Below are 57,671 nucleotides of genomic sequence, written 5' to 3'. Positions count from 1 at the left end.
GAAGCTATTACAAATGGCGAAGTTAAATTAAGAAATCCATTTATGGCCTTCACAAACCTTGATACTGCTACAGCATCTCTGGTAAAAGAATTTTCTGAAATTCCGGCTGAAGAAGTCATTGCTGCTGCAAAGGCTGGCTGGGATGAAATGCAAAACGCAAGAAAAGACATACAGATAAAAGGTGAAGAAACCCTTAAATGGATGGAAGAAAACAATAAACACGGTATTGTTCTTGCAGGAAGACCTTATCATGTAGACCCTGAGATCAATCATGGTATTCCTGATATGATCTGTTCTTATGGAGTTGCTGTTCTTACAGAAGACAGCGTTTCACACCTTGGCAAGCCTGAAAGACCTCTTATTGTTTCTGATCAGTGGATGTATCACTCAAGATTATATGCTGCAGCAAGCTACGTAAGAACAAGGGATGACCTGGATCTTATCCAGCTTAACTCCTTTGGTTGTGGTCTTGATGCCGTTACTACAGACCAGGTAAATGATATTCTTTCCGGTTCAGATAAGATTTATACATGCCTTAAGATTGATGAAGTAAACAGCCTTGGAAGCGCAAGAATCAGAGTACGTTCTCTTTTAGCTGCAATTCGCGTAAGGAAGCAGAAAAATACTCAGAGAACAATTCATTCAACTGCTAATAACAGAGTTCTTTTCACAGAAGAAATGAGAAAGAACTATACAATACTCTGCCCTCAGATGTCTCCTATTCATTTTGATATCTTAGAGCCCGCTTTCAGAGCTTGCGGATATAACTTTGTAGTAATGCAAAATGATAACAGACATGCTATTGATATGGGTCTTAAGTATGTTAATAACGATGCTTGCTACCCTTCACTTTGGGTTGTTGGCCAGATTATGGATGAGCTCCATTCCGGTAAATACGACCTCAATAGAACTGCTGTTATCATGTCACAGACAGGTGGCGGTTGCAGAGCAACAAACTATGTAGGATTTATAAGACGTGCTCTTAAAAAAGCAGGTATGGAACAGATTCCTGTTGTTTCACTTAACCTTTCAAAGCTTGAAGCAAATCCTGGCTTCCACATTAACTTTGAAATGCTTAAAAGAGCTGCTTATGGCGCTGTTTTCGGAGATATCTTCATGCGCTGCGTATACAGAATGAGACCATACGAAAAGGTCAAGGGTTCTACAGAAGCCGTTCATGAGAAATGGAAAAAGGAATGTATCGACTTCGTATCATCCAAGCATATGAGCTTTGCAAAGTTCCAGAAAATGTGCCGAGAGATTATTGAAGACTTCGATAAAATAGAGATAACAGATGAAGTAAAGCCAAGAGTTGGCGTTGTAGGTGAGATTCTTGTTAAGTTTGCACCAGCAGCCAATAACCACCTTGTTGATCTTCTTGAAGCAGAAGGTGCTGAAGCTGTTGTTCCTGATCTTATTGATTTCATGCTCTACTGCTTCTACAATCAGATCTACAAGGCAAAAGAGCTTGGAACTTCCAAGAAGACTGCTGCTCTCATGCGTGTAGCAATCTGGGCTATTGAAAAGCTTAGAGGCGGAGCAACAAAAGCCTTTGAAAAGAGTGTACATTTCGAGCCACCAACAAGTATCTATAAACTTGTTGAATACGCAAAACCTATCGTAGATATCGGCAATCAGACAGGTGAGGGATGGTTCTTAACAGGAGAAATGGTTGAACTTATTAAAGGCGGTGCTTCTAATATCGTTTGCACACAGCCATTTGGATGTCTTCCTAACCACGTTGTAGGTAAAGGTGTTATCAAGCAGATGAGACACATGTATCCTGGCTGCAATATAGTTGCAATCGACTATGATCCGGGTGCTTCTGAAGTAAACCAGCTTAACAGGATCAAGCTTATGCTCTCAACAGCTCAAAAGAAAGTTGATGACAAAATGAAGAAGGCTATGTAAAAAAAAAAAATAAAGGCACATCGCAAAAGCGATGTGCCTTTTTAAATGATAAATCATTTGAATTTTGCATTTAATTTTTCGATGGCATCTTCATGACGCTGAATGGCAAAGGTTGCTGATTTTGCCTTAAGCTCTGCATTCATACGCTTCTTATGGATTTCATTAGCCTTTACATAATAATCGTAAACGTCTTCATCCTCAAGCTCGAGGAATTTATCCGCAAAGCATCCAGGAAGCACAAACTTCTTAACAACGTCTTTAAACTTTACTTCTATGTACTTACCATCTTGCGTGATGACTGTTCCTTCACCAAACTTTTTATGTGTCACAGTTAGTTTAAGAGCAGATCTTTCACCAAGTTCTTTTTCATCCTGATCAAGTGCATCAAGCTCATGATCCAATTCTGTCTGAAGAGCTTTGAGCTCTTCTATCTGTTTAGCATTTTCTTCTAGCATCTCTTTAGTCTTCTTTGTAGGTTTCTTTTTAGAATCTGTCTTTACTTCAAGGTCATCGTTCTCAACATTAAGGGCCATATGTTAATTCTCCTTGTCTAAACTATCTCAAAATAAAATAAACGACCTAACATATATATTTTAACTTATTTTAATAGAAAAAACAATGATAGTGGGACCCTTAAAATATTATAAATTTATAACGTAGTTGTAACTCCGGGTTTAAGTTCGATGTGTTTTTTATCAACTTCAAGCCATACGCTTGCGGCACTTGGATTATATGCAAAGTCTCCATTTACTGATACCTGAACTCTTGAAGCTGCTTCCATGTAATCAACGATTTCGATATTTGTTGCATACCAGATATCATCCTTGTTGCCAACTTTTTTAGCAAAGTTCTCAATCACATGCCAGTTATTATCAATTTCAAATTCATAACTGTGTCCCCATACATACATCATATACAGATACTGGGTTTTATGAAGATTTATAAACTCTTCAGATAATCTTTCCAAAGCTTCATTTTTGTGGCTGCATGTAGGATTCCATCTAAGATAATCTGAAGGCATTGCAAAGCCTAATGTTGAATGAACTGTTCTTGCATGTCTGATACCACATGCTTTTAAAGCATCTACTACATTGTCATCAAATGAGCCATTAGGATATGCAAGTCCTCTTACAGTGTAGCCAAGTGCTTCCTCAAGCTTTCTTCTATCCTCTATTACCTGAAGCACCATCTGTTCCTTGGGGCTTCTTGCAATTGTAGGATGTAAAACAGTGTGACAGGCAACTTCATGTCCCTTATAAAGCTCTTTATACTCTGAAACAGGAATACGTTCGTCATAAGCATTAGTAAATGGTCTGTCTACAAGACCTGAATTTACATTAAAAGTTCCCTTAAGGCCATACTCATTAAATAAGGCAACAAGTCTTCTGTCGGCAATCTTGCCATCATCATAACTAAGTGTTAATACTTTATGTTTTCCTCCCGGAAAGCAGGTATAGATATTCCTAAGTTCCATTTTTTACTCCCTCACTTACATTTTTTTAGTCAGCATCTTGGATGCGAGCTTTCTTTTTTCTTCATCTAATATCTGTCCCCATTGATATGGTGTGTTCTGGTATACGTAGTAGTTGAGCCAGTTTGTATAAAGAATATTTGCATGACTTCTCCATAAAAGATCAGGTACATTTTCAGGATTATCATCCGGATAGTAATTTATTGGCATTTTAATATCAAGCCCTTTTGCCAAATCTCTTTTGTACTCACTATCAAGTGTTAACCTGTCATATTCTGCATGCCCCATTGCAAATATCTGACTTCCTGACTTATTCATGCAAAGGAAAATTCCTGCCACATCAGATTCTGCAAGAACAACAAGATCCTCGCAATCATGTATGGCCTTGGCAGGAGTCTCTGTATGCCTTGAGTGAGGCATTGAAAATACATCATCAAAGCCTCTGACCAAAGGTACCTTCCTGTTCATGACTCTGTGCTTATAGATACCAAATCTCTTTTCAGGCAAAGGCTTTTTATCTATTCCATAGTGATAGTAAATTCCTGCCTGTGCTCCCCAGCAGATGTGAAAGGTTGATGTTACATTTGTTTTTGACCATTCAAATACTCTGCAGAGTTCATCCCAATAATCAACCTGTTCAAACTCAAGCTGCTCAACAGGCGCACCTGTGATAATAAGACCATCATAGGTATTTTCCTTTAGTTCATCGAAAGGATGATAAAACCTGTTAAGATGGTTAGGAGACGTATTGGATGAATGGTGGGAACTCATCTGCATAAAAGAAACATCAATCTGCAAAGGCGTATTAGACATTGATCTAAGTAGCTGCAATTCAGTATCCTCTTTAAGTGGCATAAGATTAAGAATACAGATCTGCAAAGATCTGATGTCCTGATGCAGGGCTCTGTTCTCATCAACAGCAAATATGTTTTCCTGTTCAAGGATCTCCCTTGCAGGAAGATCATTTTTTATCTTAATTGGCATTTTTCATCACTCCGTATAAAAATTATTTGATCATTTCTAAAAACTGAGCTTCATCAATTACTTTAATACCAAGTTCATTGGCTTTTGTAAGCTTACTTCCGGCAGCTTCGCCTGCAAGAACAATAGAAGTCTTTTTTGATACACTTCCTGAAGCTTTTCCGCCGTTTTTAACAATAAGCTCTTCTGCCTCTTTTCTTCCAAGAGTTGGTAATGTTCCTGTAACTACAATGGTCATTCCGGAAAGCTTGTCGGATGCATCTTCATCTTTTGGGACGATCATGTTAAGTCCCATCTTTTCCATCTCATCAATGATAGAGAGGTTATTCTCATCATGGAAGAAGTCATATAAATCTTCTGCTGTGGTTTCACCAATATCAGGAATCTGCAAAAATCCGTCTTTTGTAACTTTCTTAAGATCCAGAAGACTGTCAAAATGTTTCATGATCTCTCTTGCTGTTGACTTACCTACATTTCTGATTGCAAGTCCTGTAAGAAGCCTTACCGGATCATTTTCTTTAGACTTTTCTATCTCTGCAAGAAGCTTGTCAGTATTCTTCTCTTTACCAATAATTCCCTTTTCAATCAGAACATCTCTATGTTCAAATAGGTGATATATATCAACATAGCTCTTTAAAAAGCCCTCAGAAACAAGTGCTTCTATAAGTGTATCACCAAGTCCCATGATATTCATGGCATCTCTTGAAGTAAAGTATGAAATTGTTCTTGTAACCTGAGCAGGACATGTAGGATTGACGCATCTGATATCAGCCGTATCTTCTTCTCTAAATAAATGGCCGCCACAAACAGGGCATTTATCCGGAGCTTTATATACAATTTCAGGTGCCTTCACGCAGCCGTTTAGTTTTGGAATGATCTCACCGCTCTTAAAGAGCTTGTACTCACCACCAATTCCAATCTGCATTTCATTTATATAGTCCTGATTATGGAGAGTTGCTCTTGATACACTGGTACCGCAAAGTCTTGCTGGCTTACCTGTCTCCTTGTCGTGAAAACTGCCAGTAAAAGTAAGTTTGCCGGTTCTTCCAACATCCACAATGATGTCATCCATAACAACGACTCTTTCTTCAGGTGGATACTTATATGCTATATGTCCACTTGAGTACTTTGAGCCTGATGGGAAATCATTTCTCCACTGAACCTGATCTATTTTTATAACAGCGCCGTCCAGGTCAAAATCCAGGTTCTCTCTCATGTCACCAATTGTATCGATAGCATTTAAAACATCTGATGCTGTGCTGCATTCTTTATGAAAAACAGTCTTAACACCAGCATTTTCGAGTATATCAAGGCCTTTACAATGGGACTGCATAAGTTCCAATGGACCATCCTGAATATTAAAGATGAACATTTTAAGGCCTCTGGACCTTGTAATCTCGGGATCAAGCTGTCTCAAAGTTCCTGCTGCTAGGTTTCTTGGATTAGCAGAAAGCTTTTTGCCGAGCATTTCCTGAGTTTCATTAAACTTATCAAAACTTTCGTGTGACATATATACTTCACCGCGAAGCTCAAGATAATCATAAGGAAGGTCGAGAACCTGCTTAACATCAGGTATTACAAGAGCATTTAAAGTTACATCCTCGCCGATAAGACCATCTCCTCTTGTCTCTGCAAGAGATAGATGAAGTTTCCCATCAGATTCATCTTTTGTGTATCTAAGGGACATACTAAGACCATCAATTTTCTGTTCAACAGAAAATAAAGCCTCCGGATGCATCAGATGCACCTTTTCTATCCAGGCAGAAACGTCTTCTTTATTGAATACGTCCTCGATAGAAAGCATAGGTACATTATGAGTTACCTTAACACCGGCCTCTCTCTTTGCTGTTCCGCCGACAATCTGGCTTGGAGAAGCCTTTGTTACAAATTCAGGATTTTCTTTTTCGATTTCCTTAAGCCTCTGCATGAGTTTATCATACTCATAGTCAGAAATTTCAGGTTCATCCTGATTATAATATAAATCCATATGATGCTTGATTTCCTTTACCAAAGCATCATATTCTTTCCTCATCAATTCTTTTTCCATACAAACTCCCAAAAAACTATAATACTAACAGTATATTATTATTTATCTGGCAATTCCAGCATCTTTATAGAGTTTTTTTACCACTTGGTCTGAAAGGACCACATATTTTCCGGGGGTTATATCGTAGTCCTTTAATTTCACATTCATAACCCTTATTCTTTTAAGCTTAACTACATTTGCCCCTAAAGCTGCACACATTCTGCGAATCTGTCTGTTAAGCCCCTGAGTCAGGACAATGTTAAAAGATCTTTTGCCTGTCTTTTTCACTTCGCAGGGCCTTGTTCTTCTATCAAGCTCTTTTAGATACATTCCTGAAGACATGGCTTTAAGAAAATCTTCCGTCACATCCATGTCCACGGTGACTTCATACTCTTTTTCATGCTTCATAGAGCCTTTCATCATGGCATTTATAAGCTCACCATCATTTGACATAAGAAGAAGCCCCTCTGAGTCTTTATCAAGTCTGCCTGCGTAAGTGACTCTTTTATCAAATCCAAGGTCTTCTATAACAGTTTTTTCTGCATACTTATCTTTTTCTGTACATGTAACACCAACCGGCTTATAGTATGCGATCACTATTTTTTCATCCAAAGGCTCTATCTTTTTGCCATCAACAAAAACAGTATCTGTATCAGTTACATCAATACCAAATACTGCTTTCTCACCATTTATAGTGACTCTTCCTTCATCTATTAACTTATCTGCCTCTCTCCTGGAGCATACGCCGCAACTGGCAATATATTTATTTAATCTCATAAAACACCTGACCACAATAATAATTTAAAAGTCGAGCATATATTCGTCATATACGCTCGACTCATAATTCATTAGTTTTCTTAAACTTGCGCCAAAGAATTTATTGCATCATCCTTAATGATCAGGTCATAGGACTCACGGATATGTGCGATCACATGCTGATTTGATGCTTGAAAATGGCCAAACTCATATGCCATTGTAAATAGTGACGCAAATACTTTTGGTTCTTCGTCAAGTCTCTTTAAATCAAGATAATACTTACCATCCTGCTCATTCTTATAAAGAGAACTTGATATATTAAGATCTGTAGGTGCCTTTTTACAAAACTCAATAACAGTACTGATATTTGCAAAAGAGAAAACATATTCATGGAACTTAAGTCGCTCTTTATCTCTGTTTTTCTTGGAAGCACCGTTTGAAATCTTATCTGCTTTTTCTTTATTCTCAGCAGCTGATGACTTCTGATTGAGTGAAATCTTATCATGGTTCTCAGCAAGTCCTGAGTCTTCCATTATATTTTTTACTGAATTGGTGAACTGTTTCAAGCTCTTTAAATATTCATTTAATCTGTTTATTCTGTCTTCATTTTCAGAATCGCCAATATCCTCAAGAACATTCTTTGGAATTGTGATTCCGGCTTTTTCAGTAAGGTTTTTAAGTATCTCTCCGAATGAAGCTGAAGCATTTTCAGAAAGAGTTAAAGAAATGGAATGATCAGGTAAAACAGTGATCTGCATTGGCATAAAGGAACCTGTTGGTTTATAATCGACCTCTTCCTGGGCCTTACGCATTACATCATGTAAAAAATCCATCGCTTCTTTTTTCTTTTCAAATAAATCCTCGAGCTTTATTCCCTGCTCGTCCATATCATCTTCAGTTATGATACATGTTACTGTATCCTTATTGATTCTTTTAAATTCCATTAAATACTTATCCTTTCAAGAAATCGAAAGTTACGACATATATTTTACATCATTTAGCAAATTCTTGGAAGTCCCTCTCCGTACATCAGACCAATTATACGTTTTCCGCCAATTTTGGTATTAAGTACCACATTATGTTTATCGGCTGATCCGTCATTTTTGCTTACATCCCCTATGATGCAGGCATTCTCACCATATTTAGATCTCTTAATTATAGAAAGAGCTTTCTCTGCGTCTTTTGCAGCTACTGAAAGAACCATTTTTCCTTCATTGCCCATATACATAGGATCCAAACCAAGAAGACCACAAAAATCTTTTACAGCTGGTGAAACCGGCATTTTATCTTCGTAAAGATCAATTGTGCATTTTGAGCTTTCGCAGAACTCATTTAATACAGTTCCAAGGCCGCCTCTTGTGACATCACGCATAGCGTGCACTTCTACATTATTATCCAAAAGTCCTTTTACCATCAAGGCAAGAGGTGCTGCATCGGACTTTATATTATTTTGGATTCCCATCCTTGTTCCTAAAATGGCAGCATGATGATCGCCAAGATTACCTGATATGATTATCTTATCGCCATCTTTTAGCTTAAATGGTCCCGGAACATCTAAATCTTCAGAAATGAAGCCAACCCCGGAAGTATTTATTATAAGTCCGCTCTCGCCGCCTTTGTTTTCAATAACCTTTGTGTCGCCTGTAATAATCTTGATTCCAGCTTCCTTTGCAGTTTCAGCCATTGAACTGATAACTCTGTCCAAAACATCCATATCAAGGCCTTCTTCAAGGATGCAGCCGCAGGTAAGGTACATTGGCTTTGCACCGCTCATAAGAAGATCATTGACTGTTCCGCAAACAGACAACCTTCCTATATCACCACCTGGAAATTCAATAGGAGTAACAACAAAGCTGTCAGTAGTAACCGCAAGCCTGCCACACCCTTCTACAACTGCAGAATCCTCAAGCTTATCAAGTATTTCGTTGTGAAAATGTTTAGCAAATATATCTCTGATCAAAGCGGAAGTTGACTCACCACCACTTCCATGTGCCATTGTAATCTTCATAATCTGTTCCTATCTTCTTCCTGATACAAAATAATTATAACAACTGCCCTCTGTAGATACCATGCATGCTCCATGAGCATTATCCGGAGTACATGCTTTGCCAAATAAAGGACATTCATAGGGCTTTAATTTACCTACAAGTACACTTGCGCAACTACATCCGGGTGGCATATGATCTTCATCAAGGCCTATACTTCCAGCGTCAAAATCAGCATATTCTTTTTTCAATGCCATGCCTGATCCTTTTATCTTGCCCATGCCGCGCCATGAGGCATCTGATACTTCAAAATACTTTTCAACGACTTCTTTTGCCTTAGTATTTCCTTCCTCTGTCACTACATTCTTGTACAGATTCTTTATACCGGATTTACCTTTCATCTGTAAAAGAGCATATATAGTCATAATAAGCTGTTTGCCTTCAAAACCTGAAACCACAAAAGGAATTCCAAGTTCATCAGACAAAGCTTTGAATGTATCACTTCCTGTGACCGCACATACATGTCCCGGGGCAATAAAGCCATCAATTCCGCCGCCATTTTTCACTACCCATCTGATAACTTCAGGCATAGTTTTAAGTGATGTCAAAAGCTTTAGGTTTTTAACGTTTTCTTTTACCGCTTCTTCTAATACCATTGCGTATACAGGAGTCGTGGTTTCGAAGCCAATCGCAGCAAAAACATATGTATGAGAAGGATCTTCCTTGGCAAGCTTAACAGTTTCCATTGGAGAATAAACCATTCTCACGTGACCGCCATCCGCCTTTGCATCGGCTAGTGACTTATGTGTTCCCCTTACCCTTATAAGATCACCAAATGTCAGTACGATGGTGTTTTCCTCCATTGAGAGCTCAACAAGTCTGTCAATTACAGCTGTAACTGTAACACAGACAGGGCAACCGGGACCTGAAATGAGCTTTATCTTTGGAGACAGCATTGATGGAATGCCATTTTCTGATATTGCTGCGGTATGAGTGCCGCAAACCTCCATTATATGTACTTCTTCACCATCATAGTTCTTTAATTTATCAAGAATTTCTTCAAAAGTAATTGATCCCATTAAACAGTCAGATCCTCAATTTCATTAAATAATTCTTCCATTTCATCAGCCATTTTTTCATCCATAGTCTGGATGATGCAGCCTGCATGAACCAGAACTCTGTCGCCAACCTTTACATTTACAAGGCCTGCTTCTGCTATAACCGTATTACCGCTAAAATCGACAGTAGCTTTTGTTCCATCTATCTTAATAACTTTTCCCGGTATTGCTACGCACATATCTAATCCTCTTTCAATAATCCATAATATGCCTGTCCAAGGGCAATTCCAGCATCCCCTGATGGTACAAGCCTGTTCCAATAAACATCAAATCCCTCTTTTGTCAAAAGAGCTATTGTGTTCTTTAAAAGTATCCGGTTCGCAAATACTCCTCCGGACAAACAAACTTTTGATTCCTTGACATTGCTTCTAAGTATACTACATATTTTCACGATATAATAAGCCAAAGCTAAATGAAAACCATATGCAATGTCCTTTGTTTCAAAACTTCCATCTGCAATACATCCCTTTATCTGTGAAAAAAGATCAAGCTGATCGAATATAATTTCTCCCTCTTCATTTTCGATGATTTTTACATCAAACAAAGGAAAATGACTTCCATTACAGAGCGAAGCTTCTTTTTCAAGTAAGATCGCGCACTCACCTTCGAATGAATTATAGTCCTTTATTCCTAAAAGTGCACATACGCAGTCAAATAATCTTCCGACACTGGAAGTTTCATAAGTATTTATATTATTTTTAAGAGCAGCCTTAACGATATCACTGCCGTTATCATTAAGAGCTATCTCATAGCATTCTTTTACAATATTTGCCTTCTTGGGAGCTGTATCTCCGCCCATAAGCTTAATATACGATAAGTGGCTCTTTCTAGTATAATCTATACCATTACACAGAAAAACTTCTCCACCCCAGACTTTATCGTCATCGCCAAAGCCTGTACCATCAAAGGCAATTCCAATACATGATCTTAATTCATTTTCTGCCATGACAGATAAAACATGAGCATAATGATGCTGCAATCTTATCAGTTCTATGTTTCTTTTTTCTGCATATTCTTTTGCATACTTTGATGAAAAATACAAAGGATGCTTATCGCAGACAGCTCTCCTTGGAACAAATGAAAAAAGATCTGAATTTCTTTTTATTAGTTTATTAAAAAGCTCATAGGTGTCAGCATCTTCTAAATCGCCTATAAACTGGCTAAGAACAACTCTGTCTTTTTTGGCAAACGAAAATGTGCTCTTTAGGTCTCCTCCAAAACAAATAGTTGAAGTGTTATTATCTGAGCCTTTGCAGATTATAGGAAGCGGTGAAAAACCTCTTGCCCTTCTGATAAACTGGGAAGAATACTCCCCGTTCTCATTTTTGATAACAAATACCACAGAATCATCCTGAGGCTGATTTATCCTTCTTTTATGGAAAAGAACTCCGTCAACATAATATTCTTTTGATCCATCCATTAGTTTTTGGTCAAAAGAATCATGATCAATAATTATGGGCTGACCAGAAATATTGGCGCTTGTACAGATTAGTGGACCAACTTCATCAGTTAATAATCTGTGTATGCCTGCTGATGGCAAAAAAGCCCCTATATAATTACTGTCCTTGCAGACTTCATAAGGAAAGTCCTGCTTTTTATTTAATAAAACAATAGGTCTTGCTGAAGACAATAAAAGCTCTTCTTCCTTCTCGTTAACTTCAGCGTATATTTTTATACTATCAACTGTCGAAAACATAACAGCAAAAGGCTTATTCTCTCTGCCTTTTATCTGTCTTAAACGTAAAGCAACAGGATTCTCAGGCTTACATATAAGCTGATAACCAGATACACCCTTTAGTCCTATGATCTTACCTTCGTTTAAAAGAGAAATTGCTTTTTTCACAGCATCTTCCCTTTCAAGGTGAACAGATTCTGCCCCGTCATAGTAGTCAAGAATCATGAAAGGTCCACAATCATGACAGGAAATTGTCTGTGCATGCCTTCTACGTCCACTTTTATACTCCGAAAGGCAGTTAGGACACATTTCAAAATCGACCATTGTGGTTGTATGTCTGTCATAGGGAAGAGAATCCAAAATACTGATACGAGGCCCACATGAAGCACAGCTTATCAGCGGATATCTATATCTCCTATCGCCTTTTGAAAGCATCTCATTAAGGCATTTATCGCAGATACCTATGTCAGGTAATACTATTGGAAGTTCAGATTTAAGGTCCACAACTGAGCTTTCTACAATAGCAAAATCATTAAAAGAATAATCGCTTTCATTAAGCTTTTCTCTGGCAATGTCTAAGACAAATGAGCCTTTAGGCTGAACATTTTTAAGCTCATCGCAAAAATCATCTATAGTCTTTTCCAAGCCGGAAACAATGATCTCTACTGCAGCTCCTATATTTTTTACCTGCCCTTTAAGACCATATTCAATTGCTTTTTTTAAAACAAAAGGGCGGTAGCCTACTCCCTGCACCGCCCCTTTGACTAAGATTTTTTCTGTCATCAATCTTTCTTTTCTTGTGTATTTGCTGTAGCAACAGGATTAGCGTTTGCAGCTCCTCCATTTGCATTTGCGGCAGCAGCCTTAGCTGCAGCTGCAGCAGCCGCACGTTCTTTTGCAGCCTTCATCAAAGCTTCCTGAGCTGCAATTGCCTTCTCTGACTGTTTAAAAGTCTTAGTAATCTTCTCATCGCCGGGTTCCTGGAATCTGACACCCATTGAAAGACATTTCTTAGGACAATTATCAACACAACATCTGCACTGTATGCAGCTCATAGGTCTGATAGACCATGTCTTTGCTGCCTTATCTACAGTGATCGCATGTGTTGGGCACTTAATTGAGCAAAGGCCGCAAAGGACACATACGTCCATATCATTTTCAACATGTCCCCTGGTACCTTCAGGAAATTGCTTTTCTGCCTTTCTTGTATATGGCTTTGATACAAGGTTACGAAGAATTGTTTTCTTAAAACTTACAAATGCCATCTCTAATCTCCATCCCAATTAAATATTTCATTATCTTTCAGTACAACTGATACAAGGATCAATAGTAAGTACAAGAATAGGTACATCTGCCAGATCGCATCCCTTTAATGTCTCAACAAGGCCTGAAAGGTTTGCAAATGTGGGAGTTCTAACTCTCATTCTGTCTATGAACTTTGTTCCGTTAGCCTTTACATAATAAAGAGCTTCTCCTCTTGGCTGCTCGATTCTCATCATATATTCGCCATTTGGCATACCCTTAACAGGAACATCAATATCTCCTGAAGGCATTTTGTCGATACACTGACGAATAATATCAAATGCCTGGAAAATCTCCTTTATACGGCATTCAGTACGGGCATATGAATCACCCTCTGTAGAAATAATTGGCTCAAAATCAATATCGCCGTAAGCACAGTATCCTGTTGATCTGATATCACGACTGATTCCGCTTGCTCTAAGGAAAGGTCCTGTACATCCAAGTGCGTCAGCCTGTTCAGGAGTAAGGATACCAACGCCACGAAGTCGTGTCTGAACAGCAGCATCATTAAGGAATGGCTTAGCAATAGCCTTAAGATCCTCTTCCATTTTATTTATTCTCTGATAAAAATCTTTAAGCATTTCATCAGATACATCTCTTCTTATACCACCGATCTTCATAACAGAGAAAATAACTCTTCCTCCTGTAGATGCCTCAAACATATCAAGGGCATCCTCTCTAAGTCTCCAGCAATCCATGTAAAGAGACTCAAATCCAAAGGCATCAGCCAAAAGGCCAAGCCAAAGAAGATGTGAATGGATTCTTGAAAGCTCTGACCAGATAGTTCTAAGATATTTTGCTCTTGCAGGAACATCAATATCCATAATATGTTCAACAGCTTCTGAATATCCAAGTCCATGGCCAAGTGAACAGATACCGCAAATACGTTCGGCTACATAAACCATCTCATTAAAATCTTTTTTATCAACCAGCTTTTCAAGACCTCTGTGAATGAAACCTATTGAAGGGATAGCTTCAATAACCTTCTCATCCTCCATAACAAGGTCCAGATGTATTGGTTCCGGAAGAACCGGATGCTGGGGGCCAAATGGAATAACACTTCTAGTAGACATTACAGTTCCTCCAATTACTTAAATGGTGTCTCTATCGCTGTACGATAAAGCTTACCCTCATAGTCTATATTTATCATCTTAACCTTTACACCAAAAAGGTCATGCATTTCATTCTCATATATGAAAGCACATGGGAAAATACTTGTTATACTTGATATTTCATTCTCTTCAGGAAGAGTTATCTTAAGCTGTTTAACCTCAAGCTCTTTTCCAAAAGAATAAATAAGCTCATATCCATCAGGTATTCTTGTAGCACACTGCTGCATAAGATGATAACCATTAAACTTAAGCTTCTGAGATTCATCTATAATGCTTTCAGGATTGACATTAATAAATTCTGTATTCATTATTTATTATCTCCTTTCTCAGCATTATTTGTTGCAACTGGGGCTGCCTGAGCATTAACAGGCTTAACAGCATTTGCAGCTGGAGCTGCAGGTGCAGGCGCAACAGGCTTTGGTGCAGGCTTTGCTGTAGCCTTGATCTTTTCTTCAGCCTGCTCTCTTAAAGCTTCTTCAGTAAGAACAGCATCATACTGTGTGCTCGGATCATAGTCATCAGCAGTCATATGAACAGCCATCTTACTGTAATCAACAGTACAATAGCCCTGTTTCATTGATTCTTTAAGTTTCTTTCTCTTTTCTTCAAGAATACCAACAGCCTTAACAACACCTTCAATGAGGGCTTCAGGTCTTACAGCGCATCCAGGAACATATACATCAACAGGAACTACTTTATCAGCTCCTCCTAAAATGTTGTAACACTCTTTAAAGATACCGCCGTCGCATGCGCAGATTCCGCAGGCAACAACAACCTTTGGATCAGGCATCATATTATATAACTGTCTTACTACAGGGGCTGTCTGAGCATTGATGCCACCAGTTAAAAGTAAAACATCAGCGTGTTTAGGATTACCAGTATTTATGATACCAAAACGCTCTACGTCATAAAGTGGAGTCATTGTGGCAAGAACTTCTATATCACAGCCATTGCAGCTGGATGCATCATAATGTAACACCCATGGTGATTTAGATATTTTCATTGATCTCACATTCCCTTCCCGTATTATTTAAGCACATTAAGAATAAGCAGATTTGTACCTGCGAAAACTAAAATTACTGACCATGTAACTTTGAGCATTGTAATGTATTTTACACGTGGGAACAGATTATCAATAAGTGTCTCAAGGAAAAATACAACTGCGCATGCAATAAGAGCCCAAACTCTGCTGATAGGATTTGCTGTTAAGAAGAACATTCCAACAATACCCATCATAAGTACTGTGTCATACCACTCTGCTATCTCAACAAATGCAAGGTTATTACCTGAAAGATCGGTAGTAAGTCCTTTAACCATTTCCTGATGCATATGATGTGAAGTACTAAGATCAAAAGGTGATTTACGAAGTTTGATTATAAGAATAAATACAAATCCTATAAAGAAACCAGGGATCTGAACGATTGCAGGAACACTTGCCTGGATCAGATCGTTTACCATAAAGCTTCCGTTTGCATAATAAAAACCAATCGCTACCAAAAGTGTCATAGGCTCATAACACATCATCTGTAAAAGCTCACGCTGTGCACCCATGATACTGTAAGGACCATTAGTAGAAAATGCAGCCATAACCATAACAACTTCGGCCATTGAAAGAGCAAAGAATACTAAAAGCATATCTCCGCCTGCAAAGAACAATGTTCCTGTAAAGATTGTCATGATAAGGTAACCTGTAACAAACAAAACCTGAATGCTGTTAACAACGGTTGTCTGCTTGTTGAGAAGCTTATATACATCGTAAAATGGCTGGAAAACCGGAGGGCCCTGTCTACCCTGCATACGGGCAGAAATAACACGGTCTACTCCTGAAAGAAGTCCTCCAATAAGTGGTGCCAAAATAATATAAAGTACAGCCTTAAGTATGATCATAGACATTAGAAAGCACCTCCAACAACAATGATAAGCATTACTGCAACAAGAACAGTAGCTATGTAAATACAAGGTCTGAGAAGTTTCTTTTCACCAAAGTATTCTGTCATATACCAGTTAGACATATAAAGAGCTCTCTCTTTTCCAAAAGAATCAATATAGTGTCTGTCATCTCCTGCATTGACACCTGCAACATAAGACATTGTCATCTTGGAGTTCTTACCAATTGATAAGAATCTTGATCCGATTGGAATCATAAATACCATTGCAACCATTATCATCATGATAATAATATCGCTGCCACCGATAACATCGGGAATACTTGTATGATAAGCCTCATCAAGTATAGGCTGTATCATATGACCTGACATCCATGGGAATGCGAAGCACATGATAACAATAAGTGATGTCAATGGGAAAATAGATACCATCTCACTTCTAGGAGTTGTATCCTCAAGCTCAAATGACTGGTGAATAACTGTGCAGATCTTACCAAGCCATTTTGCCCAGTAGAACAATGTACTTCCTGAACCAAAAACAAGGAAAAGAACAAGCCATACTGAACCTGAATCAACGAATGATTTAAGAGCAGCCCACTTGGAAACAAGCATTCCAAAAGGAGCCATGAACATTCCACAAATACCAATGATCATAATGAACGCAAGTCTTGGTAACTTGATGATAAGACCATGCATATCCTCGATATCACGGCTGTGCATACAGTTCTCGATATCACCAACTGTCTGGAACAGAAGTGACTTAGAAACAGCATGGAACAAAACAAGCATTACTGCAGCCCAAACACCTTCAGTAGTACCGGTTCCGGCGCAGGCTGTAATAAGTCCAAGGTTTGAGATTGTTGAATAAGCAAGAACCTTTTTACCATCACTAACTGTAATAGCAAGAAGTGATGCTGCAAAGAATGTGAAGCCACCAATAACAGTGATCATGACTCCGGTAAGAGTTCCCGCCATGACAGGTGCTACTCTGATAAGCATATATACACCAATCTTTACCATTGTAGCTGAGTGAAGAAGCGCACTAGATGGTGTAGGTGCAACCATGGCGCCAAGAAGCCATCTTGAGAATGGGAACTGTGCACTCTTTGTCAAAGCTGCAAATGCGAATAATGTTACAGGCACAATGACAATAGCTGGCGCTGAAGTATGTGTAACCTGGCTGAGATTAGAGATCTGTAACTCAGGATTCATATTGCAGTATAAAAGGCCAGCTGCAAATCCACATCCACCAAGAAGATTCATCCACAGTGCTCTGAATGAATTGTCTACAGCTTCCTGTGTTCTTGTATAACCTATCATGAGGAATGAACATACACTTGTGATCTCCCAGAAGAAATAGATCCAGCCAAGATTATCAGAAGAAATAAGTCCGAACATTGCACCAAGGAATACAAACATAAGAGCAAGGAAATAATTAGAACGATCCTGTACATCTGTATGATGATGATGATAGTCCTTCATATATCCTGATGCATAGATGCAAATAAGAATACCAACAATACCTACGATCAGATACATAACAGCTGCAAATGTATCAATACGAATATGTGTATTACCCTCTACAGCTTTTCCTGTAAGATCCATCCAAAGTACTGGAATGGTACCAACAAGAGAAAAAATAATAGCATAATACTTTTGGTATTTAATGCTGAGAAAACATACAAGACCCATAAGAAAAATCTCGCCGGCAATAACGAGCATATCAGGCACATGTGTGTGTTCTAAGTATACAAACTGGGATGTATCCCCGGATGTAAGAACATTAACAGCAACATAAATAGCAGTTATCATAATTGTAAATCCACCAATTATAATAACTGCGCTTCTCAAAGGACTTGCCTTTTTAAGAAAACCTATGATCACTGCCATTAAAAAAGGAAATAAGATAAGAAAGTTTACTGCGTTTAACATAGTAATAGCCAAGGTATTTCGCCCCTTTCAAATGCTTTTTTCAAATTTTTTAGCTCATGAATTTTTTAAAAATTTATCGATGGCGTCATTTAACTCTTTGACAGCATCTTCATCTCCATCCTGGACCGCATGAACTATACAATGACTGATATGTTCTTTAAGAAGTTCTTTTCCGCAGCCGTTAATTGCCGACCTCACAGCTGCAAGTTGTATAAGTACTTCTGTACAATCCTTGTCATCTTCAACCATCCTTTTGACAGACTCCAGATGTCCTATCGCTTTAGACAGACGGTTTACTATAGCTTTCATTTTTGCGGGATCATGGTGATGATTATGGGTATGAGAACTCATAAAAAACCTCCAAAAAACAATGTGCGCTTTCGTTAAATTTTTGACTTTTGTTTACAAAACAATACAAAAGTCTAACAAAACCGCACATCAAGCCGAAACTTATTATATTTCTATCTGCCAAAAAAATCAATAAAGATTAGCGTACATTTCCTATAATCTTGTACAAAAGATTATACAAAATTTTAGCCTCATCTTCAGACAATTTTACACAGGACCCAATTGATGAAGGAATACTTATAGCTTCTTCTCTGAGTTTTTCTCCATCTGAAGTTATAGAAACAACAAGGTTTCTTTCATCTTCGCTGGATCTTTCTCTTGTAATATAGCCCTTAGACTCAAGCTTTTTAAGTACAGGAGTAAGAGTACCGGAATCAAGATAAAGGCACTCTCCTAAAGTCTTAACATTTACAGTTTTTTTCTCCCACATAACCATCATAGTAATGTATTGGGTGTATGTAAGATCAATCTTGTCAAGATAAGGTTTATACCTCCTGATTATTTCCTTGGAACATGCATATAAAGGAAAGCAAAGCTGATTTCCAAGTTTTAATGATTCGTATTTTTCTTCGTTATCTATCATAACTAACTCCTAAATATAATTTTATGCTATTTAATTATACATTATTATTCAAAAAATACTAATTATTTTTTCAAAAAATTAATCTGAAATTTAAGTTCTATAATTCTAAACAATTTAGTAAGATAACGCATAAATGGCTCCGTTGCAATGGCAAATAGCACAAAAAGCATTATACAGGGCTTTGAAACATATGAAATAGAAAACAGCTCATTAAAGAAAATTGCACCCAAAACAAAAACAATCATGCATCCAAAAATAACCCGAAGTCTGTATGTATTCAAAGGTGACGAAATATTGGCAAGGATAATAAATCCAACTATGGCCAAAAGAAAAGTTGCAGCAACAGAAACATCAGTCTGATCCACTCCAAAGGTATTACTAAATACAACAAGTGCAGCTATAGCGAAAAAGTCAGTGAGTGCTGCCGGCATTGCTTTTAACAGTACTTTGACAAGAAAATGCCCCTCTATCCTCTTGTTATTTGGTTCCATAGCCAGGAAAAAGCCAGGAATACCAATATTCACGAGGCTGACGATAGTAATCTGTGATGGCTGTAATGGGTATATAAGTACATTGATAATTGAAAATACAGCCAGCAATAATGAAAATATATTTTTTACCAAAAACAGTGTTGCAGTTCGTTCTATGTTATTTATGTCTCTTCTGCCCTCTGCAACAATTTTGGGCATATGGGAAAAATCACTGTCAAGAAGCACTACCTGAGCAGCCTGAACCGCAGCTTCTGACCCGGAAGCTATAGCTATCGAGCAATCAGCATCCTTCATGGCAAGAATATCATTTACACCATCACCGGTCATAGCTACAGTATGACCGTTCTTTTTAAGTGCTCTTACTATCTTTTGCTTCTGTTCGGGTGATACCCTTCCAAAAACAGTCATTTCCTTAACTGCAAAAGGAATATCCCCATCATCCAATGTACTTGCATCAACATATTTGTCGTAGTTTTTAATACCTGCTTTTTTGGCTACTTCTGATACAGTTATTGGATTATCTCCGGATATTACTTTTACATCAACGCCTTGTTTTTCAAAGTACTTAAAGGTATCAAAGGCAGCGTCTCTTATAGGATTTTGAAGTGTTATGAACATAAGAGGATGTGCCTGTTTCCCATCAAGAACTCCTTCAGCATTTCCATCATATTCTGCAAAGCAGAGCACCCTAAGGCCCTTTTTTGTATATTCTTCTATAGTGTCCTGATATTTTTTAATCTCTTCTCTTAATATAAATTCAGGAGCTCCCAGAACATATCGGCAATTATCAAATTCTACGCTGCTATATTTGTATTTGGAAGAAAAAGGTTTAAAGGAAACGCAGCTTCTGCTCGTAGTAAAACCGAAATAATCCTCCAATGCATGCATAGTAATGTTATCGTCAGGCAGACAACCAAGATACTCTGAAAGAAGCCTGCAAGTTGCATCAAAAAGCTCGTCATCATCTTCATTTGACGCAAGAATAGCCTCTGCAACAAGCATGCTATTGTCTGTTATAGTGCCTGTCTTATCTACGCAAATAGTATCAACGCGGGCCAAAGTTTCAATACTTCTCATATCGTGAAGCATTACTTTCTGTCTGGCAAGCCTAATAGTACTCAGCCCAAGAGTTATACTAAGCAAAAGGTATAGCCCTTCCGGTATCATTCCAATAAGCGCAGCAACAACTGAAGGAATGCTCTCTGAAAAAGAATTGCCCTGAACGAAAACACTTTGGCAAAAAAGAGCAATTCCGATCGGAATGATAAGGATACCCGCAGCTATGACAATGTAATCAATGGACTTAACCATTTCAGACTTCAAAGCATTAGACATATTCTTTGCTTTGAGCATAAGCTTTGATATATAGGAATCAGCTCCAACTCTTGTAAGTTTTGCTATACATTTGCCGGAAACAACAAAGCTCCCCGACATAAGTTCAGAGTCTTTAACTTTGTTGATCTCATCAGCTTCACCTGTTAAAAGAGCTTCATTAACAGATATTTCACCTTCAACCACAACTGCGTCTGCACATATCTGACTACCGGATGTAAGTACAATATAATCTCCTTCAACAAGTCTGTTGATTGGAATAACATCCTCTTCTCCATCACGTATAGCGACAGCTGTAGACTGATTTAATACATTTAATTTATCGAGAACCTTTTTGGCCTTGATCTCCTGAAATATTCCTATAAGGGAGTTGCAAATTATAACCGGAAGAAAAGTGAGCGAATTAAATGCGCCTGATAAGACCAGCAAAACTGCCATGATAAAGAAAATCAGGTTGAAGTATGTAAAGACGTTTTCTTTGATGATATCTAAGGTCGTTTTTGCTGTATTGTCGACCTGAATATTACCTTTTCCTGATGCATAAAGCTCTCTTGCTTTTGCAGAACTAATGCCATAATTTGAGTAATCCATTTTGTAATCCCCATTTACAAATGTATTTGCCATAAAAAAGTCCCCGGAAAATTATGTTTTCCGGGGTTTATATCACTTAATATTATGAGACATATTCTTGATAGGAATATTAGCATATAAAGCCGGAACAGTTTTTCCATCATTTGTTTCAGTATCAACATTTGTAATATTGATATCTATTCCATCCATATCAATTTCTGCATATTTTGAAAGTACCTCTATGATATCGCTTCTGATTTTTTGAAGAATTTCTGGTGAGCATGATGCACGATCAGAAACAAGAACCAGTTTAAGGCGATCCTTAGCAACATCACTTGAAGATTTTTTCTTGAAAATATCTGATATCTTCATAAAAATTGCCCCCCTCTATCACTTTTTCTTAAACCAAGAAAAAATTCCTTTCTTAGGATCCAAATCAAGAAATGGTACCTGTTCTCCACCTATTCTGCGGCAGATATTCATATAAGCCTGACCAGCAAGTGAGTTATCTCCAACAAGAGGTTCACCATTATTAGTAGCTACAACGATATTCTCATCATCAGGAACCTGGCCGATAAGGTCTACAGCAAGAATATCTATAACATCCTCAGCAGACATCATATCACCACGCTTAACCATGTCAGCACGAAGTCTGTTAACAATAAGATGTGTTTTCTTGATCTCATTAGCCTCTAAAAGACCGATAATTCTATCTGCATCTCTTACAGCTGAAACTTCAGGTGTTGTAACAACAAGTGCTCTATCTGCTCCAGCTATAGCATTTTTGAATCCCTGTTCAATTCCTGCAGGGCAATCAAGAATTACATAATCAAACTCTTCCTTAAGCTCTTCTGTGAGCTTTTTCATCTGCTCAGGAGTTACGCTTGTCTTATCCTTAGTCTGAGCTGCAGGTAAGAGGAAAAGATTCTCATATCTCTTGTCTCTAATAAGAGCCTGATTGCGCTTGCAATTGCCTTCAATTACATCTACAAGATTATAAACAATCCTGTTCTCAAGTCCCATTACAACGTCAAGGTTTCTAAGTCCTATATCTGTATCAATAAGAACAACCTTTTTATTAAGTTTTGCTAAACCTGTACCAATATTGGCAGTAGTGGTTGTTTTACCAACACCACCCTTACCTGATGTTACTACTATAACTTCTCCCATATCTTTCCTCCAAATATTATTTGTTTAACTGTCTTAAAAAAGCAGGTCCATATAAAGACTTAACTATATGTCCGTTTTCAATATATGCTACTTCAGGCTCATTGTTTTCTGCACTTGCAAGTAGTTTTTTCTTTTTAAGTCTAAGTTTAGGCCCCTTTTCAGCATCTGGTGAAATAGCAATTGAATCAGCAATTCTGACCTGCAATGGATTAAGATCAAGAGCCATTACAAAAGCTCCTCTGTCTCCGCCTGCACCTGCAAACGCGTTTCCTCTGAGCTCTCCCAAGATAAAAATACTGCCATAGGACACAACGCTTGCGCCGGGTTTTACATCTCCAAGTATTACTACGCTCTGCTCGCAGGATATATCCTGACCTGAACGAAGATTACCATTGTAGATAAGCGCATTGTTATTATAATCCTGAATGATCTGCTCCGGAGCCGCTGTCTCAGCCGTTTCACTTTTTAAAGATGATGCTGAATCTTTAGAATTAACAGATTTAAAAAGTCTTTCCTCTTCAGACTCTTCATCTATAACACAAACAATTTTTAATTGTGAATGTTCTGTAATAATATCAACTATTTCTTTTTCTTCTATTTCTGAAAGCTTACGTCCTCTGACTATAAGCCCCATGGAGTTGTGACCCAAAAAGCCAGATGCTTCTTCAAACCTTTTTGCAGCCTCAACCTTTAACTCTTCAAATGGCGTTTCATTATCGAGAACCAGTATTATCCCTGATTTAGTGCCCTTTATTGTAACCGCCTGATTCAAAATTCCACCACCAATCTATCAAAAATTCATACCTATACAGTATAAAACATTTGTTCTTAAAATCAAAGTACGAATTTACGTCTATAAAACGCTAAAAACAGTCAACAAAAAGAGCTTGGTTTCCCTTCTTAATAAGAATTAAAACCAAGCTCAATAATGTTTTATTTAATGAATAAAAGATTAGTTAAGACCAGCTGCCTGCTTTGCAACTTCTTCAGCGAAGTTCTCGTTCTTCTTCTCGATTCCTTCACCTGTCTCAAAACGAACAAATCTCTTGATAGAAAGCTTAGCGTTGTTGTTCTTAGCAACCTGTGCAATGTACTGACCAACTGTCTGCTTTCCGTCTTCTGCTCTTACATAAACCTGCTCATTAAGGCAGATCTCTTTGAGCTCTTTGTTAAGACGTCCGATAAGCATCTTCTCAATGATTTCCTGAGGCTTTCTCTTTCCTTCTGGAAGCTCCTCGTTCTCTTTCATAGCCTGAGCAAGAAGGATTTCCTTCTCATGGTTTCTGTACTCTTCTGAAACATCTTCAGAAGCAACATACTTAGGGCTAAGAGCTGCAACCTGCATAGCTACATTCTTAACAGCCTCTTTGATGTCGTCATTAACAACATCTGTCTCAGCCTCAACAATAACAGAAATTCTACCATTACCGTGAACATAAGGAACTAAGATACCGTTAGAAGCTACAACCTTCTCGAAACGTCTGATGCTAAGCTTCTCGCTGATAACTGCTGTGATCTCAACAAGAGCATCATTTACAGTCTTAGACTCATCAAGGTTCCATTTCTCAGCAAGGAATGATTCCATATCCTTAGAATCTGAATTAACAGCCTGTGTTGCAACAGCCTCAACAAATGCCTGGAACTTATCGTTCTGAGCAACGAAGTCAGTCTCTGAGTTAACCTCAACAACTGCTGCTGTTGTGTCATCCTTAACAGCGATTCTTGTAAGACCTTCAGCTGCGATTCTGCTAGCTTTCTTCTCAGCCTTCATGATACCGTTCTTTCTAAGGTATTCTACTGCTGCGTCCATATCTCCGTTAGTCTCTGTAAGAGCCTTTTTGCATTCCATCATGCCTGCGCCAGTTGACTCACGAAGCTCTTTAACTAATGCTGCTGTGATAGCCATTCATTTATCCTCCGATATTTTATATTTATTCAAATTCGCAGCCAACCAGAATTGATTGACTGCGTTTTAATTCAAAAAACTGATTACTCTGTAACTTCCTCAGACTCTACAGCTTCTTCTGCATCATAGTTAGCTGCTGCATCAGACTCTGCGCCCTGATTAGCTTCGATAACAGCATCAGCCATCTTGCCAACAATAAGCTTAACAGCTCTGATAGCATCATCGTTACCAGGAATGATGAAGTCAAGTTCTTCAGGATCACAGTTTGTATCACCGATACCGATAAGTGTGATTCCAAGAGACTCTGCTTCCTGAATGCAGATTCTTTCCTTCTTAGGATCTACTACGAAGATAGCATCAGGGATTCTCTTCATATCTCTGATTCCGCCAAGGTTTGCCTGAAGTTTTGTGAGCTCTTTCTTAAGCTGAGCAACTTCCTTCTTAGGAAGAACATCAAATGTTCCATCTTCCTGCATCTTCTCGATAGCTTTCATTCTAGCGATTCTGCTCTGGATTGTCTTGAAGTTTGTGAGCATACCACCAAGCCATCTCTCGTTAACATAGTACATTCCGCAACGCTCAGCCTCAGTCTTAACTGCGTCCTGTGCCTGCTTCTTTGTTCCAACGAAAAGGATTGTTCCACCCTGCTGTGCAATTTCGAATACAGCCTTATAAGCCTCATCTACCTTTACAACTGACTTCTGAAGATCGATGATGTGGATTCCGTTTCTCTCTGTGAAGATGTAAGGAGCCATTTTAGGGTTCCATCTTCTTGTCTGATGTCCAAAGTGAACACCTGCTTCAAGTAACTGTTTCATTGATACAACGCTCATGTTATTACCTCCATTTGGTTAAAATCTTCCGTATACTCTTGGCCGTTGCTCCCATCCGCGCGTTATCAGAAGGGCGGCTCCCGATCAGATCAGCACTTTGCTGACACCATATCAGGAATTAAATATACGTGCATATTTTTGTTACTGCCAATAGACAGTCTGTGCAATTAGGCATAATATCCCCTTTCACACAGCTTTATCATATTATCATAGACAAAACCATAATTCAACACTTTTTTGCAATAAAAACCCTGCTTTTATTTGTAAAAGCAGGATTTAATGATCATTTTGTGATTATTACCGCAATTTCGGCATATGTTGCACCTGCCGGAATCACTTTTGTTCCGGATCTTATTATTCTGTCTTTTCCCTGATCTATAAGATATCTGTTAAATGCAGAGGCATTATCTATAACTCCTGCATTATATAAAACCTGTGCCACTCCATCAGAGCCTAGTCCACCGGGAATTGTAACAGTCTTGGGTTCAGTATTTATAGAACCCGCCTCAGTCAGGTTAGTTTCTTCAGAAGAAGCATTTACAATTGTATTTGTACTTGTAGCAGCTGTGCTCTCTTCGGTTTTTGTTTCACTTTTTCCAACTGTCGATGCATCTACATTTTCTTTTGTAGAAGCATTCGCCAAAGATGAATCCTCTTTTTCCTTTGATACTAATGTCGAAGCTTCTGAAGAAGAGTTGCCTGAATCTGCTGTATCTTTGCTCTTCTTATCTTCTGTTTCTTTCTCTTCTTTAGCCAGAGTAGAAACAGATTCACTTGCGAGAGCGACTGTTTCGTCGACTTCTTCAAATATTTCTTTTCCTGCTTCATCCAATGTTTCACCGGATGAAGATGAAAGTGTCGCGCCATCGTTTTCCACCTCGCCTGTTCCGCCTGTAAGCACGCCGCCTTCCGCCATGCCAAGCTCTTTTGCTCTCTCAATTACCTGGGCGTCACTGATAGTAGCCTTTCTGCCTCCCAGAGCAAATCCCATGATTATCGCAGTAAGAATAACACCAATTCCGATACCGCGAAGATAATACTTTAATTTCATCCCCTAAACTTCCTTATTTTACTTTCCTGTGTTTATTTGAAAGGTCGATGACCAGCTTGACTTCGCCTATTCCAAGGCCAAGTTCCCTGGCAATGACCATATTAGACTTTCCAGCCTTATGCATTTCAATGATCTGTTTATTCTGCGAAACAGGATCAACTGCTGTGATCTCTTTCATGTTTTTGTCAGGATTAACAGGCTTTGCTTCTGATATCGATACAACTTTTGCACTGACTATTTCCTTAGGAGCAGTTTGTTCGCTACCTGTATTTCCGATAACGTGAAGGCCTGATGCCTGCGTCCTTGATATTACCTGAGCCGGTATCTCATCAAGTTCCTTAAGTTCTTTTATATTTCTCTCATCAACATAGCCGCTTTCAATAGGAGCATCCTCCTGGATCTGCGGTTCTTTAGCGGGTACAACAATCTTTTCTTTATAAGGAATCTGAATACCACTGAGTGTATCTTTTTCCTCATCCAAAAGAATTGCCCGAACTTTCTTTTCAGGAACAGGTACAGCTGCATCCTGAATGCTCTTTAAAGATTCAGCCTTCTGAGCAGCATCACGCGCTGTGGCTTCTGCATCTAAAACAGCCTGTTTTGCCTCATCAGTTTTTTTGGCAACTTCTGAAACAACATTGGTAAGATTTTTATGCTTGTCATTAAGCATATCATACATAAACATTACTTCATCATGATTTTTATGGATATCATTTATGACGGTGTCAGAATATTCACCGATAGCAGAAAGCTTTTCGTTAGAAATGCGCTCCATTGCGCGCTCAGTTCTATCTAAAGAAAGATCTACGGTATCATCAACCATAGTTTCAATAGTCTCTTTTTGGTCCTCGACCTCACGACGAACAAGCTCACGAATCTCCCTCTCCATGAGCAATTTATCTTCTTCATCAAGATCCTTACTCGCAGGAAGAAGATACCCCAATATGATCGCGGCAAAACCTGCCACAATTAATACAATCTCAGTGATACTAATCATTGTCTCCGCCCAAATGCCCCATAAAAAAGTAATTTTGATTCGATATTTTATTATAATATAGAAATATTAAATCTTCAAATCAAAACCCGAAGAAAGCCTAAGATCAACAGGTTTTCCGTTCCTGTCCATCATATTACCGGCCATCTTTTCCATTTTTTCAACAGATAATTGCCTCTCAAGAATAGGATTTTTCTCCTCTTTTGAGCCCTTCCTGTTTCTTCCGCCATCGCCCATGTACTCGTTGCTGCCCTTGTCCTGAGCATCGGAATGCATCTCACCCTGTCCTACGTCGTCTTTTTGATTGACAGAATTCTTTTGATTGTCGACTTCTTCATTAAACTGAGTCTGAAAATTCTGCCTGTCCATAAGAGGGCGGGAATCTTCTGCCGCTTTTACATGAGAGACTTCATTGGAAGCAGCAATTACCCCAAAATCAATTCGGTTAATTGACATAGCTTTTCTCCTCCATTAAAACCAATTCCCCTAAATTGGCGCCAGTCTTACATCACCTTCTTTTACAACAAATCTGCTATATTGAACCGGCTTTTTTACTATCATGGACAATTCCCCAATGTTCACGGTAGTGCCGGGATAAGCAGTCCCCTCTACAATTACTTCAGCCTCTTTGGCCTCCTGAAGCTTTTCCATCAACTGAGTATATTCCTCGGCATCATTTTCAATGCTTTCAGTTAATGTTTTATTCATATCTATCAGCTTTTTAACACTGGCAACCTGTTCCGGTGAGAACTTGGCTCCAGCCTTAAGCATCTTACTAAATCCATCAATAGTAGGCTTTATACTTTCTATATTTTTCTGAGATAAAGCCATATTTTTCTGAAGTTCTTTTAATCTTAATTTAAGTTGCGGATCAGAGCCCACATCTATTATGGTATTGGCTCCCATTTCTGATCCCAGGATCTTGGCCTGTACTTTATCAGCAGCAATTACCTTGCCGCCTGCAATAAAGCCTCTTTTACCGGTAACATTAACCTCTGTTCCGGATGAAACATTTGAATGCAGGATACATTCACTTGTAATGCTTCCCTTTGCTGTTATTGTAGCATTTTCTATAAACTTTGTAACTACATTTCCGCCTGCAATTATATTTCCGCCTGCTTTTGCTCCGCACTCTAAAATAATGTCAGAGCCTGCCTCAAGTGTTGCGCCTTCAACGATTCCCTTAACAACTATGTTTCCACCTGCTTTAACAGAAAAATTAGATGACACAACCCCCTTTACGACAACGCTTCCCTCATAATCAATATTTCCTGTTGCAACATCAACATTTTCAAGAGTAAGGACATCTGAAACAGTGACCTTTCCCTCTTTTAAAGTCACATGTCCTGACTTTTCCGCCTTTAATGTCATTTTATCTTCAGATAAAACAGTATTCTTGCCATATTTTATAAATGTGGTCTTAACAGCAGCAGGTTTTATATTTTCACCATAGATATTTATGCCCGGCTCGCCCAAAACTTCTTTATGGAGGGTTGCTAAAAGATCTCCCTCATTTACATTGTTTATGAGATTGAGATTAAAATAATCTACACTTCCATCCTCTTTAAGAGTAGGTTTTGCACGCAGATTGGTATTAAAATGGTATTCAACTTTTGCGTTTTGCCCCTGCTTGACTGGCTTTCCCTGACAGATAAGGATTTCCTTGCAGTATTCTCTATGTTCAAAGAAATTATGTATATTTTCAGTCTGAATCCCATATGAATACTTTCTGTAAGCAAGAGTATCCATGATCTCTTTTTCCGTCAAAAGCTCAGCGCCTTCTGTAGGAGGAAAAAAATAAGCTGTGACAGTCATATGATCCTTGGAAACATCAAACTTCACGCCTTCTCTTTCCGGAAGAATCTTAGCTTCAGAAATAATGACAACGTCATCCTCTGCTTTTGTCACAGCTTCATTTAACACAACAACATCATATTGAATTTTTCTATCTTCCAGGTAATCACGGACAATATTCACATCCAGAGCTTCATCTCCGTTAGTAGGAGGAAAAACCCTGATTCCTGTGCCATTATCAGTAATTACCAACTGGAAATAACCATTCATATTAAACCATCCTCATCTGGAACTTGTTATTATCCCCAAATAATCACCAAGTTTGTTTCTCATCTTCTGCAGTGCCTTTGTATGAAGCTGCGAAACACGTGATTCTGAAACCTCCAGGACTTCACTTATTTCCTTCAATGTAAGCTCCTCATAGTAATAAAGGAGGATAACTTTCTTTTCTTTATCTGTAAGAAGCTCTAAAGATTCAGCAAGCATCTTCTTGAGCTCTTCTTTTTCAACAGCATCTTCAGGCTTAACAAAGCCTGCGCTGTGATTATTGGCATCTTCAGTAATATCAGCCCCCTGATCCATAAATTCATTGAGGGATACAACGCCTGTAACCTTCATCTGATTCTGCCAGTTCTGATATTCATCTTCTGAAATATCCATTTTAGCGGCTATTTCAGCATCAGTGGCAACATGGCCACTATCCCTTTCGATTTCTCTGATTGCAGCATCGATCTTTTTCTGACGTTGTCTGATCGTTCTGGGAATCCAGTCCATCTTTCTTATCTGGTCAAGAATTGCACCACGAATACGAAGGCTTGCGTAAGTCTCAAACTTAACATCCTTCATAAGATCAAATTTATCTATGGCATCAATAAGCCCAAAAATGCCATATCCCACAAGATCATCATATTCAACATTAAAGCCCAGATACATACTAAGTCTTCCTGCAACAAGTTTAACAAGAGGAGCATATTCCAGAATAAGCTTTTCTCTTATATCAGCAGATTTTGACTTATTATATTCTGTCCATAACTTATTTCTGCCTGCCTCATCCATGCATCAGATCCCCAAATCCTTTTATTTTATAGAATGTCTTTAATTTCCAAAGAATCTGTTTCCTCGCCGTTTCCACCATTTGCTTCTGCTTCCATGGCTGCCCTTGATTCTTCTTCAAGCCTTTCTGCTTCGGCTTTTTCTGCCATAGCTTTCTCGTAATTAATTTCAATAAATCTTGTGATCATCTTTTCTGTCAAAAGACCTATCACAAGAAATATAACAACAGTGGTGAAAACAATCACAAACCAATCCCCCACAGGATAGTGCTTAAAGTACGTAAAAACTGCAATTACAGCGGTACTTGAAAGCACTATCAGCGGAGTAATCAGTTTAGTATTAAACTTTTTTAATTCATCTTCATTATCGGTATTCATATAATCTTTTCTGGTTTTCCAACAGCTCTGATTACATAGTTACCATTTTCAGGATAAAAAATGACCGTTCTTCCATATGAATCGCCTGTGTCCTGAGCAAGAACCGGAATATTGAGCTCTTTTAACTTTTTCAGAGAAGCTGCAACATTTCTGTCACCGACCCTCATGGCCTGGGAAGCAGACTGAAACGCAAACATCTGCGCTCCGCCTGCAATCTTAGCAACGAGCCTTGTTTTATTGGCTCCCTTTGCTATGATCTGTTTCACCAGTTCTTCAATTCCCGTATCCGCAAATTTGGGAATATTAGAATTGTTCTTTATCTCAGTTGAATCCGGCAGCATAACATGTGCAAGTCCGCCAATCTTGGTTACAGGATCCCTAATTGCAATTCCAACACAGGACCCAAGTCCTAATGTCGTAATTCCGTCAGGGCTGACACAAATATTCAGATCGGCCATTCCAACCTTTATTATTTGACTCATAAGTCGCCCCTTCGTTAAAGTGAAACATCTCCCATTCCAAGTGAAGAGAGAATCTTACTGTAACCATCCATATCAGGTAAAAGAATAAAATATCCGCTAAGTTTCAGCTCATCAAAGAACTGTGTCTCGATAAGAAGGATCTTGTCGCCCATCATTCCAAACTGAATAGCAGGAACACTGAGGATTGCAGCCGCCATATCAATTGCAACATATGGTATTGACGGAACAAGCTTTAGGTTAGTCATCATAGACAGGGAGTTAAGATATGATCCTGTAATGATGTTTCCTACTTCTTTTAAGGCAGACATTTCTACCTCATCAAAATCGGCCTCTTCAGGCTTTGCCCCTGTGCCCATAAGTTTATCTACAAGATGTCTGGCAGCCTGCTTTCCAAGAAGGAACATGATGCTTCCATCAATATCTCCTTCTACAGCAAGGTAAATACCTGCCATGATCTTCTCAGCTCCGCCCATCAGGTCTCCTACATCCTTAAAATCAAGTAGCCTTACCTGAGGAACAGACATATCAACCTTAGTACCTATCATCTGTGCAAGTGCCGTTGTGGCATTTCCTGCACCAATATTACCCAGCTCTTTTAATACGTCAAAGTATTGGCTGGATAAATTATCCAAACTCATTTCACCCATTAGTTATCCTCCATCAGCTGGCATTTGATGCTTTTTCCTTTGCTTCCTTATCTGAAACAACTGCTTCCAGGTCGAGAATTGAAACCAAACCACCTTCATAATGGCCAACGCCACTTACAAATGAAGCATTTGATTTAGCCTTTTTGTCATCATATCTGACTTTCTCAACATTATTGGAATCGATCGTAAGAACCTGATTAACCTGATCAACAATAATACCTACGAGGTCGCCGGCATCAGTCTTGAGGATAATGATTCTGGATTTATTTGTTATCACATCTTCAGCAAGTCCCATCTTCATGCGAACGCTCATTACAGGAACGATCTCACCACGGATATTGATAACGCCCTTGAGGTACTCATCAACCTGTGGAACTCTTGTGATCTGCTGCATTCTAACAATGTTGTCAATGAATTTGATATTGATGCCATACTGCTCATCATCAATTTTGATAACAATATACTGGATAAGTTCTCCTACATCGGAATTATCTCTAAGTTCGTTCATCTTTATTCTCCTTTACCAAACTTAAGGTTCAAATCAGAAAATAGAATTAGTATCAAGGATAAGAGCAATCTCGCCATCGCCAAGGATTGTAGCACCACTTATCAGTTTGCACTTGTTGGTGTACTTTCCAAGAGGCTTGATAACGATTTCCTGCTGGCCCATGAGTTCATCTATTACAAGACCTGCAAGCTGGTCACCCTTTCTGGCAATAACAACAACCATATCCTCCTCTGGGTCCTTTGTGGATTCAGTATCAAGAACTTCACTAAGTCTGATAAGAGGAAGAACGCTGCCGCGAAGATTGATAACTTCCTTATTCTCTACAAACTTGATATCAGAAGGTGAAACATCTTCAATACTCTGAATTGAATCAAGAGGAATAGCGTACTTTTCTTCACCGATGATAACCATGAGAGCCTGGATAATAGCAAGTGTAAGAGGAAGTCTGATAACCCATGTTGATCCTTCTCCAAGTTTTGTCTTAACAGTTACTTCACCTGAAAGGGATTCAACTTTTGACTTAACAACGTCAAGTCCTACACCTCTACCTGAAATTTCAGATACCTGCTTAGCTGTTGAGAAGCCTGGATGGAACAAGAGCTCTACGCACTGTTTCTCAGTTAAAAGAGCTGCCTGATCAGGAGAAACAACTCCTTTTTCAATGGCCTTGTTCTTTACAGCCTCAGCATCAATACCATTACCATCATCACCAACTTCGATAACAACGCTGTTACCATCCTGGAATGCATGAAGGAAAATCTGTCCAACTTCAGGCTTACCACGCTGTGCACGAAGATCTGCAGATTCGATACCATGGTCTGCACTGTTTCTGATAAGATGCATCAGAGGATCACCGATCTCATCTACAACAGTACGATCCATTTCAGTGTCTTCACCAGTCATTGTAAGTTCCATCTTCTTGCCAAGAGTCTTATTAAGATCTCTGATCATACGAGGGAATTTCTGAAGAACACTCTCAATAGGAACCATTCGAACTTTCATGACTGATTCATGAAGGTTTGTGGTTACACTCTCAAGGTATTCGATCTGCTCATTTACATTTCCGTTGCTGACTCCTGATGTATTTGCTGCTGATATAAGTGAGTTCTTGGCAATGATCAGCTCACTCACAAGATTCATCAGAACATCCAGCTTTTCAATATCAACACGAACTGTTCTATTAACAACAGGTTTGCCGACAGGCTTCTTGCCACCGGCACCGGCGCCGCCAGCTCCAGCTGCTGCAGGTTTATTTTCTGCAGGTGCTGCAGGTTTACTTTCTGCTGGCTTACTAGCTGCAGAAGCTTCTGCTGCAGGTGCTGCTTCTGCCTTTTCTTCAGCAGGCTTTGCACCGCTCGGGTCATACTCGCCACACTCACAGGTTTCAACCTCAGAAACAGCCTTTACAATTTCTTCAACCTTTTCTTTTGATTCATCAGTAATAAGGATCAGGCTGAAAGAAAAATCAAATTTTTCATCTTCAATATCCTGGGTATTAGGCTCAGAAACAGCAATCTCACCAATTTCTTCCAGTCCCTTAAATACAAGAAAACCTCTTGCAGCTTTAAGGATACAGGATTCCTGGATATGTACTGTAACGCCATAGATCTTCTTACCCTGGCTTTTTGCTTCTTCTAATGTGGATTTAACAGATGGATCAAGGCGAATTGCCCTGTAATCCGAAGAACCGTCAGCTCCATCAGCAGGTCCATCAGCAGGTGCTGCAGAAGCTTCAGCTGCAGGTGCACTTTCTGCAGGCGCAGCAGCTGCAGCAGGTGCTGCGCCTCCGCCGCCACCACCATTTCTGATATCTGCGAGAGCTTTAATGATATTCTGATGTTCATCAGTACCTTCGTCCTGATTCTCGGTGATATTATCAACATATCCCTGAATAGCGTCAAGGCACTGAAGGAGAACATCAATGTCGGCAGATTTGATCTTAATCTTGCCGCCACGAACATCAGAGAAAACATCTTCCATATCATGAGTAAGATTCTGCATTCTGGTATAGCCCATAGTTCCTGCCATACCCTTCATAGAATGTGCAGAACGGAAGATCTCATTAATGCAATCTTCGTTCTCAGGATCCTGCTCAAGAGTCATAATGTTATCATTAAGTGACTGAAGGTGCTCCTTTGCTTCATCGAGAAAGACACTTAGATACTGGGAAACATCCATAACAATTTTACCTCCATATTAAAAAAGTGATAGGTCTTTCAAAAGTATATTCTTATTATCGCATACTTTTGAACATATTATCGGCTTTTTGAATGGAGGAATGCAGAAAAAAAACTTAAAGAAGTATTAAAAGAATATGAAATCCCTCAATTCACACCGACATTCATTATTATTTCCTGGGCTACATTCTCAAGTTTTACAACCTGATCCACAAGTCCAGCGGTTGCTAGAGCTTTGGGCATTCCATAAACGGTACAGGTACTTTCATCCTGACCGATTACATGAACTTTTTTCTTTGACTTTAAGTTCTTGATTCCTTCTGTTCCGTCAGCACCCATTCCGGTGAGGACCACACAACAAATCTCATCGTAATCAGAATCCATTAATGATTCATACATGAAGTTTGCACAAGGTCTTACACCTTCTCTGGTAGGACCATCAACGTAATGAATTACGCTCTTTGATCCACTTTTAACAATGTGCATATGCTTACCGCCTTTTGAGATGTAAACACATCCCGCAGCAAGAACATCGCCTTCAGCTGCCTCTTTAACAGTTACCTCACTGAGAGAATCAAGTCTTTCAGCAAGAGAAGCTGTAAAGCCTTCAGGCATATGCTGAACAAGAACAACCGGGGTTTTAAGATTTTTAGGAAGTTTTGGGATTACAGATTGAAGAGCTCTTGGACCACCTGTTGATGATGCAATAGCCACAATTCTGTTTCCAGTGATCTTACTTGCAGATCTGCTGACAAGCTCGACAACTTTCCTTGACTCCTTTACTTCCTCAATGGAGAACGTCCTTGCAGGCATTGGTGCTCTTGAATCGGCAACCGCCGCAAGGGTATCTATGAAATGCTTGGTGAAATCTTCACCTCTGCATTCAGATGCACGGTCTGGTTTATGGACAAAATCAAGAGCTCCCAGATCAAGCGCATCCATTGTGACCTTGGCACCTTCTTTTGTATCAGTACTGGCCATCATGATCTTTGCTTTGATCTTATTTTTTTGAAGCTCTTTTAATAATGTAATACCGTCCATTCTTGGCATATTGATATCAAGAACAACAGCATCATAACTCTTCTTTTTGAGAAGCTCCAGACCTTCAACTCCATCTTTGGCCTTATCAACCACCTGGAATCTTGAATCTGAATTAATGATATCACTAAGAACAGTTCTCATGAGTGCAGAGTCATCAATAATCAAAATATTTTTCATAATTAAGTTTGCTTCTTTCTTATTTTTCGTTCTTCTTCGAAGATAAAATGTATGATATCTTCTCTGGAAGTCTCATCAATGTACAGGTACTGAATACGGTGTTCATATAGCCCCGGCCTGTTCTCAAGTTCCTGGACTTTCAGAACATGGCATATCATTTCATACTCGTTTGAACTACCAGCTCCCGGAAGCTTATAGGAACAATAGATAGTATCACCCTCTTCATAGCGGAAATTTGCTACGAATCTAAGTCCTCCTCCACTTATATCTACAACAACGCTTCTCTGAAGCTGAACACCCGGATCAACAAGATATTTTCTGTTATTTTCAAATGCTTCCTTTTCTTCTTGGGAACAAAGTCTGGATTTTAACTCCAGTGCGCAACTAAATCTGTAATATTCTCGTCTCTGTAATTTTTGTAATTCAGAAGTAAGATCCAAGACCAGAATATACATATTATCGCTTCTATATCTATCGACAATTTTTGAAAAACATTGAAACAATCCTTTAGTACTGTAAAAACAAAGGCTGTACTCTCCATCTACAGGAAGAAGTACAAGTTTGCCCTGTTCGAAAGGCATCAGGACTTCAATCCTGTCATCGGATGTAACATCCATAACCTTACTCATATAAATATGTTTGGTTCTGGAATCATCTTCCATCCAGATCTTTCCGGTAGCTTTTAACTCCACTTTTATTCCGGGTGATATATAATCACTGAGCATTAATTAGTTCTCTCCATTCATTGTGTATTTGGTGCACTACCAATAATGTTAGGACCTGCTGAAGGCAATGTACTCAGTTTCCTTCCTGTAATGATATGTGAAAAGAAAGCTGCCATTCCCCTTGGTTTAATAAGTGCGGTATCCGTCGGATTCATAAGCTGTGTTGCAATAGATTCAAATGCCTTTACAGATTTGGCATTTGGATACTGTATTGAAACCGGCGATTGCTGCATCACACTTCTTGATAACATTTGATCCTGGGGTATTGCCCCCATATAAGTTAACGGCAATTTTAAATATCTGGCAACCACAGCATTTAACTTGTTAAAAAGCTGTTGCCCCTCCTCCGCTGATGACACTCTGTTCGATACCACTTTTACTTTAGTATCCTCTTTTGAAAATCTTTGTGACTGATTAAGTGCCTTTAGTAGTGAATAGGAATCAGTTATAGATGTCGGTTCAGGCGTTGTCACAAGTATGATCTCGCCACTTGCAACCAAAAATTCCATAACTGCATCAGATATTCCTGCACCTGTATCTATTATTATTATATCAGCAATTGCGTCAAGTTCTGCAAGATTAACAATAATATAGACCAGATAATCACGACTAAGGTTATACATGCCCGAAATACCTGATCCACCTGAAATAAAGCCAACTCCTTCAGGCCCCCAGGTGATAATGTCTTTAATATTTTTTCCCTGATAGATCAAATCGCACAGATTATGTTTTGGCACAGTTCCAAACATAATCTCAATATTAGCAAGTCCAAAATCCGCATCGAGAATTATAACTCTTTTACCCATTCTCTTGAACTGGATTGCCAGATTTATCGCGACATTTGATTTACCAACACCACCTTTACCACTTGTGACAGTAATTATCCTGGCAAGAGGTCTGGCGGGCTTATTTGAATTCTTAATAATATTTCTAAGCTGTTGTGCCTGATCCATAAACTACCCCAACAAATTTACTTTCCGCCAAGCAAATGCTTTACTATCTTTTGAGCATCAAATACTGCAATATCATCAGGAACGTTCTGGCCGTTTGTAATATAAGCCACTGGTGCCCCTGTATGCATCCTTACATTGTACAGATTACCCTTAGCCCCGGTTTCATCCATCTTTGTAAAGATCAGTCTGTATGCAACCATTTCTGAATATGCATCAGCTATCTCAATAAGATCCCTGTACTTTGTAGTTGCTGATAAAACAAGGAAATTCTCACATTCAATAATATCTTCCAAAACTCTGATATAGCTCTCAACATCCTGCTTAAGTTCATCGTTGTGAAGCGAATGTCCGGCCGTATCAACCATAATGTAGTCATAATCCTTGAAATCTTCAGCCGCCTGCTTCATTTCATCTACTGAATAAATTACTCTGAAAGGTATCTCCAAAATCGAAGCATATGTTCTAAGCTGCTCAGCTGCTGCGATCCTGTATGTATCGACTGTCAAAAGAGCTACTTTCTTTTTCTGGGTTACAGAAAGCTCAGATGCAAGTTTTGCAATAGTGGTTGTCTTTCCAACGCCGGTAGGCCCAATAAATATTTCAGCTCTTGGTCCCTCTTTTTCAAGATCGATGGGTTCAGATTTTCCAAATTTAAGAACCATCTTCTGATAGACATTTGCAAGAGCAAAGTCAAAAGGAAGGCCCGGTTTACTTATTTTTTCGACTTCATCAGTAAGCTGATTTACGTATATTTCATCAACTTCATTTTCTATAAGAGTATTGTACAATAATTTGATAAACGATAAGGTTTCCTCGGAAACTGAAGCCTTAGATGAAGGCTTTGCCGAAGTTTCTTCGGAAGGCTCAGGAACAAATTCAGCAGTCTCCTTATCAGTCTTAAGGAAGTTCTTTTCAAGAAGAGAACTTAAGTTATCGAGCTTCTCCTCAATAGCACTGTTATCATCCCTTATATCTTTATTCTCCCTTACCTTTGTGGCGTTAAGAGTCGCCGAAGCAATAGTATCCCTCTGGCTGTTCTGGACATTTTCTCTTTGCGGCGAAAGGGTTCTGACAGCAGGTTTTTCGGGTTCATCCTCCAAAGCAACCGTCACTTCAATTTTTTGAGACTGGAATAAAGAAAGAAAACCTGTCTTTTTCATTGGCCTTACATTCATAACAACAATGTTAGTGCCAAGCTCCTTTCTTGCCTCTTCAGTAGCCTCATTCTCAGTTTTTCCAACATACTTTTTGATAATCATATTATGCAGTTACCATCCCCACAGATTGTAATTCAATGTTAGCCTCAACTTCATTATATGAAATAACAACTAAATCCTTATAATAGTCCTCAGTCATCTTCTTAAAATACATCCTGACTATAGGTGAAGCCATGATGATAGCCTGTTTTCCGGCTTCTTCAAGCTTTCTGACCTGTTCGCCAACAGAATTAAGAATCGACTTAGTCCTTGCCGGATCAAGAGTAAGATATGCGCCTGTCTCGGTCTGTTTAACGCTGCTCATAATCTCCTGTTCTATCTTAGGGTCAAGAGTCACGACGCTTGTGGTCTCACCCGGCATAAAGAATTTATTAGAAATCGCTCTCTTTAGTGACTGTCTCACATACTCTGTCAAGATATCAGGGTCGTGAGTTGATGGAGCAAAATCTGCCAATGTCTCAAAAATTGTAACAAGATCTCTTATGGAAATACCTTCTTTTAGAAGGTTTTGTAATACCTTTTCTATCTCACCAAGGCTCATAAGCTTAGGAACAAGTTCATCCACAAGAGCAGGATTGTTCTCTTTTAGATTATCAACGAGATTCTGAACATCCTGTCTCGTCATAAGCTCTGCTATATGTTCTCTTATGATCTCTGTAAGATGTGTAGCTATAATTGACGGAGGATCAACTACTGTATAGCCAAAGCTCTCAGCTCTTTCTCTCTGTCCCTCAGTGATCCATATAGCAGGCAGATGGAAGGATGGCTCAAAGGTCGGAATACCTGTGATCTCGTCCTCTACATGTCCTGGATTCATAGCCATGTAATGGTCAAATAAGATCTCACCATCACTCACCTGTATACCTTTAATTTTAATGATATATTGATTAGGATTCAACTGAATATTATCTCGAAGACGAATTATTGGAACAACAGTTCCAAGTTCAAGTGCAACCTGTCGTCTTATCATTACAACTCGGTCAAGAAGATCTCCTCCCTGGTTTACATCAGCAAGCGGTATAATACCGTATCCAAATTCAAGTTCAATAGGGTCAACCTGCAAAAGACTTGTAACATTTTCAGGCTGTCTGATCTCTTCTGCTGAAGTTTCCTCAGGAGATGTGGCTTCTGCCTCAGTCTGGACCTCTTCAATTGTCTGACTTGCAACTCTTCCAAGAAGTATAAAGCCAGCACCAAAAGTAACATACAAAAGTGTAGGTAGCGGTGAAAAAATACCAAGTCCTGCAACAACGCCGCCAACAAGATAAAGAGTCTTTGGCATTCCAAAGAGCTGATTTATTAGGACATGGCCAAAATCCGCTTCTTTAGAACCCTTTGTTACAAGAATACCTGTCGACATCGATATCATAAGCGAGGGAATCGAGCTTACAAGTCCATCACCCATAGTCAATATTGAGTATGTATTAATGGCAGTATTTACATCCATACCCATTCTGAGTACACCCATAGCAATACCGCCAATCAGGTTGACCGCAGTAATTATAAGGCCAGCTGTTGAATCTCCCTTAACATATTTGGTAGCACCATCCATTGCGCCAAAGAAGCTCGCTTCTTCCTGTATCTTACTTCTTCTTTCTTTTGCCTCTGCATCTGTTATGGCGCCTGTATTAAGATCGGCATCAATAGCCATCTGTTTACCGGGCATAGCATCAAGTGTAAATCTTGCTGATACTTCAGCTACACGCTCAGAACCTTTGTTGATGACCATGAGCTGAACAATTATGAGAATTACATAAACAATAGCTCCCACAATAAGGTCGCCGCCACCAACGAATGAACCAAATACAGTAATAACCTGCCCTGCGCTTCCCTGCGTAAGAATAAGTCTTGTAGACGAAACGTTAAGAGCAATCCTGAAAATCGTAGTAAACAAAAGGATCGTTGGGAAAAAAGACATTTGAAGCACTTCCGTTGCGAACATCGCAGTAAACATGATCACAAAGGATAAAGACATATCAAATGCCAAAAGTATATCGAGCATCCAGTCTGGAAGGGGAATAATGAGCATTACAATAGCTGCTACGATATAAAGAGCAAGACCATAATCATAGACTCTGTTTCTTATCTTAGATAAATCCATGCCACTATCTCCTTTCCATCAAGTCTTTTACAAAAAAATCAAACTTTGCCTTTCAAGTGATAAACATAAGCAAGGACTTCGGCAACTGCCTTATATAGTTCAGGTGGAACAAGTTCTCCCACTTCAACATTCGCATAAAGCATTCTGGCAAGAGGCTTATTTTCAACAATCTCAACATCATTTTCCCTGGCTATATCTTTTATCCTTTGAGCCAGATAATCTGCGCCTTTGGCTACGACCATAGGTGCATCAGCCTCTGTTGCATCATATTTAATGGCTACAGCATAGTGAGTAGGGTTCGTGATAACAACGTCCGCTTTAGGAAGATTCTGCATCATTCTTCGCTGGGAAGCCTGCATCATTCGGCGTTTCTGTGCGCCTTTTACCTCAGGATTACCTTCGGAGTTCTTAAACTCATCCTTTACTTCCTGTTTAGTCATCATCATATCTTTATTGAATTTGCGTCTCTGATATATGAGATCCGCAAAGGCAATTAACATGTAGGCAGCAGCAATTCTGAGGCCCAAATCAATAATAAGGTTGCCCATAAGGCCGATTGCCTGCTTTAAGGGAATATCATATAGCAAAAAAAGTGATTCTTTTCGCCCCGAAAAAAACGATATTATCACAATTGCCATAATTCCCAGTTTCAGGATTGATTTAGCAAGTTCAAACACTTTTCTCGTTGAAAAGATCTTTTTCATTCCTGAAATAGGATTAAGCTTTGAAAGCTTTGGCTGCAGCGGCTTCGTTGTAGGCTTAAAACCAACCTGAACAAAGTCACAGATAAGCGCTACCGAAAAACCAACAATAAAAAACGGAGCACATAAAAGAAGGAGTGTCAGCATTGCATGTATTACAAGGCTGCTTATATAAGCCACCGGAAGGTATCCATCATAAGTCCTTGCCACATTAGGGATTGAATTATATACATACTGAAAGGTGTTGCTAAAAATCTCACCCATAAATCCATAGACAAATCTAAGGATTATAAAAAGCGCCAAAAGGCTAAAAGCCGTAGCAACTTCCTGACTCTTTGCAACCTGTCCTTCTTTTCTGGCATCATCAAGCTTTTTCGCAGTAGGCTGTTCGGTTTTTTCAGCGCCGTTTGCATCTTCTGCAAAAAACTGGAGATCATATGCAATTAGTAAAGGCTTATATTCAGCCGCTTTGCATACTGTATACAAATTCGTTCATCAGCTCCTTGATATTTATATAAATATAATTGGACGCATCGCCAAGCATCATAACTGTAATGAGCATTACAGAGAGCCCAATCACTATTTTTATCTGAATACCAACAGAGAACATATTCATCTGCGGTGATACTTTCGCTAAAATTCCAAGAACAACGTTCGTAATAAAGGTAATGATAAATATTGGGAGCGCTATCCTGAAACCAATTACTATGTAGTCTCTCAGGAAAGCTGTAACAGCACTTAGCATTCTGTCAGAATTGATAACAACACCGTTTACAGGTATCAGGGTAAAAGAATCTGCTAAAGCCTTTAAGATAAAGTGATACATTCCTGACAGAATAAGCATCATTGTAAGGACCTGCGAATAAAATGTACCTGTAATAGTCGTCTGCTCATTTGTATTAGGATCAAACAGATTCACCATGGAAAGTCCAATCTGCATATCTACTATTGTACCGGCAAAATTAACTATAAGCGTGGAAAGCTGCACTGCATATCCAAGCAAAAATCCTGCCATAACCTCTTTTAACACAATTACTGTATATCCGATAATTGTGTGATAATCAGGTACGTTAACAGGAACTGCCCCATAGATAAGTATTGATAGCAAAAGCCCAAAGCCTATCTTTACAAGGTTTGGAGATTGTCTTCCTCCAAAAAAGGGACATACAAATATAAAGCTCGTAACCCGGACAAACACCAGCAGAAATATTTCAAGATCGCCATAACTAAAGGAGTAATCTATCATGTAAATCCTCTATCTCACATATTTTGAAAAATCAGACCATAAATTGATGATATAGCCTGATAATTCAGTAAGCATCCAGTTTCCAATCAGCATAATCATCACAAACACACCAACTACTTTAGGTACAAACGTAAGAGTCTGCTCCTGGATAGAGGTTACAGTCTGAAAAATTGAAATAACAAGGCCGATGATCATAGATGTCAAAAGAACTGGCAGTGACATTTTGATCACAAGAAAAAGTGCGCTGTTCATGATTGTGTTTATATCTGATAATGTGATCATAAAAACGCCTCCTTTTAATAAAATGACTTGACCAGATTACCAATAATAAGGCTCCAGCCATCCGCCAGTACAAATAAAAGTACTTTAAATGGCATTGAGATTGTTGTGGGCGGAAGCATCATCATACCCATACTCATAAGTACCGATGCAACAACCATGTCAATCACAATAAATGGTATATAGATCAAAAAGCCTATGATAAATGCTGTTCTAAGTTCACTTACTATAAAACTCGGAATAAGAACAACGTTTGGAATACTGTCCAGTTCTCCGTCCCACTCAATCCCATCTATCTGCATAAACAAAAGAACATCTTTTTTCTGAGTCTGACCATACATAAACTGCCTGAAAGGCTTCATGGCTGTCTCAATAAACTCAGTCTGGTCCATTTGTCCATCTTCAAAAGGGATAACTGCAGTGTTATATGCCTCAGTCAATGTGGGCTGCATTATAAAAAGTGTCATAAACAAAGCAATCCCAATCATCACCAGGTTTGGTGGCGACGTTTGGGTACCAATAGCAGTCCTTGTAAAATGCAGTGCAACAATGATCCTTGTAAAAGAAGTCATCATTACAAGGAGTGTTGGCGCAAGTGAAAGAAGCGTCAGAGTAATAAGTATTCGCAGTGCACCGTTAACAGAGCCATTGCCGTTATCATATGTAACAGTAACAGTATTTGCTATATTCAGCTTTTGAAGGTCATCCGGATCTTCTGATGCTCCTGGAGGATTGATATTAGTCCTCTCTTCCTTGGAGCCTGTAAGATATGAATCCCTATCTGTAGTTGGATCAGTAGGTTCAGTATCAATTACCACTTCTTCAGTGGCTTTAGCTGTTATGGGAATAGAAAAAGAAATAAAAGAAATCAGAGCAATAGAAACTAAAGCAGCTATTATCCCTCTTTTTACGCTGCTCTTTCGGCCAGTTATTTTATTCCCATCTCCCCGTCTTTTTGTCATTTACTTTTTATCTCGCTTTTGAATTTGTCAAATATCTCCTTGAAGCTGGCGCTGTGGTCTTCACCATCTGCCAGCTTAAGGGAATCCTTGTCAACTTCGCAAAGAGCCGTTATTTCATCTTTTCCAACGGCAATAGCCATATACTTGTCTCCAAGTCTGACAATCTGTATGTATTTATTAGTCGTAATTCTTCCTGTTTCGATTATTTCAATATTGCCAAAAGAATTTTTCTCCTTCTGATAGCCGGCAAGATACCTTGTAACAAAATAGGTAGCCGCCAGAACTGCAATAAAAATAATGAGAACAGAAATAAACTGGATGTAAGAATCTGCCGTCATTTTTTATCCTACTGAACAATTTCGGTCACACGCACACCAAAACTTTCTTCAATAACTACAACTTCACCTTTAGCTACAAACTTACCATTTACAAGAACATCCACAGGTTCACCTGCAACCTTATCAAGCTCTATGATGGTTCCCGGTGCAAAATCGAGAATATCAGCTATAGGTTTTGCTGTTCTTCCAAGTTCAACAGTAACTTCAAGCGGAACATCCTTGATGATTCCTATGTTTTCTCCTCCTGCCATAATGGTCGTGCCACCAGCAAAATTCTGGAACTGCGCAGGCTGGATATTCATATTCATCATCTGCGGAGCCATCATCGGCATACCCATTTGTGGCATACCCATCTGTGGCATTCCCATCATTGGCTGGCCCTGCATCATCGATGGATCCATCTGTGGCATTGCGGCCTCAGGTGCAGGCGCAGGCGCTGGTTGTGGAGCAGGTTCCGGTGCAGGCGCAGCAGCTTCTGATCCGCCGCCGGAATCACCTGAAATAACAGTATCCTTAAGAGTTTTTGCAAAATCTATAGGATATAATTGCATCAGGGTTGAATCTACAAGGTCTCCCACCTGCATTTTGAAAGAAATCCTTACGAATGTTCCTGTAAGGAATTCCGCAATATCAGAAGGATCGTCATTGATCATATCAAGAAGTGTAGCCTGTGGCGGGCTGATATCTACCTTCTGGTTGATCATGGTAGAAAGAGATGTGGCAGCAGCACCCATCATCTGGTTCATGGCCTCAGAAATTGCTGACAACTGAAGTTCGCCAATCTCTCCATCAGTATTAGTACCATCACCACCCATCATAAGGTCAGTGATGACCATAACATCGTGTTCCTTAAGAATAAGGATATTGGTACCATCAAGACCTACTGTATATTTAATCTGGATAAATACACAAGGTCTCTCATAGTTATTGATCACATTTTCCCAGTTAGCCAACTCAACCTGGGGCGTAGTGATATTAACCTTCTGATTTACAAGGGAATACAGCGTTGTTGCTGAAGATCCCATGCTGATGTTAGCCACTTCACCAATAGCATCTTTTTCAGAATCAGTAAGTAGTGACTCATCAATTGTACTGCCTCCAACTGGTGGCGTTGCAGCAGCTGCTTCTGCTGGTGCATCTCCCCCGGAATCGGCAGGAGCGTCCGCTGGTGCATCTGAGCCGCCTGAAGTATCCATTCCGGCTAGCAAAGCATTAATTTCGTCCTGAGACAACATTCCATCCATGCTCCTACTCGTCCTCCTCTCTCACAACTGACGTTATCCTGACAGCATACTTATCTTTTGCCGTTCCCGGTAGCGCAGTGAATTTATATATATTGCCTACATAGATCTGCATATCCGTATTAACTCTATTATCAAGCCTTATAATGTCTCCGGCCTGAAGATGAACAAAATCGCTGACTGATACATTACATCTTCCAAGAATAGCTTTCACCGGCACATCCACATGCTTGACCATAGTTTCAAGTGTATCCTGATAGTCCTCATCATTGTTTTTCTGCATTGTAGAGAACCAGAACTTTGTATTGAGCTTGTCCATTACACTCTCTAATGTGAAATATGGAAGACAGACGTTCATAAGTCCTTCCGTATCACCAATCTTTATGTTAAGAGTGACAATGGCGATCATATCTGTCGGAGAAATAACCTGGGCAAATTGAGGGTTTGTCTCAATCCTCTCCATTACAGGATTTATAGCTACAACGCTTTGCCAGGGTTCAACCATAAGCTGCATACAAATGGTAACAAGCTTTTCTATAAGCGGCATCTCTATGTCAGTAAAGGGCCTTGGCTTATCAAGGGTCCCGCCTTCACCTCCAAGCATTCTGTCGATAAAAGAAAAGCCTATATTAGCCTGGAGCTCCAATATAATAGTTCCCTGAAGTGGCAAAAAAGATATGACGCCTAAAATAACAGGATTTGAAAGCGCATTACTAAATTCTGAATATGTAACAGTCTCAGAGTTAGCAACTGATACCGATACATTTTTTCTCAAATACAAAGGTAGTGTAGTTGATAACAGTCTTCCATAATGCTCGTAGATCATCTCCAAGGTTCGAAGGTGCTCTTTGGAGAACTTGGCAGGACGTTTAAAGTCATAATCCTTGACTTTCTTTTCGTCAGCTGCCTGCATTTGATCCACATCAAGTTCGCCGCTAGATAGCGCTGCCAACAGACCATCTATTTCACTTTGTGACAGTACTTCACTCAAAATGGATCTCCTTTCTCAGTAGTTTAGTGTTAGATTTTTTAGTTTACTGATAAATTGCTGTTATACTTACGTCATAGATAAAGTTAGAACCATACAGTTCCTGAATCGCCTCTATAACTTCATCTTTTGCAGGCTGTATATCGCTCTGAAGTTCTTCCATAGTCTTACTTGAAAGAATGTCTATAACCTTTGACTTGATCAGATCATTCATACTGGCAATAGATTCTGAAGTTCCATAGGTTGCATAATCAGCTGAAGCTGTGTTCATAGAAAAGAGAACTTCAGCAACCATATAATGTGCTTTTCCATCTGCTCCTGGTTTTAAACTGATTGTAAGACTGTTGTCTCCGGTAAATCCAAAGGTTGCAAGATTGGCAACACCAACTGTGCCTGATGCGGAACCTGAGAATCCTCCGCCTGCTCCACCGCTTGCCTCAAGTTCGAGAGCAGCAGCTATATCCGAAATAAGTTTTGCTGTCTGTGAATTTGTAGTCATAACGCTAAGAAGCATAAATCCATTCATAGCCAGATTAACTACAAGAAGTGCCAAGATAATAATGGATAATAAATTCTTTTTCATTTAAAGGTATCCCCCTCTTAATAAGATGCACTTAATGGATTGTATATCTTAATCTCTACTCTTCTGTTTCGAGCTCTTCCTTCATCAGTCGAGTTGTCTGCAATTGGGTCATATTCACCACGCCCTGTATGAACAATGTTTGAAGGATCAAGCGTTGTGTTTTCACAAAGATAGTTAAATATCGCAAGTGCTCTTCCTGATGAAAGTTCATCATTATTTGCATATTTTCCGCCGGATGACATTGGGACATTGTCTGTATGTCCTTCAATATCTATAGTTCCTCCGGCGTAGGATTCAAGAATCTGACCTACTTTCTCAAGAACAGGAATTACATCTTCTTTTATTGCCGTTTTGCCTGAATCAAACAGAATTGATCCCTGAATCGTAAGCTGAACGTATTGGCTGGTATAGTTTAGGGATACTTCGTTTTCAATTTCTCCCTCTTCAAGAGCCTGTTCAATCTTTTCCGCCAGCTTTTGAGAAGCTTCCATCTGAGCCTCTTCTGCCGCTTCCATCAGCTCTTCCTCGTCCATATTGCCTACATCAGCCTGATCCGAATCGGAGTCATCTCCAGTCTGCGCAAGCCCCATGGATGTGATATAACTTGAAAGCTCAGTCAGCTGCGAAACACCATCTCCAATAAGTGCTCCTTCGCCTAAAGCCATCTCACCACCGTTAAAAATACCGAATGCCGAACTAAACGATGCTGCTACTTCCTCAAATTTGGCTGCATCCATCGTAGCCATAGAAAACAACAAAACGAAGAAACAAAGGAGCAGGTTCATCAGATCACCGAAGGTACCTTGCCAGGCCGGCAAACCAGGTTTTATTTCCTCAGGTTTCTTTGCCATTATTCTCCTCCATCACCTGAACCATTCTCAGCTTCATAAGCAGCTCTGTCACCTGGTGACAGGAATGATTTAAGCTTTTCTTCTGTAACACGAGGATTTTCTCCTGCCTGTATAGACAAAAGGCCCTCAATAACAATACTTTTAGCCATATACTCTGCATTATCTCTGGCTTTTAATTTATTCTCAGCAGGATAACAGAACCAGTTTGCAAGAACCGAACCATAGAATGTAGTGATCAAGGCAACCGCCATGGACGGTCCGATAGATGAAGGATCAGACATGTTCTGAAGCATAAGAACCAGACCAAGAAGCGTTCCGATCATTCCCCAAGAAGGTCCCATACCTGCAAGATCACCAAAGAAAGAATAATTTTCCTTGTGTCTCTCAGACATGGCATCAATTTCAGCTTCCAAAATACTTTTTACAAGTTCAGGCTCAGTACCATCTACAATAAGACCAACGCCTTTTTTCATAAATGCATCTTCAAGATTACTTGCGGCTTCCTCAAGTGCAAGAAGTCCTTCTTTACGAGCTGTATTTGAAAGATCGATAATCTGTTTTATTGTGCCCTTAGTGTCATCAGAGGGCATTTTGTATATTAGGGTGTAAGATTTCAGACCATTAATAAAGCTTGGCATACTCCTTGACGCCAAAACCGCCATAGCCGCTCCACCAAATGTGATCATAGCTGAAGGAGCATCAAGGAAGTATTTGACGCCGGTGATACCAGCTGAAAAGACAATACTCAGAATCATGAAAACAAAACAAAGACCAACACCAAGTAATGAAGCAATATCCATACTGTTTTCCCCTTCATATAAATATTAGATACCAGTCATATGCCGTTTAACTGATATGTTTGGCTGCAACATTAAAAGCTTAGTTTTCTATAATCTTATATATATCTTCAGGAGATTCCCTGACTATTAACTTTCTGCCACTGCGCAATATGATCACAGTGTCAGGGGTAGCTTCTACCGTTTCTATGGAAGAAACATTTAAAAGAAATTTCCTCGTATCCATTTTTGTTAGTTCAATAATACTTTTAGACATCTATTCCCCCGTCAACATCTAAAAATTTCATTGTTTCAAAAAATTTCACTAATTTGCGAAATTTTATTTCTAACTACATATATTTTACCACTTTTAGTGTACTAATACTCATATTTTTGTTCACATTTTAGACATATTTGCAAATTAATTACACTTTATACCGATAATAATGAAATTAATTTTGCGTTTCACATTCACATATTTTTAACATTTATACATATGCACATTTACACAACATATAGTGGTAATAAAATAATTGTAGCACAACATTTTTATTAATAACAGTATCTTTTGAAAAAATACGCTCTGTTTAGCGTTTTTTCACTATCGTTTATTTGCAAACTCGCATCGCTCCTGGCTTCGTAAAATAGTGCCTCACATAAGTGGCGCTGCCAACCTCAAAAGGAGCTGCCCAAATCTAAGAAATGCTCCTCTGCCTTTTGAATAATATTCAGTGACATCCTTTGATTTCTTAAATATTTTCTCAAAATCTTCCTTCGTGTCTTTAACAGCTTTGCAATCAGCATAAAGACAGCCATTTTCAAAATGATGATACAGACTTCTGTAATCAAGATTGATTGTTCCGCATGTTGCAACAAAATCATCGCAGATACTCATTTTTGCATGACAAAATCCAGGAGAATACTCGTATATCCTGACACCATTCTTTGCAAGTGCATTATAATAAGACCTTGTAACGCTGTAAACAATCTTTTTGTCAGGAATACCTGGAGTTACTATTCTGACGTCAACACCTCTTTTGGCTGCAAGAGAAAATGCATGGATCATCTCCTCAGTAATGATAAGATAAGGCGTAATGTACCATACATAGTCCTTGGCCATGTTTGCCATGCTCATGTATACTTCCTCTCCTACCTGTTCCTTATCCATTGGGCTATCAGCATAAGGTACTATAAATCCATTCTCAGAAGCCTTATAATCGTATTTTTTCAGATATTTATCAAAAGTGACATCATCAATATCGTTTTCTTTTATAGCATTCCACATTTCAAGGAACGTCACGGTAAGTGACTTTACCGCGTCGCCGCAAAGCTTTATTCCTGTGTCCTTCCAATATCCAAATGGCTCAGATACATGAAAATACTCATTTGCTATGTTATAGCCGCCTGTGTAACCTATTTTTCCATCAATTACAGTAATCTTCCTGTGATCTCTATTATTAAGAAAAAGATTTAACCCCGGTGCGAAAGGATTGAATACTCTGGCACGGATTCCCTTTGCGCGAAGTCTTTTGACAAAATCAGTTGTTACAAATCCAATACTACCCATGTCATCGTAGAAAACTCTGACTTCAACGCCCTCTTTTACCTTTTGCTCAAGGATTTCCTGAATGCTGTGCCAGCTTTCAGCATCCTCTATAGCATGATATTCCATGAAAATGAATTCTTTTGCATTTAATAACTCTCTTTTTTGATCTTCGATTCCCTTAAGTGCGTCATCAAAATATGTAATATCAGTATTTTGATAAGCAGGATAACGGGCATACTTTTTTAGATAATGTGTAATATTAGAGACATATGGATTTTTTTCTTTGAGGCGCATCTGCACATCGCTGTTATCAGGCAAAAGAGGCAGCAGGATATTATCTATGTTCTCATAGCGCTTTCGCATCTTTTTTGTACCCCCGTTATAGCCAACAAGGAAATAAAAAACTATTCCTGCAACAGGAAGTACCAAGATCAGCATGATCCATGGCATCTTTATAGATGCAGTCTGATTCATAGAGTAAATGCCCAGAACAACAAAGAAGCTAATAAGAGAAAAAAGTATTGAGACCCAATGCCATGTATTATTAAGCCAAATAACACCGCCAACAATCATCAGCGCGTTAAGTATAACTGAAAGCACCGCAATGGCCATTCTGAAAACGCCATTTTTCACTGCAGCTTTTTTCTCTATTGTTAACTGCTTTGCTTCGCTCATACAAAAAATGTCTCCTTGCCTCTTTTAAATGTATAAAATAATTATAGCAATTTTTAATTAACTGTTAAAAGAAAGATAATAACGAAATAGGCCCCGCCGCAATTAAAGCGGCGAGGCTCATCATTAGTCTTATGATTCATAAAAAGAATTATCTCTTAAGATTTGTAAGTTCTTCAAGAAGTGTGTCTGATACTGTGATGATACGGCTGTTTGCCTGGAAACCACGCTGTGTTGTGATCATTTCTGTGAACTCTTTTGAAAGGTCTACGTTTGACATTTCCAAAACACCTGTGTTCATGTAACCACCATCAGTTGTGATATCCTGAATAGTTGCTTCACCTGAGTTAAGAGTTGATGCATAAAGATTATCGCCTTCTTTTGAAAGACCGGATGCATTAGCAAATTCAGCAGATGCAATCTGTCCAAGAAGCTTTGTCTGACCATTCGAATATGTTGCATGGATCTGGCCATCAGTAGCGATTGTAACACCATTCATCTCACCAACCATACGTCCTGTGTTAAGAGATGACTTATCTCCTTTTACAGCCTTGATTGTTGCTGTTCCGCTTGTGTTGTAATTAGTTACAGTAGAGAAATCAACTGTAAGCTGTCCCCTCATAGCCTCTTCATCAGCAGTAGTTGGCTGGAATCCAAATGCTTCAAGTCCGGGGATTGTCTGATCAAATTTAATATTGACCATTCCATTAGCATTTCCGTTAGCTGTTGTAAGAGAACCATTTGCAGGATTAAATTTAAGCTGAATAGTCTGACTACCTGTTGTAAGAGTAATACTTCCATCAGCATTTATTGAATATGTACCATCTGTTCCGAACGCATCTGCATCTGAATCAGATATTCCATAAACTTTGCTGAGAAGATTCTTGTAAGTGCCAGTTGCTGTTGAGATCAGGTCTGTAATATTTCCAGTATTTGGAACATCACTGTACTCAACAGTATCTGTTGTTGTAACGTAAGTCAAAGTTCCATCAGATGCAGTCTGTGTAGCATATGATGTACTGATAGACTTTGGAATCGATACTGTGTCATAAATTGATATCTGTCCATTTGCAGATATTGAAACCTTATATGCATCCTGAACTGTCTCAGAGCCCTTTGTAAGTCCGAATACATTTTTTAACATGTCAGCGCTTAAGTCAGCAACCGTGGTTTCATTTCCTGTAAGCACATAGGAACTGCCATCTGCTGAACTTGTAAATACTCCGCCAAGCTCAGATGCTGTTTTAACCGGATATGTATTTTCATTTGCTGTAAAAGTCTTAGAGAATATTTTATCTGAGTATATTTGGTCTCCAGCCTTTGTTTTAAGTCCATTATCATAGAATATGATTCCGTTAGTACCTGTTAAAGATGTAATATTTACATACGCGTAATCATCTGTACATCCAGGCAATGCAGCCTCAAGTTCTGCCTTTTGGGCATCTGAAAGGTCACTGATAGCATAAATTGTATTTGTCGTCAATCCTGACAGATTAGTAGTTGTACCTGTAGCTGATGCCTGTACCGGAGTTGTTGATGTTGTATCATATTCTGATTTGAAAACTGTAAGTGTTGAATCTGTATATGTGTAATACAAATTCTCATCAGCTGTTGCAAGCGCATCTTCAAGTCCGTCAAAATCATTGTAATAGGCTGCCAAAGCTGTTTTACTTGTAGTCGATGCTGTTGTTGCCGCATTTGGTGCATGTGTACTTGTTACTATGAAAGTATCATTTCCTGCTGAATTGGAGTTAAAATTAAATCTATAATATGAACTACCTGTAAATGTTGTAAGTTCAGCATCGGTCATGCCAAATACATTCTTAAGTGTAGCCTGTAAAGTCTTTGAACCACCTACAACAGTTTTAACTTCACCCTCAGAAGCACTTGGAACATTGTAGGCAAGTCCGGTACCTGAAGTACTTACATAATATGAATTTGAATTATTACCGTTATAAGTATAGCCTGTAGGAGATTTAGTCTCTTTTGGATCATCATAAGTAATGGTCAAAGTACCACTTTCACTTATGGTATATGCAGATGTTTTGGAATATCCTTCCGTCTTACTGGTTACTGTCGCATCATCAATGCCATAAACCTTTTGAAGAATACCTGCATATTTGCTTTTACTTGTTGTCATAAGATCTGACAACACTCCGGATGTAGGAACACCTGAATAAACTGTAGCTCCTGCAAGAAGGTTAACAGTTGATGTTGTAGCGCCAACCTCTACTGAATATGCGTCTGTAACACCAACATCAGTAGTTTCAGTCGCTCCGAAAGTAACGCCCTTCATCAGTGCTGATCCGATCGATGTTCCTGATGAATCAATTATATCTGTAAGCTGAAGTGAAAAAAGATCATCAGTACCTGTATCCTTTAATGTGAACTTACCTGTATAGAGATATCCCTTGTTATCATAGAATTCCAGAGTGAGTGTCTTACCATCATCAGATACAACGTTTGTATCATTATCATCAATATTTCCAGAGAAAAGAGCTGCTGTTGTAGATGCTGGTGAATATGTTGTATTATCAGCGCTCATGATCTGAAGCTGGGATAAACCACCATTTTTATTTACTGTAATAGCTCCGGTCTCAGGATCTTCCTGTGCTGTCCAACCCATTACGAAATATCCATTTGACTGCATTGCAAGGTTACCGGCACCGTCAACATAGAAAGAACCATCTCTTGTATAAAGATTTTCTTTACCGTTATTAACTACAAAGAATGACTTACCGGTGATCATGATATCAAATGGGTTATTTGTTGTCTGTGTAGCGCCCTGAGATTCAATTGCTGTAGCAATCGCACCTGACTTAGCACCAAGACCGATCTGTCTTGCATTTACACCACCTTTAGTCTCAGTAGCACCTGATGCTGACTGGGTTGTCTGATACATAAGGTCTGAAAATGTAATAGACTGGGATTTGAATGATGTTGTATTAACGTTGGCAATATTGTTACCAAGAACATCCATTTTGGTCTGATGTGTGCGAAGTCCGGCCACACCAGAATAAAGTGATCTCATCATAAGACTTTAGTCCTCCATCATAAAACCTATGCGTATGCGCGCATATCAATATCTGATTTTGGACGGATGAGTGATTTAAAAGAGATTTCCTTCAATCAGTCGGGAAATCAAGATCTCCTGTAGGCACTTAAGGCCTCTTTAGGTCCAATCCGTTAAGCAATCACTGCTCCGTCAATATTTGTAAAAACATTACTCTTGTTTTCTGTCTGATCCATTGCTGTTACTACTGTGTTGTTTGGGACATTTACGATAAATGCAAGCTGATCAATGAGTATAAGAGAGTCTTTAATGCCTTTTTCACCTGCTTCTATCTTGCCCATATTAAGCCTTGCCATCTGCTCATCTGTTAAAACTATGTTTCTGTCCTGCAGTCTGTTTGCGGCATGCTTAGAAAACTTTAGTTCTTCTGAACTAATAGTATTATCGGATGATTCCTGTATTTTATTTAGAATACTGGCAAAAGAATTTGCTCCGGTTTGAATGCTTTGGCCTTTGTTATCACTTTTTTGAACATTTACGTTTTTGATCTGGCCCTGCACCTGGTCTATTGATAAAAATCTTCTCTCATCAATATTCAATTTCATATACCTCCTTTCCTGCGTATTTCCATAGTTCTTTTAACTGCAATCAGGTTTTGTCCTTTGAAAAAGTCCTGTGTGTATCACCTCTGATATCATCAAGCTGATTAACATACTGAAGAAGTGAAGTAACATAATTCTTATTCATAAGATTCTTTGCTCTGTCATCAAGATTCATATAATAGTCATACATTGAATCAATTGTCTCACCATGCTTTTCCTCGGTAATATATTCAAGCTCAGGTAACTTATCTATATTCTTCTGGAAATCATCAACAACTTTAAGGGCATCAGTATAATCAGAATCAAGAACCTGTGTAACATCATCGATGTTATAATTTGTGCCGTTAATGCTAAGATAAGCCTTATTTCCGCTGTAGGTCACAAAGTCTACAACACCCTGGATCTCAGTACTCTTACCGTTATCCGGATTTGTCTGTGTAACGACAACTGTCTTTCCTACCATCTCAGAAGCTCTTGAAAGTGACATGGAATTAGCCATGTTACTTAGCTGCTCAACCTGAGTAAATGTTGCATACTGGGAAATATACTCAGTGTTTGATGTAGGTTCCATAGGATCCTGATACTTCATCTGAGCAACTAATATCTTCAAAAAAGAATCCTTGTCATAACCGGTAGGAGCAGCTTTATTGCTAGAACTATTGGTATCAAGGTTTTTCACCTTACCGTTTTCAATAATAGCTTCAACTGAACTTAAATCTGCCATTTTTTATCCTCCAGGGCTGGCATAAAAGCCAGCCCAACAAAAAATCATGCACTATAGTCAACGGTATTTCCGTTCATTTCCATTACTTTTGCAGCTATAAGCTCTTCTTCTGACATATCTTCCTCTTCAAATTCTGAGATTTCAGAAAGATTTATTCTCCGAAGCGACTTTTTTGATCTGCCCTCAGCCTGCTCATATGCCTGCCCCTGCTGATCATGCTCAAGATTTTGCTCAAAAGCATGGCTTGCAATAGTAACTTCAATTGCTGTAACTTTTACTCCCTGTGCGTCAAATTTCTGCTGAAGAGAAGCCATTTGGCTCTCAACTGCTTCTTTTACCAGTTCATTCTGGGCTGTGAATTTTGCAACTATTCCATCCTTAGTACTTGTAAGAAGGATATTTACGTTGCCAAGATGAGCCGGGTGAAGCTGAAGTTCCATAGAAGTCTCACCATTTCCTGCAGAAATTGTTATCTTTTCTGTGATCTGTCTTATTATATTTTCCATCTGTGCCCTGTCAGTATAGCTAACCGTGCTGACGGGACCAGAATCTACCGCATCTGTTATATTGTTTATTAGCTGATTAAAAAGATTCGCATTTTGACCACTTTCATTTAAACCACCCTTTGTCTCTTTATGACTATTTGAAGAATCAGATGTTTCTTCAACAGGCTTAAATTCAGCGATTTCCACTTCTTCTGATCCTGCATCTGCCTTGATTTCAGGCATCTGCTCTTTAGACTGTGGTGCCTTGATATCCTTAGAAATATCATCTCCGGCTTCATTTACTATGATCTCGGGAACTTTACCAACATTTTCAGCTGGCATTTCTTTTTTAGTTCCTTCAAAAGCCACCAGATCATCATCAAAGCTCTCAAGCGCAAGTTCAAAATCTTCTTCGGATAAGTCAAACTCATTCAAAAGTTCGCTCCTCATACTATCTGCACCCTCCATGAGGTCCTGCATCGTAGCATATAGATCTGTGTCAGTTAACAGATCAAGCGCCTTATCCTCGCCAATTACTTCAGTGACCAGAAGCTGTACATTCTCAGGATTTAAAAGGTCTCCAGCCATCAGTCCAAGAATTTCCATAGCACTTAAAATATCTTCCTCGTTTATATCAAGTGCTTGTGCCATCTTAGAAACAAGTTCTTTTCCTGCTTCTCCTATAGCCTCCTGCAGCTTTTCATCTGCTTCCATGCTCTTTGTATCGGTTTCATCTAGTTTAGTAACATTATCAGTATTCTGCTTATTTTGAAGATTATCGGTATTATTTTTACTATTACCGATTGCCTTTTGTGTGTCATTACTTTCATTTGATCTTGCTACATCTTTCTCCTGATTACTTTTTCCTTGCTTTATAGCATTATCTGTAATCTGAGATTTATTATCTTTTGCCTGAACTAAAGCATCTGATGTCTTATTTAAGACATTACTAAAACTGTTTGCAGCATTTCCCACTTTAGTTTTAAGCTCTGCTATTGATGAAACACCAACCGCTGCAGTCGACTTCTGCATGTAGGTAAGCATTGCTCCTACATTATTTGTCGTACTGCTCATCAAGTTCCTCCTTTCAAATATATTTATTTTGTTTGGACATAAACATCCATAGACTCTCACAACATATATCGGTTTTTATTTAGAATACTTAATATAAAATATTTAATTATTTATAGGTATACAGTTTCCATAGGATAATGAGATATTTTAGTAACGCTAAAACAAAGGTGATATTAGTTATATTAGTTAAGAAGATTACTATGGCTTATATTATATGTTCACAAATAATTATTTCTTTGTTTATGCATAAGTAATTGGCTCCGTACGCCACCATTGACTGAACCTGAGGAAAACGCCCTGGTCTGCGAGCCGACGGTGAGGATGATGGGAACAGTAGATCTTATCTCACCGTCGGATTCAGCATTGTAGCGTTTTCCTCAGACCCCGTCAATGTCAAGCACCTTCGGTGTGGCTGGTTGTTATTGCCTCGGGCTCTGACTCCGAGAACAGTAAGGGGTTGCTGAATTTGGATCAGCATGGGACTCGGGGGAAAATAAAGGTAAACAAATCAAAAACATGACCTGGTGAAGTTTTTTATTCTTTCTAGGTCATGCTTTAAGTCATAATATTGCTTTGCAATTACTAAATTCATGACCTATTCAGCATTTTTCTTTTACTTGGGTCATGTTCTATATTGATCTATTGTCTTGCTATTGCAAAATCCATGACCTAATCAGAGTTTTTCTTCTCCCTAGGTCATAGATTTTTTTCATCCATTGTCTTGATAATATTAAGGTCCATATAAAATGATGAAAAAATGTTGATTTGGGCACATAGCCTGAAATTAGGCTTGCTGCCACATCCTCATCAAGTAAACTACTACCCATGTCAAGGACAGTATTTGAAATTTACACCCATTTTTTAGACCAGCATCTTCTTTGGATATTCTCCGGTTTTTATGTATC

56 protein-coding genes (1 of these 56 running past the window's edge) are annotated in these 57,671 nt (G+C 38.9%); 1 reads left to right on the top strand and 55 read right to left on the bottom strand.

Translation table 11 applies throughout. The features are described from left to right. On the top strand, nt 1-1,911 hold the final stretch of the coding sequence (locus G585_RS0107045) for a 2-hydroxyacyl-CoA dehydratase (protein WP_022773963.1). 2,343 nt of this gene lie to the left of the window's left edge; the window shows 1,911 of its 4,254 coding nt (coding positions 2,344-4,254); its start codon lies beyond the left edge, outside the window; its stop codon occupies nt 1,909-1,911. Between the two features lie 53 nt (nt 1,912-1,964). Here the strand turns inward: G585_RS0107045 and G585_RS0107040 are convergent, their stop codons facing one another. The 55 genes from G585_RS0107040 to G585_RS0106765 all read right to left on the bottom strand — a co-directional run bounded on the left by G585_RS0107040 (nt 1,965) and on the right by G585_RS0106765 (nt 56,766). Further along, nucleotides 1,965-2,444 (bottom strand): hypothetical protein, encoded by a 480-nt coding sequence (locus G585_RS0107040; protein WP_022773962.1) that lies wholly within the window; start codon nt 2,442-2,444, stop codon nt 1,965-1,967. Nucleotides 2,445-2,560: 116 nt separating this feature from the next. Beyond that, the gene (locus G585_RS0107035) at nt 2,561-3,385 is read right to left on the bottom strand and encodes a polysaccharide deacetylase family protein (protein WP_022773961.1); all 825 of its coding nucleotides are present in this window, start codon (nt 3,383-3,385) and stop codon (nt 2,561-2,563) included. Between the two features lie 15 nt (nt 3,386-3,400). Next, entirely contained in the window at nt 3,401-4,366 is a 966-nt protein-coding gene (metA, locus tag G585_RS0107030; protein WP_022773959.1) for a homoserine O-acetyltransferase MetA, read from the bottom strand. Nucleotides 4,367-4,388: 22 nt separating this feature from the next. Next, nucleotides 4,389-6,410: an NAD-dependent DNA ligase LigA gene (gene ligA / locus G585_RS0107025; RefSeq protein WP_022773958.1), complete on the bottom strand. Its 2,022-nt coding sequence runs from the start codon at nt 6,408-6,410 to the stop codon at nt 4,389-4,391. 42 nt (nt 6,411-6,452) lie between these two features. After that, entirely contained in the window at nt 6,453-7,166 is a 714-nt protein-coding gene (locus G585_RS0107020) for a pseudouridine synthase (protein WP_022773957.1), read from the bottom strand. 80 nt (nt 7,167-7,246) lie between these two features. Continuing rightward, nucleotides 7,247-8,089 carry an adaptor protein MecA gene (locus tag G585_RS0107015; protein WP_022773955.1) on the bottom strand — a complete coding sequence of 281 codons (843 nt, stop codon included), beginning with the start codon at nt 8,087-8,089 and terminating at the stop codon, nt 7,247-7,249. 53 nt (nt 8,090-8,142) lie between these two features. Next, nucleotides 8,143-9,153, bottom strand: coding sequence for a hydrogenase expression/formation protein HypE (gene hypE, locus G585_RS0107010; RefSeq protein WP_022773954.1), 1,011 nt, complete (start codon nt 9,151-9,153; stop codon nt 8,143-8,145). Nucleotides 9,154-9,162: 9 nt separating this feature from the next. Beyond that, nucleotides 9,163-10,209: a hydrogenase formation protein HypD gene (gene hypD / locus G585_RS0107005; protein ID WP_022773953.1), complete on the bottom strand. Its 1,047-nt coding sequence runs from the start codon at nt 10,207-10,209 to the stop codon at nt 9,163-9,165. Next, a complete protein-coding gene (locus G585_RS0107000) occupies nt 10,209-10,427 on the bottom strand; it encodes a HypC/HybG/HupF family hydrogenase formation chaperone (protein ID WP_022773951.1) in 219 nt (72 codons plus the stop codon). The genes hypD and G585_RS0107000 overlap by 1 nt, the downstream gene beginning before the upstream one ends. A 2-nt stretch (nt 10,428-10,429) precedes the next feature. Next, nucleotides 10,430-12,706, bottom strand: coding sequence for a carbamoyltransferase HypF (hypF, locus tag G585_RS0106995; RefSeq protein ID WP_034481585.1), 2,277 nt, complete (start codon nt 12,704-12,706; stop codon nt 10,430-10,432). Further along, on the bottom strand, nt 12,706-13,188 hold the full coding sequence (locus G585_RS17480) for a 4Fe-4S dicluster domain-containing protein (RefSeq protein WP_022773949.1): 483 nt from the start codon (nt 13,186-13,188) through the stop codon (nt 12,706-12,708). The genes hypF and G585_RS17480 overlap by 1 nt, the downstream gene beginning before the upstream one ends. A 30-nt stretch (nt 13,189-13,218) precedes the next feature. Then, complete coding sequence (locus G585_RS0106985) at nt 13,219-14,298, bottom strand: hydrogenase large subunit (RefSeq protein WP_022773947.1); 1,080 nt, start codon at nt 14,296-14,298, stop codon at nt 13,219-13,221. A gap of 14 nt (nt 14,299-14,312) precedes the next feature. Next, complete coding sequence (locus G585_RS0106980) at nt 14,313-14,645, bottom strand: NADH-quinone oxidoreductase subunit C (RefSeq protein WP_022773946.1); 333 nt, start codon at nt 14,643-14,645, stop codon at nt 14,313-14,315. Then, nucleotides 14,645-15,340, bottom strand: coding sequence for an NADH-quinone oxidoreductase subunit B family protein (locus tag G585_RS20050; protein ID WP_022773945.1), 696 nt, complete (start codon nt 15,338-15,340; stop codon nt 14,645-14,647). The genes G585_RS0106980 and G585_RS20050 overlap by 1 nt, the downstream gene beginning before the upstream one ends. 23 nt (nt 15,341-15,363) lie before the next feature. Further along, the gene (locus tag G585_RS0106970; protein WP_022773943.1) at nt 15,364-16,230 is read right to left on the bottom strand and encodes a respiratory chain complex I subunit 1 family protein; all 867 of its coding nucleotides are present in this window, start codon (nt 16,228-16,230) and stop codon (nt 15,364-15,366) included. Then, nucleotides 16,230-18,167, bottom strand: coding sequence for an NADH-quinone oxidoreductase subunit 5 family protein (locus tag G585_RS0106965; RefSeq protein ID WP_022773942.1), 1,938 nt, complete (start codon nt 18,165-18,167; stop codon nt 16,230-16,232). The genes G585_RS0106970 and G585_RS0106965 overlap by 1 nt, the downstream gene beginning before the upstream one ends. Nucleotides 18,168-18,209: 42 nt before the next feature. Next, nucleotides 18,210-18,506, bottom strand: a complete 297-nt coding sequence (locus tag G585_RS0106960; RefSeq protein WP_022773941.1) for a metal-sensing transcriptional repressor — start codon at nt 18,504-18,506, stop codon at nt 18,210-18,212. A gap of 136 nt (nt 18,507-18,642) precedes the next feature. Beyond that, nucleotides 18,643-19,086: a MarR family winged helix-turn-helix transcriptional regulator gene (locus G585_RS0106955; protein ID WP_022773939.1), complete on the bottom strand. Its 444-nt coding sequence runs from the start codon at nt 19,084-19,086 to the stop codon at nt 18,643-18,645. Between the two features lie 62 nt (nt 19,087-19,148). Continuing rightward, a complete protein-coding gene (locus G585_RS0106950) occupies nt 19,149-21,533 on the bottom strand; it encodes an HAD-IC family P-type ATPase (protein ID WP_022773938.1) in 2,385 nt (794 codons plus the stop codon). Between the two features lie 39 nt (nt 21,534-21,572). Beyond that, entirely contained in the window at nt 21,573-21,851 is a 279-nt protein-coding gene (minE, locus tag G585_RS0106945; RefSeq protein WP_022773937.1) for a cell division topological specificity factor MinE, read from the bottom strand. A gap of 18 nt (nt 21,852-21,869) precedes the next feature. Next, nucleotides 21,870-22,649: a septum site-determining protein MinD gene (gene minD, locus G585_RS0106940; RefSeq protein WP_022773935.1), complete on the bottom strand. Its 780-nt coding sequence runs from the start codon at nt 22,647-22,649 to the stop codon at nt 21,870-21,872. A gap of 16 nt (nt 22,650-22,665) precedes the next feature. Beyond that, a complete protein-coding gene (gene minC, locus G585_RS17475) occupies nt 22,666-23,421 on the bottom strand; it encodes a septum site-determining protein MinC (protein ID WP_022773934.1) in 756 nt (251 codons plus the stop codon). 180 nt (nt 23,422-23,601) lie between these two features. Further along, nucleotides 23,602-24,555 (bottom strand): translation elongation factor Ts, encoded by a 954-nt coding sequence (tsf, locus tag G585_RS0106930; protein ID WP_022773933.1) that lies wholly within the window; start codon nt 24,553-24,555, stop codon nt 23,602-23,604. A gap of 83 nt (nt 24,556-24,638) precedes the next feature. Further along, on the bottom strand, nt 24,639-25,388 hold the full coding sequence (rpsB, locus tag G585_RS0106925) for a 30S ribosomal protein S2 (protein WP_022773931.1): 750 nt from the start codon (nt 25,386-25,388) through the stop codon (nt 24,639-24,641). Nucleotides 25,389-25,671: 283 nt separating this feature from the next. After that, nucleotides 25,672-26,439: a hypothetical protein gene (locus G585_RS0106920; protein WP_022773930.1), complete on the bottom strand. Its 768-nt coding sequence runs from the start codon at nt 26,437-26,439 to the stop codon at nt 25,672-25,674. Between the two features lie 13 nt (nt 26,440-26,452). Then, nucleotides 26,453-27,436 carry a DUF6115 domain-containing protein gene (locus G585_RS0106915; RefSeq protein WP_022773929.1) on the bottom strand — a complete coding sequence of 328 codons (984 nt, stop codon included), beginning with the start codon at nt 27,434-27,436 and terminating at the stop codon, nt 26,453-26,455. Nucleotides 27,437-27,502: 66 nt separating this feature from the next. Beyond that, nucleotides 27,503-27,889: a hypothetical protein gene (locus G585_RS0106910; RefSeq protein ID WP_022773927.1), complete on the bottom strand. Its 387-nt coding sequence runs from the start codon at nt 27,887-27,889 to the stop codon at nt 27,503-27,505. A gap of 30 nt (nt 27,890-27,919) precedes the next feature. Next, entirely contained in the window at nt 27,920-29,497 is a 1,578-nt protein-coding gene (locus G585_RS0106905; RefSeq protein WP_022773926.1) for a DUF342 domain-containing protein, read from the bottom strand. Nucleotides 29,498-29,509: 12 nt separating this feature from the next. Beyond that, a complete protein-coding gene (locus G585_RS0106900) occupies nt 29,510-30,283 on the bottom strand; it encodes a FliA/WhiG family RNA polymerase sigma factor (protein WP_022773925.1) in 774 nt (257 codons plus the stop codon). A gap of 26 nt (nt 30,284-30,309) precedes the next feature. Beyond that, complete coding sequence (locus G585_RS0106895) at nt 30,310-30,657, bottom strand: hypothetical protein (protein ID WP_022773923.1); 348 nt, start codon at nt 30,655-30,657, stop codon at nt 30,310-30,312. Then, complete coding sequence (locus tag G585_RS0106890; protein ID WP_022773922.1) at nt 30,654-31,139, bottom strand: chemotaxis protein CheD; 486 nt, start codon at nt 31,137-31,139, stop codon at nt 30,654-30,656. Before G585_RS0106890 ends, G585_RS0106895 begins: the two co-directional genes overlap by 4 nt. Nucleotides 31,140-31,153: 14 nt before the next feature. Further along, the gene (locus G585_RS0106885; RefSeq protein ID WP_022773920.1) at nt 31,154-31,786 is read right to left on the bottom strand and encodes a chemotaxis protein CheC; all 633 of its coding nucleotides are present in this window, start codon (nt 31,784-31,786) and stop codon (nt 31,154-31,156) included. A 13-nt stretch (nt 31,787-31,799) separates the two neighbouring features. Further along, nucleotides 31,800-32,294 (bottom strand): chemotaxis protein CheW, encoded by a 495-nt coding sequence (locus tag G585_RS0106880; RefSeq protein ID WP_022773918.1) that lies wholly within the window; start codon nt 32,292-32,294, stop codon nt 31,800-31,802. A 33-nt stretch (nt 32,295-32,327) separates the two neighbouring features. After that, complete coding sequence (locus tag G585_RS0106875) at nt 32,328-34,472, bottom strand: chemotaxis protein CheA (protein WP_022773917.1); 2,145 nt, start codon at nt 34,470-34,472, stop codon at nt 32,328-32,330. Between the two features lie 146 nt (nt 34,473-34,618). After that, a complete protein-coding gene (locus G585_RS0106870) occupies nt 34,619-35,689 on the bottom strand; it encodes a protein-glutamate methylesterase/protein-glutamine glutaminase (protein WP_022773915.1) in 1,071 nt (356 codons plus the stop codon). A 2-nt stretch (nt 35,690-35,691) separates the two neighbouring features. Continuing rightward, nucleotides 35,692-36,414: a flagellar brake protein gene (locus G585_RS0106865; RefSeq protein ID WP_022773914.1), complete on the bottom strand. Its 723-nt coding sequence runs from the start codon at nt 36,412-36,414 to the stop codon at nt 35,692-35,694. Nucleotides 36,415-36,431: 17 nt separating this feature from the next. Beyond that, nucleotides 36,432-37,367, bottom strand: coding sequence for a MinD/ParA family protein (locus G585_RS0106860; RefSeq protein WP_022773912.1), 936 nt, complete (start codon nt 37,365-37,367; stop codon nt 36,432-36,434). A 17-nt stretch (nt 37,368-37,384) separates the two neighbouring features. Continuing rightward, nucleotides 37,385-38,626, bottom strand: coding sequence for a flagellar biosynthesis protein FlhF (gene flhF / locus G585_RS0106855; RefSeq protein WP_022773910.1), 1,242 nt, complete (start codon nt 38,624-38,626; stop codon nt 37,385-37,387). A gap of 1 nt (nt 38,627) precedes the next feature. Beyond that, nucleotides 38,628-40,685, bottom strand: coding sequence for a flagellar biosynthesis protein FlhA (gene flhA, locus G585_RS0106850; RefSeq protein ID WP_022773909.1), 2,058 nt, complete (start codon nt 40,683-40,685; stop codon nt 38,628-38,630). A 38-nt stretch (nt 40,686-40,723) separates the two neighbouring features. After that, a complete protein-coding gene (gene flhB / locus G585_RS0106845) occupies nt 40,724-41,872 on the bottom strand; it encodes a flagellar biosynthesis protein FlhB (protein ID WP_022773907.1) in 1,149 nt (382 codons plus the stop codon). Continuing rightward, nucleotides 41,847-42,632, bottom strand: a complete 786-nt coding sequence (gene fliR, locus G585_RS0106840) for a flagellar biosynthetic protein FliR (protein ID WP_022773906.1) — start codon at nt 42,630-42,632, stop codon at nt 41,847-41,849. The genes flhB and fliR overlap by 26 nt, the downstream gene beginning before the upstream one ends. Nucleotides 42,633-42,641: 9 nt before the next feature. After that, nucleotides 42,642-42,914: a flagellar biosynthesis protein FliQ gene (gene fliQ, locus G585_RS0106835; protein ID WP_022773904.1), complete on the bottom strand. Its 273-nt coding sequence runs from the start codon at nt 42,912-42,914 to the stop codon at nt 42,642-42,644. 14 nt (nt 42,915-42,928) lie between these two features. Then, on the bottom strand, nt 42,929-43,873 hold the full coding sequence (fliP, locus tag G585_RS0106830; protein WP_022773903.1) for a flagellar type III secretion system pore protein FliP: 945 nt from the start codon (nt 43,871-43,873) through the stop codon (nt 42,929-42,931). Beyond that, a complete protein-coding gene (locus tag G585_RS0106825; RefSeq protein ID WP_022773901.1) occupies nt 43,870-44,211 on the bottom strand; it encodes a flagellar biosynthetic protein FliO in 342 nt (113 codons plus the stop codon). The genes fliP and G585_RS0106825 overlap by 4 nt, the downstream gene beginning before the upstream one ends. 8 nt (nt 44,212-44,219) lie before the next feature. Further along, nucleotides 44,220-45,455: a flagellar motor switch phosphatase FliY gene (fliY, locus tag G585_RS0106820; protein ID WP_022773900.1), complete on the bottom strand. Its 1,236-nt coding sequence runs from the start codon at nt 45,453-45,455 to the stop codon at nt 44,220-44,222. A 4-nt stretch (nt 45,456-45,459) separates the two neighbouring features. Then, nucleotides 45,460-46,443 (bottom strand): flagellar motor switch protein FliM, encoded by a 984-nt coding sequence (fliM, locus tag G585_RS0106815; RefSeq protein WP_022773898.1) that lies wholly within the window; start codon nt 46,441-46,443, stop codon nt 45,460-45,462. A gap of 43 nt (nt 46,444-46,486) precedes the next feature. Beyond that, on the bottom strand, nt 46,487-47,023 hold the full coding sequence (locus G585_RS0106810) for a flagellar basal body-associated FliL family protein (RefSeq protein ID WP_022773897.1): 537 nt from the start codon (nt 47,021-47,023) through the stop codon (nt 46,487-46,489). A 17-nt stretch (nt 47,024-47,040) separates the two neighbouring features. Continuing rightward, nucleotides 47,041-47,874 (bottom strand): OmpA/MotB family protein, encoded by an 834-nt coding sequence (locus G585_RS0106805; RefSeq protein WP_022773895.1) that lies wholly within the window; start codon nt 47,872-47,874, stop codon nt 47,041-47,043. After that, nucleotides 47,874-48,674 carry a motility protein A gene (locus G585_RS0106800; RefSeq protein ID WP_022773893.1) on the bottom strand — a complete coding sequence of 267 codons (801 nt, stop codon included), beginning with the start codon at nt 48,672-48,674 and terminating at the stop codon, nt 47,874-47,876. Before G585_RS0106800 ends, G585_RS0106805 begins: the two co-directional genes overlap by 1 nt. 79 nt (nt 48,675-48,753) lie before the next feature. Continuing rightward, the gene (locus G585_RS19340; RefSeq protein WP_022773891.1) at nt 48,754-48,927 is read right to left on the bottom strand and encodes a flagellar FlbD family protein; all 174 of its coding nucleotides are present in this window, start codon (nt 48,925-48,927) and stop codon (nt 48,754-48,756) included. A 375-nt stretch (nt 48,928-49,302) separates the two neighbouring features. Then, on the bottom strand, nt 49,303-50,871 hold the full coding sequence (gene cls, locus G585_RS0106790; RefSeq protein ID WP_022773890.1) for a cardiolipin synthase: 1,569 nt from the start codon (nt 50,869-50,871) through the stop codon (nt 49,303-49,305). Between the two features lie 148 nt (nt 50,872-51,019). Beyond that, nucleotides 51,020-53,902, bottom strand: a complete 2,883-nt coding sequence (locus tag G585_RS18875) for a flagellar hook-basal body complex protein (protein ID WP_022773888.1) — start codon at nt 53,900-53,902, stop codon at nt 51,020-51,022. A gap of 152 nt (nt 53,903-54,054) precedes the next feature. After that, nucleotides 54,055-54,480, bottom strand: a complete 426-nt coding sequence (locus G585_RS0106775) for a TIGR02530 family flagellar biosynthesis protein (protein WP_442852422.1) — start codon at nt 54,478-54,480, stop codon at nt 54,055-54,057. A gap of 49 nt (nt 54,481-54,529) precedes the next feature. Beyond that, nucleotides 54,530-55,207: a flagellar hook capping FlgD N-terminal domain-containing protein gene (locus G585_RS18870; protein WP_022773885.1), complete on the bottom strand. Its 678-nt coding sequence runs from the start codon at nt 55,205-55,207 to the stop codon at nt 54,530-54,532. A gap of 44 nt (nt 55,208-55,251) precedes the next feature. Beyond that, nucleotides 55,252-56,766 carry a flagellar hook-length control protein FliK gene (locus G585_RS0106765; RefSeq protein WP_022773883.1) on the bottom strand — a complete coding sequence of 505 codons (1,515 nt, stop codon included), beginning with the start codon at nt 56,764-56,766 and terminating at the stop codon, nt 55,252-55,254. Nucleotides 56,767-57,671 lie beyond the last annotated feature (905 nt).

The organism is Butyrivibrio sp. AE2015, assembly GCF_000420825.1.
GTDB lineage: Bacteria > Bacillota > Clostridia > Lachnospirales > Lachnospiraceae > Butyrivibrio.
Note: the sequence above shows the minus strand (reverse complement) of the source record. Positions and strands in the feature narration are given on the sequence as shown.

Coding starts and splice junctions, on each gene's coding strand:
- G585_RS0106870 (WP_022773915.1), bottom strand. CDS start 35,689: ATGAAAAATATTTTGATTATTGATGACTCTGCACTCATGAGAACTGTT.
- G585_RS19340 (WP_022773891.1), bottom strand. CDS start 48,927: ATGTCTAAAAGTATTATTGAACTAACAAAAATGGATACGAGGAAATTT.
- G585_RS0106885 (WP_022773920.1), bottom strand. CDS start 31,786: ATGGGTGAAATGAGTTTGGATAATTTATCCAGCCAATACTTTGACGTA.
- G585_RS0106895 (WP_022773923.1), bottom strand. CDS start 30,657: ATGAATACCGATAATGAAGATGAATTAAAAAAGTTTAATACTAAACTG.
- G585_RS0106970 (WP_022773943.1), bottom strand. CDS start 16,230: ATGTCTATGATCATACTTAAGGCTGTACTTTATATTATTTTGGCACCA.
- G585_RS0106985 (WP_022773947.1), bottom strand. CDS start 14,298: ATGTCTACTAGAAGTGTTATTCCATTTGGCCCCCAGCATCCGGTTCTT.
- G585_RS0106875 (WP_022773917.1), bottom strand. CDS start 34,472: ATGGATGTTTCCCAGTATCTAAGTGTCTTTCTCGATGAAGCAAAGGAG.
- cls (WP_022773890.1), bottom strand. CDS start 50,871: ATGAGCGAAGCAAAGCAGTTAACAATAGAGAAAAAAGCTGCAGTGAAA.
- G585_RS20050 (WP_022773945.1), bottom strand. CDS start 15,340: ATGAAAATATCTAAATCACCATGGGTGTTACATTATGATGCATCCAGC.
- G585_RS0106910 (WP_022773927.1), bottom strand. CDS start 27,889: ATGTCAATTAACCGAATTGATTTTGGGGTAATTGCTGCTTCCAATGAA.
- G585_RS0106880 (WP_022773918.1), bottom strand. CDS start 32,294: ATGAACGAACTTAGAGATAATTCCGATGTAGGAGAACTTATCCAGTAT.
- G585_RS0107015 (WP_022773955.1), bottom strand. CDS start 8,089: ATGGAATTTAAAAGAATCAATAAGGATACAGTAACATGTATCATAACT.
- G585_RS0106810 (WP_022773897.1), bottom strand. CDS start 47,023: ATGAAAAAGAATTTATTATCCATTATTATCTTGGCACTTCTTGTAGTT.
- fliQ (WP_022773904.1), bottom strand. CDS start 42,914: ATGATCACATTATCAGATATAAACACAATCATGAACAGCGCACTTTTT.
- G585_RS0107020 (WP_022773957.1), bottom strand. CDS start 7,166: ATGAGATTAAATAAATATATTGCCAGTTGCGGCGTATGCTCCAGGAGA.
- fliP (WP_022773903.1), bottom strand. CDS start 43,873: ATGACAAAAAGACGGGGAGATGGGAATAAAATAACTGGCCGAAAGAGC.
- G585_RS0106905 (WP_022773926.1), bottom strand. CDS start 29,497: ATGAATGGTTATTTCCAGTTGGTAATTACTGATAATGGCACAGGAATC.
- G585_RS0107035 (WP_022773961.1), bottom strand. CDS start 3,385: ATGGAACTTAGGAATATCTATACCTGCTTTCCGGGAGGAAAACATAAA.
- flhA (WP_022773909.1), bottom strand. CDS start 40,685: ATGGATTTATCTAAGATAAGAAACAGAGTCTATGATTATGGTCTTGCT.
- G585_RS0106825 (WP_022773901.1), bottom strand. CDS start 44,211: ATGACGGCAGATTCTTACATCCAGTTTATTTCTGTTCTCATTATTTTT.
- G585_RS0106915 (WP_022773929.1), bottom strand. CDS start 27,436: ATGATTAGTATCACTGAGATTGTATTAATTGTGGCAGGTTTTGCCGCG.
- G585_RS0106800 (WP_022773893.1), bottom strand. CDS start 48,674: ATGGATATTGCTTCATTACTTGGTGTTGGTCTTTGTTTTGTTTTCATG.
- flhF (WP_022773910.1), bottom strand. CDS start 38,626: ATGATTATCAAAAAGTATGTTGGAAAAACTGAGAATGAGGCTACTGAA.
- G585_RS0106920 (WP_022773930.1), bottom strand. CDS start 26,439: ATGAAATTAAAGTATTATCTTCGCGGTATCGGAATTGGTGTTATTCTT.
- G585_RS0106765 (WP_022773883.1), bottom strand. CDS start 56,766: ATGAGCAGTACGACAAATAATGTAGGAGCAATGCTTACCTACATGCAG.
- minE (WP_022773937.1), bottom strand. CDS start 21,851: ATGAAGATATCAGATATTTTCAAGAAAAAATCTTCAAGTGATGTTGCT.
- hypE (WP_022773954.1), bottom strand. CDS start 9,153: ATGAAGATTACAATGGCACATGGAAGTGGTGGTGAGTCAACTTCCGCT.
- G585_RS0106900 (WP_022773925.1), bottom strand. CDS start 30,283: ATGGATGAGGCAGGCAGAAATAAGTTATGGACAGAATATAATAAGTCA.
- fliY (WP_022773900.1), bottom strand. CDS start 45,455: ATGGATGGAATGTTGTCTCAGGACGAAATTAATGCTTTGCTAGCCGGA.
- G585_RS0106980 (WP_022773946.1), bottom strand. CDS start 14,645: ATGAATACAGAATTTATTAATGTCAATCCTGAAAGCATTATAGATGAA.
- hypF (WP_034481585.1), bottom strand. CDS start 12,706: ATGACAGAAAAAATCTTAGTCAAAGGGGCGGTGCAGGGAGTAGGCTAC.
- hypD (WP_022773953.1), bottom strand. CDS start 10,209: ATGGGATCAATTACTTTTGAAGAAATTCTTGATAAATTAAAGAACTAT.
- G585_RS0106865 (WP_022773914.1), bottom strand. CDS start 36,414: ATGCTCAGTGATTATATATCACCCGGAATAAAAGTGGAGTTAAAAGCT.
- rpsB (WP_022773931.1), bottom strand. CDS start 25,388: ATGAGCGTTGTATCAATGAAACAGTTACTTGAAGCAGGTGTTCACTTT.
- G585_RS0106860 (WP_022773912.1), bottom strand. CDS start 37,367: ATGGATCAGGCACAACAGCTTAGAAATATTATTAAGAATTCAAATAAG.
- minD (WP_022773935.1), bottom strand. CDS start 22,649: ATGGGAGAAGTTATAGTAGTAACATCAGGTAAGGGTGGTGTTGGTAAA.
- fliR (WP_022773906.1), bottom strand. CDS start 42,632: ATGATAGATTACTCCTTTAGTTATGGCGATCTTGAAATATTTCTGCTG.
- G585_RS17480 (WP_022773949.1), bottom strand. CDS start 13,188: ATGGCATTTGTAAGTTTTAAGAAAACAATTCTTCGTAACCTTGTATCA.
- ligA (WP_022773958.1), bottom strand. CDS start 6,410: ATGGAAAAAGAATTGATGAGGAAAGAATATGATGCTTTGGTAAAGGAA.
- metA (WP_022773959.1), bottom strand. CDS start 4,366: ATGCCAATTAAGATAAAAAATGATCTTCCTGCAAGGGAGATCCTTGAA.
- tsf (WP_022773933.1), bottom strand. CDS start 24,555: ATGGCTATCACAGCAGCATTAGTTAAAGAGCTTCGTGAGTCAACTGGC.
- G585_RS0106805 (WP_022773895.1), bottom strand. CDS start 47,874: ATGGCAAAGAAACCTGAGGAAATAAAACCTGGTTTGCCGGCCTGGCAA.
- G585_RS0107040 (WP_022773962.1), bottom strand. CDS start 2,444: ATGGCCCTTAATGTTGAGAACGATGACCTTGAAGTAAAGACAGATTCT.
- G585_RS0107000 (WP_022773951.1), bottom strand. CDS start 10,427: ATGTGCGTAGCAATACCGGGAAAAGTTATTAAGATAGATGGAACAAAA.
- G585_RS0106960 (WP_022773941.1), bottom strand. CDS start 18,506: ATGAGTTCTCATACCCATAATCATCACCATGATCCCGCAAAAATGAAA.
- G585_RS0106890 (WP_022773922.1), bottom strand. CDS start 31,139: ATGAGTCAAATAATAAAGGTTGGAATGGCCGATCTGAATATTTGTGTC.
- G585_RS18870 (WP_022773885.1), bottom strand. CDS start 55,207: ATGGCAGATTTAAGTTCAGTTGAAGCTATTATTGAAAACGGTAAGGTG.
- G585_RS0106955 (WP_022773939.1), bottom strand. CDS start 19,086: ATGATAGATAACGAAGAAAAATACGAATCATTAAAACTTGGAAATCAG.
- G585_RS0106950 (WP_022773938.1), bottom strand. CDS start 21,533: ATGGCAAATACATTTGTAAATGGGGATTACAAAATGGATTACTCAAAT.
- G585_RS18875 (WP_022773888.1), bottom strand. CDS start 53,902: ATGATGAGATCACTTTATTCTGGTGTGGCCGGACTTCGCACACATCAG.